Source organism: Aliidiomarina soli (assembly GCF_003986975.1).
GTDB classification, from domain to species: Bacteria; Pseudomonadota; Gammaproteobacteria; order Enterobacterales; family Alteromonadaceae; genus Aliidiomarina; species Aliidiomarina soli.
This window is the reverse complement of record NZ_PIPO01000004.1, coordinates 1-57,671: the sequence shown is the minus strand read 5'-3', so window position 1 is coordinate 57,671 and position 57,671 is coordinate 1. Positions and strand designations below refer to the sequence as shown.

Sequence of the window (57,671 nt, the reverse complement as noted above, 5' to 3'; positions counted from 1 at the left end):
AACGCCATTTCCGATTTAGGTCAGCGAACTTTCTTAGCAGGGTAGGTCTATGCAACAGCTTTCTGTGCAACTTGGCACGCGTAGTTACCCGATACTGGTCGGCAGCGGTCTGCTGTCGACCCTGGCTCTGCATTTAAAACCCTATCTGAACCAACAGGTCTTCGTCATTACCAATGAGGTTGTGGCGCCCCTGTACCTGGAAAAGATTAAAGCTGCGTTATCCAACGACCATCAGCTGGATATCTTTATCATGGCCGATGGCGAAGAGGCGAAAAGCCTGCAAACCTGGCAAGCGGCACTGGATGCCCTGCTTTCCAGTGGCTTTTCCCGTGACTGTACCGTGCTGGCATTAGGCGGTGGTGTAGTCGGTGACCTCGCCGGGTTTGTCGCCGCCAGCTTCCATCGTGGCGTTGATTTCATTCAGATCCCCACCACCTTGCTGGCTCAGGTCGATTCCTCGGTCGGAGGTAAGACGGCGGTTAACCATCCACGCGGAAAGAACCTAATTGGTGCCTTTCACCAACCGCGAGCGGTTTTGATCGATACCAACTGTTTACAGACCTTGCCACAGCGAGAACTCAGCGCAGGCCTGGCTGAAGTCATCAAGTACGGCGTCATGGCCGATCACGACTTTTTTAGCTGGCTGGAAAACACCATGCCTGCTTTAGTTGGCCTCGATGAGGGCAAACTCGAGCAAGCGATCGTCCGCAGTTGTGCAATTAAAGCGCAGATAGTGGCAGCCGACGAAAAAGAACAGGGGCAACGCGCCTTACTTAACCTCGGCCACACCTTCGGCCATGCAATTGAAAAGGCACAGGGCTTTGGTAGCTGGCTGCATGGTGAAGCGGTCGCCGCAGGTATTGCCATCGCCGCCGACATAGCCTGCCAACGCAACATGCTCAGCGAAAGTGATTACCAACGTACCCTGAAACTATTGAAAGCCGCGGACCTACCAGTGAACGCTCCCGTAGAAATGCCCTGGCAGCAGTGGCAAGATCTGATGTTGCGTGATAAAAAGGTGAAGCAAGGCAAAGTCCGCTTTGTATTACCCGAAAATTTAGGCCATGCGGTTCTCACCGCAGAGCTTGACCCAGAATTAATCCGTCAGGCGGTGAGCCGCCAACGTGACGCAGATAGCGGAAAGATCCATGCGCATTGAAGCACCAGAGCAGTCTCAAGAGCCAGGGTTGGCAATTGCCACTAAAATAACGGCCAGCCAACAGGCTATCCTCGACCAGCTACATAACCATGTAGCGTTCAGCGAGAGCCTGATTTTCCTGAGCGGCCCGCCGGGCGCTGGCAAGTCCACTATTCTCGAAGTTTTTCTTGAGCAGGCCTCAGATTACGCCAACCTCGCTTATCTGCCACAGCCGTCCAAGATCAATGCCGACGCCATGCGCAGCAAAATTTTGCGTCAGCTTGTCAGTCTCGACGCTTTTTCCACCGATGACCGGATCCTCGAAGCACTGCAACGTAATATGAAACCAGGCCGCCAGCATTTGGTGGTTTGCGTCGACAACGGCGAATCATTACCCGCGGCTATTTTAAGTGAACTGCAGGAACTGGCGACCAGCCGCCATTTATTTAAACCCGATCAACGAGTCAGTGTCGTTATTGCCGGATCGGCGGAGTGGATTAAGCGGGCCAGCAAAGGGCTTTCATTGGGCAGCAAGGAACCGGCATCACGTATTGAGGTTTCACCTTTTAGCAAGCGTGAGCAGGCGAGTTTTGCCCGTAAGCTGGTTGAAACTCAGTCCAAGTCAATTCCGGAAGAAAAACTAAGCGCCGTGCTGCAACAAACCCAGGGTTACCCTGGTGAAATCCAGCAGGCATTAGAAACCTTGCTGCTTAAACCGAAAGCAGCAGCCCGGTCAGCAAAACGCGGCGAGCAAACGAGTAGCGAAAAAGGGACCGCCAAAGCACCTAAGTCAGGTTCGGCACTGAATAAGCTACTGTTGCTGATGACAGTGATTGCTTTTGCACTGGCGCTCTACGTCGCCTGGATGTTGCACGAAGGACAGCCCGGTGACCGCGAACCTGAGAGCCGCCCTGTCGAGGCAGAGGTCGAAACCACAAGCCAACCGGAGCCCACGTCAGCCGGACAGGAAACACCACCTGTGGTGGTTGAGCCCGCTGACGACGGCGTTGCAATGGATTACGACCAGGCCATGACAAGGCTGCGTGAACGCAGTAGTCAACGCCAGGCGCAAGCCTCGGTGGAGGAACTTACCGCTCCGTTAAACGAGCAACCGGATACCATTGCGCCAGCACCAGTTGCAGAGCAAACGGCAGAAGCCAGTGCCACAGCTGACACTAGCGACCAAGCTGAGACGGCTTACGATAACCAGGAGCTATGGCAGCGCAACGCGCAACGCTATGTACTGCAGGTTGCCGCATTCAGTGACGAGGCTCGCTTAGAGCTGTTCCTTAACGAGTTCAGTCATCCGCAACTGCGGATATACCAAACCCTGCGCGACGATGAAAGCTGGTACTTCGTGGTGGTCGGTGATTATCCATCGGCACAGGCTGCACGCGACTATGTAACAGAGCAAAGCGAACAGGAAGACAGCGAATTGCAAGGACTGCAGCCCTGGCCGAAGTCCATCGCTGGCGTGCGTCAGGATCTGGCACCGGTGATGGGCGACAACGCCGCTGCGACCAACTAAAAATGAAAAAGCAACGCGCCTTTTTAAAGTGGGCCGGCGGCAAATACTCACTGGTTGAAGCTATTAACCAGTTGTTGCCGCCCGCTGACAAGCTAATTGAGCCGTTCGTCGGCGCCGGTTCGGTGTTTTTAAACAGCGACTATGACCATTATTTGCTGAACGACATCAATGCCGACCTGATTAACCTCTACCAGATTATTAAACGTCGCCCGAAAACCTTTATTGAAGACGCCAGGCGCTTGTTTGAGATGCGCAACAACCAGGCCGATGCCTTCTATGCGCTGCGCCGTGAGTTCAACCAAAGCGACGACATTTACCACCGATCGTTGCTTTTTTTGTACCTCAACCGTCACGGCTACAATGGCTTGTGCCGTTACAACGCCAGCGGCCAGTTCAATGTGCCATTTGGAAAATACAAGAAACCTTATTTTCCTCAAGCCGAACTGGAGTTTTTTGCTGAGAAAGCGAAAAAAGCCACCTTCACCTGCCAGCCATTTCAAAATAGCTTTCGGCGAGCACGTAAAGGGCACGCTATTTACTGCGATCCGCCCTATTTACCGCTTAGTCCGACTGCCAGCTTTACCAGCTATGCCAGCGGTGGTTTCAGCCTGGACGAACAGGCCATTTTGGCACAAAAAGCAGAACGAGCAGCATTCAAACGCGGGATCCCGGTATTAATCAGCAACCATGACACAGAACACAGCCGTTTGTTCTACCATAAAGCTAAGCTGACCGAGTTGCAGGTTAATCGCTACATTTCACAGAAAGGCGACGGCCGCAGCAAAGCCGCCGAGTTGCTGGCGTTTTATCCGGCCCAGCTTTTCACCTGATTCAGGCTGACAAACCATGATTGACTGGCAATTAAAGACCTTTAACGAGCTTAGCTTAGCGGACCTTTATGCGGTACTGGCTCTGCGCCAGGCCGTTTTTGTAGTCGAACAAAACTGTCCTTATCAGGACGCCGACGGCGAAGATCAACAGGCGTTGCATCTGCTTAGTTACGAGAATGAGCAACTGATCGCCTACGCGCGTATTTTTCATGCCACAGGCAAAACGAAAACGAGCCTGCACGGCGCCGATGCGGATGTGCATCGAATTGGCAGGGTTATTGTTGCGCCGCATGCTCGTGGACGACAGCTGGGTCGGGTGCTGATGAAAAAAGCGATGCAGGTAGCCCTGAGTAATAGCCTTAGCCAGCAGATTGTCATCGGTGCGCAATGCTACCTGCTCGACTTCTATCGTTCCCTCGATTTTGTCTGTGAAGGGTCGGAATACCTCGAAGACGGTATTCCGCACCAGGACATGCGCTACATCGCCAGGGCTGACTAAGATGACCACAGACACTGAGCACACCCCGGGTTGTTTACAGACCCCTGCACTGATGGCTGCGGAACCCGAACTCGCAGCCGCCGCCCAACAATTAGCCAGGCATTATCAGTTACCTGAAGAAGCCAATGAGCATGACTTTGTTCTTGAGCTCACCCAGTTTGGGGTTCAACTGCGCTGGAAATCACAACCGAAAGTAACGCCTTTGTTGGTCGACTTTGTTCGCGGGAAACAAGCCTGGCGTCGTCAGGCTGGCGGCGCTCGCGACGAAGCCATTGTCCGCGCCCTTGGCATTGCTAAGGGGCATCGGCCAAACATTCTGGATGCGACTGCGGGCCTGGGCCGGGACGGCATGATCCTGGTGCATGCAGGTTGTCAGGTACGTTTTTTAGAACGAAACCCAGCCATTCATGTTTTGTTGAGTGACGCGATCAACCGCGCTCAGCATGATGACAGCATAGGTCCATGGGTGACTGAACGCGCACGCGTGCTGCCTCGCGGCAGTATCATTGAGCAGGCCTACGCTCAACAGCTGGCGAAAGAGCCCCCCATGGCGATTTATCTAGACCCTATGTTTCCGCACCGGGATAAATCAGCGGCAGTCAAAAAAGACATGCAGATGCTGCAACATTTGGCAGGAACGGATGAAGACAGCGACCAGCTGTTACCGGCAGCGCTGGCGGTTGCCACGCACCGGGTGGTCGTCAAGCGCCCGGCGAAAGCACCGTATCTGGCGGGGCAGCATCCGAGTGCGCAGGTTCCCAGCAAGAAGCACCGCTTCGATATTTATATAAAACAAGCCTACTAACGCGCCATTGGCGCTTAACTGCCATGCAGACAACTACTGCACCTACAAAACCACGCACACAAAAAAGCCCCGCTGCAATCGCAACGAGGCTTCTGATTGCCGCGGTGGCCAGTTAGTAGCCGACAAACACCGCAAACATCAGTGCGAACGAACACACTACCAGCAATTTCAACATCAAAGGTGCCATAAAGCGGAACCAGCGGTCGTAAGGGATTCCGGCCAGGCCAAGAATACCCATCAACACCGGGTTAGTCGGTACAATCATATTCATGAAACCATCACCCATCTGGAACGCCAGTACAGCCACCTGACGACCAATTTCAGCCGTGTCCGCAATCGGCACCATAATAGGCATGGTTACAAACGCCTGCCCTGAGCCCGATGGAATGAACAAGTTAAGGAACGACTGGATGAAGAGCATGCCTACCGCACCAAAATAGGACCCCATGGCATCAACCGGCATCGACAAGTAATGGATAACGGTGTCGAGAACCTGACCATCTTCCAGGATCATCGCGATACTGCGGGCAAAACCAACCAGTAATGCCGTCGCGGTTAACTGGGCAGCGCCGTCAATGAACTTTTGCGCCGCTTCATCGAAGCCAAGCCGGCCAATAAAGATAGTCGCTATCCCCAGGCCAATAAACAGCGCACTCAGCTCTGTTAAATACCAGCCGTGCCATTGAATGCCATAAACCAGTAACGCAAGGGCCAAACCAAAGGCGCTGATTACCGCAATATGGGTTTTATTCATTTTCGGATAAGCGTCAGCGTCCTGTTTGATCTCTTCGGTCGGTAAGTCCGCCAATAGCGAGTTAGCCGGGTCCGCTTTGACTTTTTTGGCGTAGCTGTACACATGGTGGAAGCCAACAGCAAAGACCGGGATCAGCAACAGAATACGCAACCAGGCGCCGCTGCCCGGCTGCACTTCGGCAATGGCCTGAGCGATCACCACGGTAAAGGGATTGGTTAACGACAAACCGTACCCGACACCATAGCCGACCACCAGGATCCCCATCGCCACCATTGCATCGAGCTTAATGGCCCTGCACAACCCGACCAGCAGAGCCACGAAGACCACGTACTCGGCAGCCATGCCGATCACCGATGAGAACAGGCCAAAAATGAACATGCCACCGAAAATGAGCAGACCCATGCGGCTACCGAATTTCTCCAGCAGCTTGCCGATCACCGCATCCAATGCGCCAGTGTGACGAATAATACCGAGCACGCCACCGATCAGAAAAACGAAGAAAATAACGTTTTGAGCCGCTTCCAGCGCTTCCGGAATCACCGTAAGCAAGCGCACAGGGCTCAGCCGGGGGACATCTTCCTGCATTTCATAACTGCCTGGTACCACGACGGTCAAACCATCTTCAACCTGACGGTCAAATGAACCGGTTGGCAAAATCCAGGTTAACACCAGCGCCACCATCATCATGATGAACATCAGCACCAGCGTGTGTGGAATTTTTATTTTTGACATAACAAATCAGTTCCCGAAATTTAAACGCGCTCTAGACTATGCAAAAGGGGGCTCCGAGGCAAATCCGATTTGTTCACAACTGTGCTAAACTGCCCGCTTTTAACGGTTGAAGCCAACCGCGAACTTGCCTGCTTTGAGCTAAGTAAATGGAAACTAAGACATTTGACTGCATTATTCTGGGCGCTGGCGCGGCTGGCCTCCATTGCGCCGCCACCGCCGCTAAACGCGGAAAGTCGGTGCTGGTACTCGATCACGCCAAGCAGGCTGGCAAAAAGATCCTGATTTCCGGCGGCGGACGCTGCAATTTCACCAATATGTACACCGCGCCAGACAACTTTTTGTCGGCAAACCCGCATTTCTGCAAGTCTGCATTAAGCCGCTACACCCAATGGGACTTCATTGCGCAGGTTAGCCGTTATGGTATTGCTTACCACGAGAAAACCCTGGGTCAGCTATTTTGCGACGACTCTGCTAAACAGATCGTCCGCATGTTGCTTGATGAATGCGCTGAATATGGCGCGCGGGTTCAACTGCGCACCAACGTGACTGATGTCAGTTTCGACGGCCAGGAGTACCAGCTCGACACATCGCAGGGAGCATACAAAGCTAAGTCAGTGGTGGTCGCGACTGGCGGTTTATCAATGCCAAAACTCGGCGCGACCGCGTTTGGCTTCAAGCTCGCGGAACAGTTCGGTCACAGCATCCAGCCCGTGCGTGCCGGGCTGGTGCCATTCACCCTGCATGACAGCGACAAAGCGCAGTTTGAGCCCCTTGCCGGCACCGCCTGTGATGTCATTGCTGCCAGCGACCGTGCCAGCTTTAAAGAAGCCATGCTATTTACCCACCGCGGCGTCAGCGGCCCGGCAATTTTGCAGGTGTCCTCGTATTGGCAGCCGGGCGAAAGCGTGCACATTAACTTAATGCCCGACGCAGATGCTTTTGAAGCGCTGAAAGCGAGCAAACAGCAACAGCCAAAAATGGGCCTCAAAGCCTGGTTAAGCCAGCACATCGCCAAGCGTTTAGTAACCATTCTGCTGGAGCGCGAACAATGGCCACAGAAGAACCTCGCCGACTACAGTCACGCCGAACTCAGCAGCATCGCCGAATGCCTCCACAACTGGCCGCTTAAACCCAACGGTACCGAGGGCTACCGCACCGCCGAAGTCACCCTCGGTGGCGTTGACGTTGATGAGGTCAGTTCCAAGACCATGCAGAGCAAACTGCAACCAGGCCTCTACTTCATTGGCGAAGTGCTCGATGTCACCGGCTGGCTCGGCGGCTACAACTTCCAATGGGCCTGGTCCAGCGCCTGGGTCTGCGGCGAGTCGGTTTAACGGCTAAAACCATACCCTTTTACCAGGCAACCTAATTAGCCACAGCGCTCACGCGTTAGATAATTAGCGACTGTACGAGCAATCTCGTCTTTAAGCCAGACGGGGCCGTAGTCTGTCATATCATTGTGCCGCGATTCCGCTATTTTCTTAACGCAAATACCGTAGCGCTCGCTTTCTTGTGATGAAGGTAAAACCCCATCGTCCGCAGGGTAGTCACTGCCTCGAATTGAAAGCACCTCGATTTCCGTACTACGTGGAAGCGGAACGCGCCGGTGATCAAGCGTAATGACGGTTGCTATGTAGTCTGTACCCTGATTGGCAAGCCAGGACGATATATCACCTCCATTTGAATGACCGATAAGCAACAAGTTATTAAAGTCGTAATTTTGATGAACATGTTCAAGATTGTGTTTAATAAAATCCAATGTCTCAGCGCCTCGACTCCAGTTCTCGCGGCGGGATTCATACAGGTCACCAGATACTGATAACGGCGGATCACTCTCTAGTTCATGCCCGATAGCTACAACCATGTAACCCAATTGATTTAACTGCTGCGACAAAAAGGAGTATTTGATATGAGAGACACCATAACCCGCACTAAGAAATGCTACCGGACATTTTTCAGCCTCACTGCATTCTCTTTGTGAAGTGGGATGCGATATTTCTATCGGAATATACCTGTCTCTCGATTCATCATAAACGGTACCAGCTGCGGCACTGAAAACACTGGATAGTAGAACAATAATTAACACAAAAGATTTCAAATCTTATTCCTTGAGTTTTGATCAAATTAAAGTGTTTAAAGAAAAAAGCGATTCGTTCCCCTCAGCGCACTTCTACCGTACAGTAGAAGAAAGAATCAAGGACGGAAACTTTTGCCAATGCCTGTTTATCAATCTGTGCAACGTATTTGCGTGATCCTGGTGACTTTAATCACTGTCAGCGGCTGCGCATCACCTACAGTTTTTCTCAATGACTATAAGTTAAACCCCTCCAGCGTTATAGAAATACAGCACGAACTGGAGAAAGCGGGGCTTGAGGTTACGGTTATCTCGATTCCACACCCCGCAACGATGGATGCTTCGACCATAATTCTGGGCTCAGCGGCGACTCTTGGCCGCGAGGTCGACAGCGTGGTGTCGCTTCTTAATGGCTTAGGCTACGAGAGCATTGGCACGTCAATTATCCAGCGCGGTAACCACTGGTATCGAGGCGGCAATATGGGGCTGTACCTGGTTGATGACAGACTCGTAAATGGAGCAGTGCATTCTGTTATCGGGACCTATCAGGCAGACAATTGCGAGTTGATGCAAACCCTCACCCTGACCAACGATTATCGCTTTACACTGACCTATACAGACGGCGAGACCTTGCAGGGTCAGTGGGCGATTGATGGCATGCCTTATATTAACCTGTCGAAGCAGAGTCCCTATGTAAACTTCTACTATCAGATTGAAAGTGAAGTGACGCATGATTTTTCCGGCCGGGTAGACATCACGAAACTGCGACCGTTAGAAAGCCAGAACTACCGCCAAATTGAAAATTGCGGGTTTGTTCAGGGCCTAAGGGTGAACCCCGCTCAGTCCCTTTAAACTGATCCGTGCCGCCGGGCTCAGGTCTTTACAACCAACCTGGGATCAGGTTAGCTGGGGAGGAAGAAACCACATAAGGATTTGTTCATGGTCTTTTTTACTCGATTACTTGTTGCCGTACTTAGCTGCATTGTTTTGCCCTTCGCGGCGGCAGAAGAGCCGTCTACGGAAGTCACGCTGCTTGGCCAGGAGATCGAAGTGCGGCAGATACTTTCGTCTGAATGGATGGGAACCTACGGTACGGACGGGTATGAAGACGTAAGTGCTTACGGCATCAGAAAGCTAGCTCAGGATACGCTTTGGATGCCTGCTGCTACACTGCAGACCTTTACCCGGCATGCGTTGCTAAACCAATTCGCCACAGACATTCAGTCTGCCCCTACACTGACGGACAATGAACGCACCTATGTACTTCACCTCTATAGTCAGGCGGACACGCGGACCGACAATGAGCAACTGACCGGCTTTAGCCTGGTGACCGAAAACAGCGAGAACGGCCAACTCAACATGCATACTTACCAGCGGGTCGATGAGCGGTTCGTGCGGCAAACAGAGTTCAGTGATGAGGTGCGCGGAGCACTTGACTGTGAGTCTGCTGCGCTAATGGCACTAACCTTCAGCATGCCCGGCACCAGTAACGGCTCCGGCGACAAGCAGGTTAAAGTGGTCACGCTCGGCCGTACGATTGATGAATATGACTCGATTGAATCAGAAACCCAATATCTGCAGGACTTGCAGCAACGCAGTCAGCAGTTGCTGCAAGCCGGCGATTAATTAAACCAGCGTTTTCAGCATCTCGGCGTCGTATTCAACCAGCGCTTCGCCCTGTTGCACGCGTTGGATGTAATCCGGGTTGGCTATCAACGGTCGGCCGATGGCAGCCAGGTCGAATTTGCCCTCAGCGATACCCTGATCAGCCTGATCGGCGGTGTAGCTGCCGCAACCCATAAAGGTGCCTTTGTAGTTGGCCCGCAGGAACTCGCTGGAGCGCATGCCGTCAAGGGCATCGAAGGTCATGCTGTCATCGAAAATACCCACGTGCAGATAGGCCAGGTCGCGTTTATCCAGCTCTGCTAACAATAATTGAAAGACCGCTTTATCGCGCGGATCTTCGGTCATATGGGCATAAGCGCCCGGCGATAAACGCAGGCCAACGCGGTCAGCACCGACTGCAGCAATGACTGCATCGACCACCGCCAGTGGGAAGCGCACCATATTTTCCGGGGTACCACCAAACTCATCCTCACGATGGTTGCTGGCATAGTGCAGGAACTGGTCAAGCAGGTAGCCATTGGCTCCATGGATTTCGACCCCGTCAAACCCTGCGGAGCGTGAATTGGAAGCGGCCACTGCATAGTCTTCAATAAGCTGCTCGATTTCACCGCTGCCGAGCGCGCGCGGCACCGGGTACGTCAGACCAGGCATCCGTGGAATGCGTTCATTAAGGCCAATCGCCGACGCTGAGACCGGGCGCGAGCCATGAAAGACCTGATGCGAAACCCGACCCACGTGCCACAACTGGCAAAAGATGGTGCCACCTTTTTCATGCACCGCGTCGGTGACTTTCTGCCAGCCTTCAATGTGGGACGGGCGGAAGATACCCGGCACGTTCGGGTAGCCCTGCGCATCAGCGCGGATGATGGTCGCTTCGGAAATTATCAAACCGACATCGGCACGGCGCGCATAATAAGCGGCCATGTCATCGGTAGGAGTCAGATCCGCAGCCGCCATGCAGCGGGTTAATGGCGCCATGGCGACACGGTTCTTCAGGGTTAGTGTGGGGTTTAGGGTCACCGGGGAAAACAGGTTGGTGTGCATTAGACGATCCTTTCAAGAGACTGTTGGTTGAATAGCAACCAGGACAAGTAAGCTAAGCTTGTCTACGCTATGAGGTCAGATTTGGTGCTTCACAAGGTCTGCTAAAAAGACAATAATCGGATAAATTATTCGTTTTTATACTAACGCATTGCCGAGGGCCCCAATTGGGACTGAAGTCTGGCACGGAAATTAACCACTAGGATGGTCTGAACTATGAAATTTACTGCCTGGCGTTCATTACTCATTAGCAGTTTATTAGTTACCTGGTTGGCGGCCTGTAGCTCACAGATAGCCACCGAAAACGAAACCCAGCGCGAGCTGGTCGAGCATGCTCAGTATATCGAACGCGCTGCTGCCCAGGCTGAAGAGCTATGGCCGGATTTCTGGAGTGCCAACACCCCCTTCATTGTGTATTTTCGACAAGGGCCCGCGTTGCTGGTGAGCGAGCATGTGCCAGAGGGCGACTACCAACAGCTTAGCGAGCGCTATTATTACTATGAAGATAGCCTGCCAAGACTCAGCGACAGCTTTCATATTGACTACCAGCTCGGCAATATCGTCGCCACGGCAGTGAGTTTGCAAAGCAACCCCCAGGACACCTTAAACCTGCTGTTTCATGAAGCCTTCCATGGCTATCAACGTCGCCACTTTTCCCGCACCGCAGTGGCTGAGTTTGTCGATCCTGACGCGTTTAAAAATCCGCAAATTCGCGCCTTACTGCAGCTTCGCCGCGATCTGCTGGAGCAGGCACTGGATGCCCCTGCCGAGCGCGTACCCGGATTACTGGATGACCTGCTGACCATTGATCATTTACTGGTCATGCAAATGGGCGCTGGACCGATGGAACGCCTGCACCAGCTTGAAATTATTGAAGGTACTGCTGAATACATCGGGCTCACCGCCGGTCGTCTGGTTCATCCGCGTTTTAACGTCACACGGCGCGTTAAAGACCATCTGCAAGTAAACCCTGAAGGGGTTCACAACAGCAGTGACCTGCGCCGTTATTCCTATGGGACCGGGGCCGCCCAGGTGATCCTGGCAACCCGGGTGGAACAGAATGCGCAGCAACAGATCAACGATGCCTCGTCATTAAACGCCCTGCTCGCCGAGTGGCGTCAGTTCGAAGAGCCTGATGAAGCGCGCATCAATGAGCTGTTAGCCCGCTACCCGATTGAGGCACTTGTCGAATGGGCCTACCAACAAAGTAGCCCGGACCAGGCTCTTAACCTTGAACAGTTCGCCGCGCTGACTGACGCCACCCTGGATTTCGCCATTCATTTAAAGAGTAAGCAGGCGACCGCTGGGCTCGATGTTAATTTCTCAAGCGGTACGGGGGGCTTTACCCAGCCGCAGCAGGGCTCGTATGTTCTGCCGCAGCCGCAGTCGATTTCTATTTACGGCAACATGACCAAGCTTCTTATCGAAGGTGCTGCAACTCATATGCAGTCACCGGGTGATGAACGTCCGGTATTGCGACTGCAGGTTAAAGTCGATTCATTGCCGGTCTTGTGTGATGGCAACGAGAGCTGTCAGCTCGAGTCGATTGACTTTACCTGGCAGGGTGTTGAGTTTAGCCATGCTGCCGAGACCAGTATTCGTCAGCAAGGAAGTCATTTACATATTGATGTCATAGAGCTCTGATTGAATAGGTCGCTTTTATTGTATACTCAGGGGCTCTTATAGCCCCTGTTTGTTATGCGCGTTTTTGTCGTACCCCATAAAGCGCGCCGTATACAAGGAAGCCTTATGTTTCGTTGGTTTGAAAATCGTTTAGACCCATTTCCTGAAGCCGAGCCGGCCCAACCGCCGAAGGGTTTCTTTGCCTTCTGTTACCACTTCACCAAAGGCTCAGAAAAGTACCTGATTATGGTCGCCATTCTGATGGCGCTGGTAGCCATTACCGAAGTCTGGTTGTTCGGCTTTCTTGGCAGTATTGTCGACTGGCTGTCAGAGCAGGATCGCGCTAACTTTCTCGCCAACGAATGGATAAAACTGACCGCCATGTCGGCAGTGGTATTGATTGGCCTGCCTACACTGGTTTGGTTTCAGTCGCTGCTTATGCACCAGACCCTGCTCGGCAACTACCCGATGCGTATTCGCTGGCTGGTGCATCGCTATCTGTTGAAGCAGTCTATGAGCTACTACCAGGACGAATTCCCCGGCCGGGTTGCAACCAAGCTGATGCAAACCGCGCTCTCGGTGCGTCAGGTGGTGGTCAGCTTTATCGAAGTGGTCAACTACATTGGCGTCTATTTCCTTGCCATGTTTGTGTTGATTGCTACTGCCGACTGGCGTCTGATCCTGCCACTGGCGGGCTGGATAGTTATCTATGCATTGCTGCTTTATGTGTTTGTCCCGCGGCTCGGCAAAATCTCCCAGGAACAGGCCGATGCCCGCTCGATTATGACGGGTCGTATCGTCGACAGTTACACCAATATCCAGACCGTGAAATTGTTCTCTCATGGCGCGCGTGAAACCAGTTTTGCCCGCGATGGCATGGATGATTTTCTGCTTACCGTGCACAAACAAATGCGCCTGGTGACGCTGCTGTATGGTTTGCTATACGTCATCAACTGCCTCTTGCTGTTTGCTTCTGCCGCACTGGCGATCGGTTTATGGCTCAATGAAGCGGTCTCCTTAGGCGCCGTGGCGGTAGTAGTAGGCCTGGTGTTGCGGTTGTTTGGGATGTCACAAATGGTGATGTGGCAACTGACTCAGTTGTTTGAAGCCATCGGTACTGTGCAGGATGGGATCGGCTCGATTGCGGTCTCGCGTACGGTCGAAGACAAGCCCGACGCGCTTCCATTGCAGGTCAGCAAAGGTGGTATCGAATTCGACGACGTTAACTTCCACTACGGTAAAGCCAGCGGTGTGATGGACGGGCTCAAACTGAATATCAAACCCGGCGAAAAAGTTGGTATTGTTGGCCGCTCCGGCGCCGGTAAGTCGACCCTGGTCAACTTGTTGCTGCGTTTCTACGATGTGCAGAGTGGTCGTATTCTAATTGATGGTCAGAACATTGCTGACGTGCAGCAGGACACCCTGCGAGCACACATTGGTATGGTCACGCAGGACACCTCGTTACTGCATCGCTCGGTGCGCGACAATATTATGTACGGCCGTCCGGATGCCAGCGAAGATGAACTTTTATATGCCGCGCGACGCGCCCATGCCGATGAGTTTATCGCCGACTTAAGTGACCACAAAGGTCGCACTGGCTACGATGCGCATGTGGGTGAACGTGGGGTGAAACTGTCCGGAGGCCAGCGCCAGCGGATCGCTATTGCCCGAGTAATGTTAAAAGATGCCCCCATTCTGATTCTGGATGAAGCGACCTCCGCGCTCGACAGTGAAGTGGAAACCGCTATCCAGGAAAACCTCTATAACCTGATGGAAGGTAAAACGGTGATCGCCATTGCCCACCGACTATCCACCATTGCTGCGATGGACCGTCTGGTGATCATGGATCAGGGGCGAGTTATCGAACAGGGTACGCATGAACAACTGATCACTCAGGACGGTTTGTATGCCAAGCTCTGGCGCCGCCAGTCGGGAGGTTTTCTGGCCGAAGATGTAAGCTAGCTATACAGCTATGTCATTGAAATGAAACCAAGATGACACCCAGCTGTCATCGTTTAATAACCATAATGTCACGCAGAGGGAGCAGACTAATCGCGCTTTTCTCTCACAACCCTCTGCGGAGACAACTCTATGTTCCAACTAAAACAATTATTCCGGCTGAGTCTGGTCACAGCCGCATTAACGCTGGCTGCCTGTGGCGGTGATATCAACATTAACAGTGGCAGTGGCGGCGACGGCGGTAATACACCTCCTCCCGGTGGCGGCGGTGGTACTCCACCTCCTACCGGTGCTGATTGCCCGGAGTGGGCAGTAACCGGCGATCCAGTGGATGGCATGAATGCAACTGTTTGTGAAATCAGTGGTACTTTCACCACCGACCGGACGTTAACCAACGACGTGCTGTGGGCCTTAGACGGCCGAGTAGCAGTGGGCAACGACAAAGCTGACAACACAGTACTGACCATCGAACGCGGCACCACGCTGTTCGGTAAAAGTGGTGCCGACTTCATGGTCGTGCGCCGCGGCTCTCAACTTGAAGCCGAAGGTACCCGCAACGAGCCTATCGTGATGACCTCGCTGCAGAACCTGCTCGGACTAACCGATGCCACTTCAATCGGGCAATGGGGCGGTTTAGTGTTACTTGGTCAGGCCCCTGTCAACGGATGTGATCAGGACAACCTGGATGACTGTGCTATTGAAGCAGAGGGTGATGCGGGTCCTTACGGTGGCTCCGATGTAAATGACAATAGCGGAACGTTGCGCTACCTGCAGGTACGTTACGCAGGCTACGAAGTCCTGCCTGACAATGAACTGAATGGTATTACCTTCGGCGGCGTCGGCAAAGGCACCACCATTGAATACATTCAGGTGCACAATAACCTCGACGATGGCATCGAGTTTTTCGGCGGTACTGCGGACGCCAAATATGTAGTTCTGACCGGCAATGGTGATGACTCGCTGGACTGGGATGCTGGCTGGAATGGCCGTATGCAGCACGTTCTGGTGCAACACAATACAGTCAATGGCAAAGCCAACCGGGGCATCGAGGCCGATAACAGTTCAAGCAATTTCAGCGCAACCCCGCGCAGCCGCCCGATTATTTCCAACATGACGATTATCGGCAATGAGTGGGATGGTGACGATGATGGTGAAGGTATTTTATTGCGCCGCGGCACCAGTGCTGAGCTTTATAACTTCATTGTGACCGGTGAGCCGGGCATGGGTGAATGCTTTGAGCTGAATGATCAGGAAACGGTCGACAACGCCGACAGCGGTGACTTACGTTTTGAGCATTCTATTATTCACTGCAGCGAACCATTCAAAGACAGCGTTGATGAGACCGACACCGTCATTTTTGACGCTGAAACCTGGTTCCTGGCGCAGCCTGGTAACTCAACCGCCGACCCGTTGTTAGGTGGCTACTTCCCGTCAGCAGTTTCACCTGCACTGGGTGCCGGACTGAACGTTGCCAACGAGGTAGATACCTGGTTTGACGACGTGGACTACATCGGTGCCTTTGACGGCGAGAACGACTGGACACTGGACTGGACCTACGCGTTACACAACGACGCATCGGCCATTAGTTGCCCGGCCGGAACGACACAGGTTGAATCGCTGACTGACAAGCTGACCTGCGAACTAAGTGGCACGTACACCGAGAACCTGCATTTGCCAGTTGGCGCTGACTACCAACTTGATGGCCTGGTCCGTATCGGTAACGACAACGCCGATTCAGCGACTTTGTTTATCGACCCGGGTGTGCGCCTTTACGGTGAAAACGGTGCTGATTTCCTGGTTATCGCGCGCGGTTCTAAAATTATCGCAGAAGGGCGTCCAAACGCGCCTATCACTATGACCTCGCTACAGGATGTAATTGATGCCAACACAGGCAAAGGTCAGTGGGGCGGTGTGGTGTTACTGGGTAACGCGCCAAGCAATAAATGCGACCAGGCCGACCTTGCCAGCTGTGACATCGAAGCAGAAGGTGATGCTGGTCCATATGGTGGTGCCGACGCCAACGACGATTCTGGCAAACTGAAGTTTGTCCGGGTTCAGTACGCGGGTTACGAAGTATTACCTGACAACGAGTTAAACGGTATCACGTTCGCAGGCATTGGCGATCAAACCCGGGTAGCCTTTATTCAGGTACATGAAAACCTCGACGATGGCATTGAGTTCTTCGGTGGCACAGTGGATGCGCGTTATGTGGTTACCACGGGTGCCGGTGACGATTCACTGGATTGGGCCGATGGCTGGACAGGTCGTTTACAGTTCATGCTTGCGGTTCATAACGGCGAAGCCAACCGCGGTATCGAAGCAGACAACCAGTCTGGTGACTTTACAGCGACACCTATTTCCAACCCTGTCATTGCCAACATGACTATTATCGGAAATGACTACACCTCAGCGGATAAAGACTCTGAGGGCATTCTGTTGCGTGCAGGTACCACCGGTAAACTTCACAACATGCTGGTAACCGGCCCGAACGGAATGGGTGAATGCCTGGAATTCAACTCTCAGGAGTCAGAGGACCTTGCCGCTGACTTCACTACTGAGATGACTCACTCGGTGATTGCCTGTGCCGAACCTTTCCTTGGCGATGTCAGTGCTACGCAAACAACCGAACAGTGGTTCTTAGCGCAGGATGGTAATGCGGTCGAGGCTGGTATCGACGATGTGCTCAACGGTTACCTGACCATTAGCACCAACCCAAGCAAAGACTATAGCGGTGATGAGTTCTTCCTCAATGTTCCGTTCATCGGTGCAGCGTCTGCTGACTATGACTGGACTCAGGGCTGGACGATTGGTTTGCAAGCTAACTAAGAAGAGAGGCTGCGATGAGCTGTTCAAACATGACCTTACGCCCGCTGGCCAAGGCCATCCTGCTCGCGCTCGCCTCTGTCTCTTGTATCTCTCAGCCCGCTTGGGCTGAGAGTGCAGAGAGCGCAGAAGCAGCCGACAGTAATGTGGCACCTAGCATTGAGCGTATTCAGGTAACCGGCCGATTAATGAGTTCGGCGGCGATCACCGCGGCTGAACGCCGTGAGCAATCGCAGGTTACCGAAATTTTGGATGCAGAAATGATCAGCCGTATTGGCGACTCGGATGTTGCCGCGGCACTGAAACGAATCACTGGCCTGACCCTGATTGATAATAAATTTATCTACGTCCGTGGTCTCGGCGAGCGTTATTCCAGTACCTTACTCAACGGCGCTATGGTGCCCAGCCCTGACCCGACCCGCAACGTGGTACCGCTGGATATGTTTCCGACTGCTATCATCGAAAGCCTGATGGTGCAGAAAACCTTCTCGGTTGATCAACCAGCTTCATTTGGTGGTGGTGGCGTAAACATCCGTACCCTAAGCCTGCCTCGTGAGCGTGTGTTCGAACTGTCGCTGGGTACCGGCTACAACAGTCTGAACTCCGACGACGGGCTCGAATACGCCGGCGGAGACGATGACTGGCGCGGCCGTGATGACGGCACCCGCGGTTTACCAACCGACATTCAGCAGGCGCTGGATTTGTATGGCTCGCTGGAAACCATTCCAATTGCCCGCCAACTTGGTGGTATTAACGCCGAAAACCTGGCGCGAGCCGAAACCATCAACCGTGAACTGGGTGTCGCGCTAAACCGGGATATGGACATTGAGCGTACCTCAATTGGTCCAGACATGGACGCCAGCCTGACCTACGGCGACAGTCTGCAGTTAACTGACAAACTGACCTTTGGTGCTATTGGCTCATTTGCCTATGATCGCTCCAGCCGCAATATCGACGAACAGGAACGTTATTACTCAATCACCAGTGGCAGTGAACTGACTCCACTGGTTCGCTACGACGACATTTCAGGCACCGAATACAGCACACAGGTGTCCTCGATTGTTAACTTCGGGCTGAATTATGACAACATGCATACGCTCGAAAGCAGCACCATTTACCTGCTTGATACGAGCGATGAAGTAAAACTGAAAGTTGGCGATACCATCGAAACCATCAACGAACCGAACCGTGAAAACATGGACTACTCGGCCCGTTATGAAGAACGCACATTAACTGCTAACCAGTTTCGCGGCGACCATCATTTTGATTTCCTCAGTGACCTCAATATGCAGTGGCAATGGACAGATGCCCGCGCCCGCCGCTACGCACCGGGCGAAGTTGAGTACCGCTACATTCGCTCGACTCAGGATGACGGTAGTCAAACCGCCACCCTGCGCCGCAGCGACAATGCGGTGCAGTATATCTTTGGCGATATGAAAGATCGGACCGAGAACGGCAGCATCGACTTCAAGCTACCAGTGAGTCTGGCAAGTTGGGAGCTGGAACTGCAGGGCGGTTATATGTACTTCCAACGCTCACGGAACTCAGAAGTCGACCGCTTCAAGCTGGACAGCCGTGGCTTCGATAATGTTGAGCTGCAGCAGCGCTTTTCGGAGATATTTTCCGATGCCAATATTCTCGACCCGTCGAAGAATTTCGCTATCTCAGATGTTACCGCCCAGGCGGACGACTATGTGGCCGCTCAGCAACTGGATGCGTTTTATCTCGGCCTCGACTCGATGCTGAATGACACCTGGCGCTTTACACTGGGTGCTCGCTACGAAGACTTCCGCCAATTGGCGTTACCATTAAGCCCATCCACGGGTGAGATTCAGGGTGACCCTGCAGAATATCCGTTGCTGGATGAAGACTGGTACCCCAGCGCTGCACTGACCTGGTTGTTCCACCCGGATATGCAGGTACGTTTTGGTCTCAGTCAGTCGGTAGTGCGTCCGGATTTACGTGAGGTCACGCCGGTGCTCTACGTCGACCCAATAACTGACTTCAACGTGATCGGCTTTCAGGATCTGGAAAGCTCAAAGCTGCTTAATGCTGACGTGCGCTGGGAGTGGTACTTACCCTCCGGCAACAGCCTCAGTGTTGGCGCCTTCTATAAGGACATTGACGCGCCGATTGAAAGCATTGAAATCATGGGCTCGGACGGTAACTTACTGGTCTCGTTCCGTAATGCGGAAGAAGGCAGCATTTATGGTGTTGAAACCGAGTTTGTGCGCCGTTTAGGTGGGCTATGGTCAACCTCTCCGGGCTGGCTGGATCAGTTCTTTGTTGCCGGTAACCTGACTCTGAGCGACTCAGATATTCGTATCCAGCGGTTTGGCGCGTCCAATATCACTAACCTGGAACGTCGCATGAGCGGGCACTCAGAGTATGTAGTCAATGCGCAGCTCGGCTTCGACTCCAACAATGAACGCCACTCGGCAACGCTTAGCTACAACGTATTTGGCGAACGGATTAACTTTGCCGGCGTGAATGGCAAAGACGATGCCTATGAGCAACCGTTCCACTCTGTCGATGCCACATACAGCTACTATCCGGTAGAGGGACTGTCGTTGAAACTGGCGGCCAAGAACCTGCTCGGGGAACGCACTGAAATTCTCCAACAAGGGGAAATTCTGCAAGGGCGCGACCCTGGAACTAGTGTCAGTGCCAGCCTGACCTACCGTTTCTAAGTCAGATTAAGCCTAACTACTAAGGGCCTGCGGGCCCTTTTTTAATTCCTCTTGCTGCGCTAAAGTAGCGCCTCCAGTTACTTTACGTACACCTGCCACCCATGAAAACTCTGTCGACACCCTGTGTCTTATGCGCCTCAACAGATTTCGAACACTGGTATCAGGGTCAGCATGGCGCGATTGTAAATCGTGACTACTTTGCCTGCCTTGAATGTGGTCTGGTACAGGTGCCAGCTGAGCAGCAGCCGGGCGCCAGCGACGAGCAAGCAATCTATGAACTGCACAAGAACAACCCACAGGATCCAGGTTACCGGCGTTTTTTGAGCCGAGCGCTTGAACCTGTGGTAACACGGCTGCAACCGGGAGCAAGCGGGCTGGACTTTGGCAGTGGCCCCGGCCCGACCCTTTCCCTGATGTTCGCAGAGGCTGGTTTTAGCTGTGCCAATTACGACATTTACTACGCCAATGAACCTGCCCGCCTGCAACAAACGTACGACTTCATTACGGCCACCGAAGTGTTTGAACACCTGAGCCAGCCAGCTCAGGTTCTCGATACCCTCTGTCAGTGCCTTAAGCCTGGCGGCTTACTGATGGTCATGACCCAGCGTGCTATTAGCAAAGCTGAGTTCGCTAGCTGGCGCTATATTCACGATCCGACCCATATCAGCCTGTTCAGTGATAAAAGCATGGACTACATCAGTCAACACTGGCCGCTGCAAGAGTTAGAGCGAGGTCGCGATACCGTGCTGTGGCAAAAAGCTACGGATTAGCATTGCCATCCGCGACGTCCCGTGGTCCGCTCAACGTCTGCCCGTATTGCCGGAGTTCCAGCCCGCTAACTTGCCCTGTTTCGTCACGTTCAAACTCGATTTCGACGCCGTACTGAAGATTTTCAAAAACATCCTCGCTCTGATAGTTGAGAGGTGCCGAAGGCTGCCCGCTTACCTGCAAGTACAGCTGGTTATCCTCAGCAAAAATGCGCACATTAAAGCCGGGCACCAATGGATAATCTCCCTCATAATCTTCCAGGCTTATTGCCTCGGGCCGAGCGGCTACACGGTGCGCCAGACCAGGTTCGACAGAGTCGTCCAGTAAATGCAGGCCCAGCGATTGCACATCCTGAGTGTTATAGAGGGCAGCATTGGCCAGTACCACCACCGCTTTCTGTTCTGCCGGTTCAATAATAAGCGTCGCATTAAAGCCACCCGTGCCACCCCCGTGCATAATATACTGACGATTGTTGCGCTCATGCAGCATCCAGCCCCAGGCGATACGCTGCTCCCCGACTTCGGCCAGCAGCTGATGCGATTGCTGCGCCGCCTCGACCAACTCTGACGGTCCTAAGCCGAGCTGCAACTGCGCAAAATTAAGCATGTCATGTAAGCTGCTGCGCACTCCACCGACGGCTTCCATGTCCTTCGGGAAATTCCAGTTTTTAGCCGCATCGCCATTCGCCAACCGCCCTTCAATGGTTTCCACCCCGAATCCGGAATGCTCCATTGCCAGAGGCTCAAATAAGCGTGTCTGGTAATAATCCTGCACCGACTGACCGCTCACCTCCGCAATGAGCTTAGACAGGATCATGTAAGCAAAATTTGAGTAACTGTAGGCTTCCCCCGGTTCGCTTGCCAGTGGTGCGTTCTCGAACGAACGCCATAAAGCGTCATCGGTGAAATCCGCATAAGGGTCTTCATGGTCCGCTGGTTGCAAAGCGGGTAGCCGCGGCAGCCCGGAGGTATGCGTTAGCAGGTGACGCACCAGTATGGTGTCAGCGGTATCCGGCGGACCAGCGTGAGGCAGGTAATCCGCTACCGGACGGTCAATATCAAGGTCCCCTCGCAGCACTAAATCGGCTGCTAACACGCCAAGCATTGCTTTACTGATGGAGCCTATTTCAAAAACTGTGCGTGCGTCAGCTCTGCTTGTGTCATTGTCGGCACAGGCGAAAGCGGTCTCGCGCCTGATATCTGCACCGTCCTCTATCACTTGAAGTCGTCCCACAGCCAGACATCCGCCTGAGCTGTCACCCTCAATACGTGCCTCGACTGCAGTTGAAATATCAGCGCCGTTGGCACTTCCCATAAGGCTTAGCAAGCCAGCTACCAGACCAGCCATGACCGCAATGGTTTTTCGTCTTGGATACCGTCTTGGATACATAGAAATCTCCCGTATTTTCGATCCTGACCCTGATAACTTTAGTATGTATTGCTGCCAACAGATCAGGCAGAAATAATTGTAACCAGTTTTAACCTATAGCTGCTAGGCTAATCCAAATTAAGAACGACAAAAAAGGATCTTATCTCATGATCGACTTGACTGACTATCGCATAAGTTTGCTGGCTATTGGCCTGCTGTTATTAATGGTGTTTGTGCAGTGGCTTATTGCCAGTGGACGCAAAGCGCGCGAAGAAGGCGCGATTCCAGGCACTGCTCCAAAGGCCAGCGACCATCATAGCTTCACCTTTCGCGCCTGGCGTACCCACCAGAATACACTGGAGAACCTCGGTACCATGTTGGGCGCCAGCGTATTAGCTATAGTGGTCGGCGTGAGCCCAGTATTGGTTGCCTGGCTAACCTGGATTATGCTGCTCGCCCGTGTGCTGCATATGGTGCTTTACTATGCAATTGCGACCAACACCAATCCGAGCCCCCGCAGCTATTTTTTCATGCTGGCCTGGGTCGCGAACCTGGCATTGCTGATCAGCGCACTGGTTGCATTATTTTAATGGGCTGAGACCAGTTCAGAGCTAAACCAGCGAATGCTGACTGAGCAGGCCGCGATTATCCCGGCTTACGAAAATGCACTATAGTTGTCTCTTAACATTATTCGGAGCTTTATATGCGGTTTACCATGCGTAAGCTATCGCGTTTTATCGTGCGCGGCCTATTCATTATTTTACCTCTGGTCATCACCATCGAGTTGGTGCGCTGGCTACTAATGACCATCGAAAGCTGGTTGTCGCCCACACTTGAGGCGTTTGTTCCTGCCCATTGGTATATCCCAGGCATGGCGCTGCTTGCCTTTCTTGCTATCTGCGCCCTGATTGGTTTTACCGCGTACTCCCGGCGCGGTGCGCGGTTATGGAAAATTCCTGGTCGTATCCTGGCGCACATTCCGGGGGTGAGTCAGGTATACGGTATTATTCAGGACCTCTTTGAAGTGATGAGCGGTGAAAACTTTGAAGACGAGTCAGTGGTTATGGTGAAAATGCCTAATTCCGAGATCGAAATGATTGGAATAGTGACCAAGAAAGGTACAGATCAAAACGACAAAATTGCAGATTTGCTGGATGAAGAACAACTTGCAGTCTTTTTACCAATGGCGTACAACGTTGGTGGTTATATGATCATGGTGCCCAAATCCTATACACGCAATTTAAGCATGAAACCTGCTGAAGCTCTGCAACTGGTTCTGAGCGGCGGGCTTGGGAGCAAGAAGGCGCCAAACACCACAATTAAATAATTACCAACGACCAGCAGGAACTAAGCATGAAGTTAGCGCTGTACCTGGCGTCCGGTGCGCTCTTGGCGAGTGGCTCGATGCACGTAGTCGCCGACGATAGTACTCGTGGCTATTATCGCAACCCCAGCATTCATCAGAACCAGATCGTTTTTACCGCGGAAGGTGACCTTTGGCGTACCACGGTGCATGGTGGTAACGCCACCCGCCTTACCACAAGTGATGCTGAAGAACGCTATGCCGCCATCTCTCCCGACGGCAACTCGGTTGCCTTTGTAGCAGACTACGAGGGCGCACCAGAAGCCTATGTCATGCCGCTACAGGGCGGTATTCCAAAACGGATTACGTTTGAAAACAGCCGCGTACGAGTGCAGGGCTGGACGGCCGACGGTCAGGTGCTTTACAGCACTGATCATGTCATGGGCCCGGCAAATCAATGGCTACTGCGCAGTGTCAACCCGGAGTCGCTGACCACCAGCACAATCCCGCTGACTGATGCGATAGAAGGCAGTTACAACCTGCGCGCTGAGGGCCGAGTAATAGAGCACCGCAGCGAGGAGCCGGATGCCGACGGTAATTATGAAGTTCGCAGCGAAACCATTCACCCGGTTAACCCCGAAACTCTGTACTTTATCCGTTTCGGTCTGCAGGCTACTGGCGATAACACACGTATTTATCGTGGCGGCGCAATGGGCGAGCTATGGCGCTTTAGCCCCGGAGACGAAGAAGCAGAACTGCTGACCGATGACCATATTGCATCCGTTCGCCAACCTATGGTGGATGGCACTCGTGTTTATTTCATTTCGGACGCCACTGGTACGCCGAACTTGTGGTCAATGAATGGCGATGGTAGCGAAAAGCAGCAGTTAACGGAATACAATGACTGGCAAGTCTGGTCGGCAGATATAAGCCAGGGGCGGATTGTCTACCAGCTTGGCGCAGATCTGAAACTACTGGAACTCGAATCAGGGCACAGCGAAACACTCGATATCCACCTTACCAGTGACTTTGCTCAACGCCAGGAACGCTGGATTGAGAATCCACTGGATTACCTGACTGACACCAGCTATAACGGCGAGCAGGAGCGGGTAGTAATAACAGCCCGGTCACAAATTGCGGTTGCCGGTAAAAGCCACCAGCGCCTGTTTGAAGTGCAGACCCCGGTTGGCAGCCGCTCCCGTAATGCAGTCATGAGCCCTGACGGGCGCTGGATATACGCGATCAATGATCACAGTGGTGAAAATGAAATCTGGCGTTTCCCAGCGGATGGCTCCAGTGGTGCCAGCCAACTAACTGATGATGGCAGTGTATTCCGCTGGGGTATCCACCTCTCTCCAGATGGCAACTACCTTGCCCATGACGATAAAAACGGCGATCTTTGGCTGCTCAATTTAAGCAATGGCAACAACAGCCGCATCGCCGAAGGCGGCTGGGGTCACTCTCCCTACGCAGACGTCGTCTGGTCCACCAATAGTAAATTAGTAGCATTCAGTAAAAGCAATCAGGACGGCGACCGCTCACAGGTTTTACTCTATTCGGTGGATGAAGAGCGTCAACAAGCGGTTAGCACGACTAAGTATGATTCGTTCTCACCGGCCTTTAGTACTGACGGTCATTGGTTGTATTTTGTGTCTAACCGTAATTTCGATGCCAATCCGCGTTCCCCCTGGGGCGATCGCAACCTTGGGCCGATGTTCGATAAACGTGGGCTAGTGTTTGCAGTGAGTCTGAAGTCACAGGCATGTTTTCCGTTTCAGCCAGAAAGCGAAGTCAGTCAGTGTGACCAGGGTGCTACTGAAGAACGTTCGCGCCGCCAACCAGTTGACTGGGACGGTCTTGCTAGTCGCCTGTGGCAAGTTCCACTGGAAGCCGGCAATTATCGCCAGCTGCAAATGACCGATGAATTTCTCTACCTGCTGCGCGCCGGAGACAACCATCAGCAGCTGATAAGCGTTGCCATTGACCCGCATCAACCAGAGGTGAAGGTATTTGCGAGTCAGGTCGAGGACTACGCCGTAAGCTCTCAGACTAATAGCCTGTATTGGCGAACCAGCAACAATGACTTCTATATTGATGACGTTCAGGCCACCGCACCTGAGGATCTAACCCGATCGCATTTAGCAACTGACCAGTGGCAACTGGCGTTCAACCCGGTTGAAGAGTGGCAGCAAATGTTCCGCGATGCCTGGCTGATGCACCGTGACTTCCTCTTTGACGCCGACATGCGTGGGTTAGACTGGCGTGCCACACGGGAAAAGTATCAGTCATTGTTGCCCCGAGTTACCGACCGGCATGAATTAGATGACTTATTCGCACAGATGATGGGCGAGCTTAGCGTCTTGCATTCGCAAGTTCGCGGAGGCGACTATCCAGCCGCTGATGATCAGCCATCGGCGGCAACCCTGGGAGCCGCATTAGAAACAACCGACAACGGCGTACGTATTCTGCGTATCTACCGGACCGATCCTGAGCTGCCCGAGCAAGCCTCGCCGCTGGCCAAACCTGGTGTTAATGCGACTGAGGGAGACTACATAACGGCTGTCAATGGTCGCCGCATCAGCACTCAGGCGGATCTTAACCAGGCGCTGCGCAACCAGGCCAATAAGCCGGTGCGCTTAGATCTGCGACGCCAACGAACCACGCTACAAACCATGGTGTACCCCGCTACTGTGCAGCAAGACCATCAGTTACGTTATCAGGACTGGGTGCAGCGCAACCGCGAGAAAGTAGATGTGGCCTCGGAACAGAATTTCGGCTACCTGCATCTGTATGCGATGGGACCCAACGACATCGCTTCATTTGCCCGTGAATTCTATGCCAATGTCGACCGTGAGGGCCTGATTATCGACGTGCGGCGCAACCGTGGCGGCAATATTGACAGCTGGATTATCGAAAAACTGCTGCGCCGCGCCTGGTCATTCTGGGAGCCTAATACGCACGGCGCACCGTACACAAATATGCAGCAAACGTTTCGCGGGCATCTGGTCATTGTGACTGATGAACTGACCTATTCTGACGGTGAGACGTTCGCCGCCGGGGTCAAAGCGCTTGGCCTCGGGCCTTTGGTGGGTAAGCGAACCGCCGGGGCCGGAGTTTGGCTCTCAGGGCGTAATCAGTTAGCAGATGGCGGACTGGCACGAGTGGCTGAAACCGCGCAGTTTGCCATGGACGGACGCTGGGTCATTGAAGGCTACGGCGTGGAGCCGGACATTGAAGTAGACAATCTGCCCCATGCCACCTTCACCGGCATCGATGCCCAGCTCAATTACGCCATCGAACTGTTGCAGCGCAAACTGGATGATGAGCCTATTCCGGAGCTGCGGAGTCAGCCTATTATGTTACCAGTCGCTGATGACATTACGCCCTAATGACGCTCAACGGGGATAAAAAAGCATGCCGCGTGGCATGCTTTTTTTATAGCTCAGGCTCTATCTGAGTTTTAGTCTCGCGTTACCACCACTTTACCTACGGTGCGCTGCGACATCAGTTGCTGGTGGGCCTGCTCAAGCGTCGCCGCGTTCAGCGGAGACAGGTGTTGCTGCAAGCTTGTTTGTAAACGCCCACTATCAATTAACCTTGCCGCTTGTTTCAGAATATCGCCCTGACGTTGGATGTCAGCGGTTTTGAACATGGCCCGGGTAAACATAAACTCCCAGTGCAATGACAGGGACTTTTGTTTCATTGAGCCAATATCCAGTGCTTGCTCGGGGTCATCAATCAATGCAAAGCGCCCTTGTGGTCTGAGCATTCGCACCAACTCATCGAAATGACTGTCCGTGTGCGTTAACGATGCCACATCGGTGATATCGCTAAGACCACATTCTGCAAGCCCTGCTGAGAGCGGTTCAGAATGGTCAATCACATGATGTGCGCCACAACGACTCACCCAGTCTTTTGATTCAGGACGAGATGCAGTGCCTATCACAGTCGCTTTGGTTAACTGCCGGGCTAGTTGCACCAACATCGAACCAACCCCGCCAGCGGCCCCTACGACTAAAAGTACTCGTTCGCTACTGGCTGTGTCACCTGCATCGTCACTGGCATCCGAGGTCAATTGCAAGCGGTCAAACAGCAGTTCCCAGGCGGTTAATACCGTTAACGGAATTGCAGCGGCTTCTGCATCACTTAATGACTTCGGTGCATGACTGACTATTCGCCAGTCAACACACTGAAATTCAGCGTTGCTGCCAGGGCGGGTGACGTCGCCGGCGTACCAGATACGGTCACCGGGTTTAAAGCCTTCTACCTGCTCACCGACGGCTTCAACGATACCAACCGCATCATAGCCAAGCACTTTTTCGTCGCCACTTTGCTTTGCTCGCATCCGTACCTTGGTGTCTACCGGATTGACCGATACCGCCTGCACCTGGACTAATATATCGTGCTCCTGCGGACTTGGCTTAGCCATTTCCACATCCACTAACTCGCCTTTACGCGCAACAATTGCTTGCATAGAGGTCCCTCCGGTTACGTATCCTGAGTTATAAAGGCCTGAGCTTTTAAAGACCCGCGCTTTCCAGCAGCGAACTCATTCGTTCAAGCCCTTCCATTCCTTCAATGTCCATTGCCTGCAATGGCACAAAATAACGCTTCAAATTCGCAAAGCGCTGATCTATCTGCCGCAGATATTGTTTCTCATGTTCTCGTCGCTTCGCCAGGAACTCCCCATCCGCGTCGTCTGGCAAAACCCGGTTCACGATCAGGCCAGCCAGCGGTAAGCCTTCACCCTTGAGTGTCTCTACGGCACGACCGGTTTCCAGTACCGGCAGCTTTTCCGGGGTCAGCACAAACAACATGGCACAACGCTTACTGTCGGTAAACAGTCGTCGAGTCCGCTGAAACAGACGCTGCCGCGTGAGTAAGCGCTCCGTAATAGCCTGGTTACGTTTACTCATGCCATCCGTTTCATGCTCTTTCGGGTCCGCCATCGGGTTGGCAATATCACGGCCCTGCTTCGGCGTCAGGTGGTCGAGCACCCCCGCCAGTTTCTGCGATCTGCTGTCGTGTTTTAGCAAACCCTGGGTCCACGCCGCCATTGCTTCTGGCAGGCTGAGCAGTCGCAGGGTATGCCCGGTCGGCGCGGTGTCGAAAATAATCAGGTCATAGCCCTGTTCATTGAGGCCGCTATCGAGAATAGACGCTATGCGTTCTAACAAGGCCGCTTCCTGCGCCCCCGGTGACTGCTGCGTGAGACGTAACTGACGTTCAATCTCGTGATACATCTCAGGGCGCGTGAGCTTTTTCATTTCCGCCGCCACCCGATCGATGTGAGCTTTTACTTCCCGATCAGGGTCGATTTCCAATGCCCACAAGTTTTCCCGTAGTTTAACTTCCTGATCACCCACCGGCTGACCAAAGGCATCCGCCAGACTATGAGCCGGATCCGTTGAGATCACCAGTGTCTTACGCCCCCGCGACGCAGCCAGTAAAGCCAGGGTCGCCGACATCGTCGTCTTGCCGACCCCGCCTTTGCCGCCGACAAGGAGGACATTTTTATCAGTTAGCAGCATTTGAAATGGTCCAAAGGTGATTTTTCCATGCCCATGCGCATATGCCAGTCATGAAAACGTTCCAGTAACAAGGGTTGTAATTCAAGGGTGTAATAGCTGGCGGGGTTGGGAACACCCATCATTTCAGAAAAAACGAGCAGCATGAATAAATCATCCTGCTCGCGTTTTGCTCTTGCTATGGCAGCGCGGTAGGGGGCGTTATACGCCTCCTCCGCGAAGTAGTTCGCCTTTTGCCACCACTTTTTGATGGCTGTCAGCTTATGAATTTTCATTGCTTCCTTCTTCAACCCGCTCTTTACGCAGTCGGCTCAATGTAGTGCCACACTCAAACACTATAAAGATAGCAGCAACCAGCACCACAATATCCAGACTGAAGAGGAACCAGTTGCCACTGGCGTAGAATGTCTTCAATTGCAGAATCAACGCCGCAACCGTCATTAGCAACAGGAAGATCAAGGGAACAAGCGTGTAGTAAGCAGGGCGGCCCATGCGTACCAGAATCACCGTAATTACCATCAGGGTCAGGCCAGCAAGTAACTGGTTGGTGGTGCCAAACAGCGGCCAGATAACCAGACCACCAGAGCCGTCCGCGCCACCGGCACCGAACGCCAGTAACAAACAGGTACCCACAGCGAGTAAGGTAGCCGGCATAATCTTTTGCATCCATTTTATATCGTAGATGCTACCCCACTCCTGAAAGATATAACGCTGCAAGCGTAAACCTGTATCCATAGTGGTTCCGGCAAATAATACCGCCATTACGGTCAGCAGCGTTTCAGCCAGACCAATCTCAATGCCGAGCCCATTATTAATGATGTATGCGCCCCCTTCGACAAAGGCATTGACACCACCCTGACCGAAGGCCGAGTAAACCGCATTCCAGTCAGCAAAGGTTGCAAAGCCGGCGGTGGCGGCAATGATAGCGGCTAAGGCCAGCGAGCCTTCACCTACCGCCCCAAAATAACCAACAAAACGGGCATCGGTTTCTTTATCCAGCTGCTTAGACGTGGTGCCGCCCGCAACCAGGCCGTGGAAGCCAGAAATCGCACCACAGGCAATCGTCACGAAGAGCAGTGGGATAATCGATGGCGTGCCCTCGGGTACGTTGTTGTTAAACGCTGGAGCAACCATTTCTGGCCCCATCAGTAACACGGCACCATAGAGTAAAATCAAGCCGATAAACAGCTGCAAACCATTGATATAGTCGCGTGGCTGAAGCAACATCCAGACTGGCAGTAGCGAGGCAATTGCTGCATAGCCGAAGAGGATGACAATCCACATCGCGCGGTCAGACAGCCCGACCATAGTTTCAGGTAAGCTGATAGGCATCACCGGACCGAGTCCGATCAACGCGTACAGTGCAATCACTCCGACAATAGAAACCGTAATAAGACCAATGTACTTACGGTAAATCAATTGCCCGATAATCAAGGCCACAAAAATGGCGCCCCAGACCGGAATTACCGATGTCGGAAAATCAACCAGTAAGCCTGCAATTACGGTGGCAAATACGGCATTTACCATCAGCAGTACAAGGAAGATTACAATCATAAACAAGCTGCGGGCACGTGTTCCAACCACATCCCCGGTCAATGCACCCATTGACTTCGCTTTGTTGCGGTTGCTCGCCCATACCGCCCCGGCATCATGCACACCGGCAAAGAAAATAGTACCCAATACGACCCACAAGAAGGCTGGCACCCACCCCCAAATGACCGCTATCGCAGGGCCTATAATCGGCGCTGCGCCAGCTACGGAGGTAAAGTGGTGGCCCCATAACACGTATTTATTGGTAGGTACAAAATCAACGCCGTCCTCAAACTCATGCGCTGGCGTTTGGAAATTAGGATCAAGCCGATAAATCCGTTCGGCAATAAACTTCGAGTAAAAGACGTAACCAAGCGCCATCGCGCCTAGCCCTACTATGAGTACGAAGATTGCATTCATGTGTTGCTCTCACTAGGTATATTTACAGAATTAGAGATTCTACCATGTACGTTTATAGCCCGAGATTAGACTAAGGTATAGGGTGACAAATACCGAAAATGGCAGAAAGTTCCATTTTTGGAGTAAATAAACATGAAAAAAGTATGAAATTGGTTAATTTTTGTCATAAAATACGCGCCACATTGTCATGGTGTTGTCACAAACTGGATGTAACCTCACGCATTCAACAAGCTTTACTCTCAAACTCTCTCACAAACTATGCAGGAAAATGGCATGACTAAGAAGACGAAACTGACTCGCATCGCAGCGGCAGTCGCGCTTACCATCGGAATGTCCTCTGGTGTTGCTTTAGCTCAGGAAACAACCTCCGCGTTACGTGGTGTTGTCTCAAACGAGCAGGGGCAGACAGTTGCAAACGCGACTATTCAGCTGATTGATACCCGCACAGGTACAAGCCGCACGCTCACCTCAAATGCAAATGGTACTTTCAACGCGCGCGGTCTGGCGGTTGGTGGTCCATACATGATGGTTGTCGAAGGCCCTGAAGGCCGTCGCGATATCGTTGAAAACGTGTTCCTGTCACTGGGTGATACGCAAAACGTTAGCGTAACCATTCGTTCTCAGGAAGAGTTCGAACGCATCGCGGTCACCGGTAGCCGCATGAGCGACCCAATGATCGGTCGCAACAGCCCAGCCGCCGTTTTCTCGCAAGAAGACTTAGAAAATGCGCCTGCAATTAACCGTGATATTAAAGACGTTCTGCGCATTGACCCACGCGTATACGTTGACGAGAGTTTCGGTGATGCCATTCAATGTGGTGGTGCTCACCCACGTTACAACTCATTGACAGTTGACGGCGTGCGCATGAACGATAACTTCGGCCTGAACGCCAACGGTTATCCAACAGAACGCATTCCTTTCTCTTATGATGCAATCCAGCAAGTAGCTGTTGAGTTTGCACCTTTCGATGTTCAGTACGGTAACTTCACCGCCTGTAACATCAACGCCGTTACTAAATCAGGTGGTAACGAACTTTCTGGTTCAGTGTTCTTTGACTACACCAGCGACGCATTACGAGGCGACAGCCTTGAAGGTGACAGCTTTGATAACGGTGACTACACCGAAGAGCGTTACGGCTTCAACGTCGGTGGCGCACTGATTAAAGACAAATTATTCTTCTTCACTGCCTACGAGAAATTCGAAGGTGTTGAGAACTTCACTCTGGGCGCGGCCGATTCAAGTGCTGGTACTCCTGTGGCTGGTGTAAACCAGGCGCAACTTGACCGTATCGCCGATATCGCGCGTGATGTATATGGTTACGAAGTAGGCCAGCCAATCGCATCTTCGCCAGTTGAAGACGAAAAGTTATTGGTTAAGTTAGACTGGTACATCAACGATGAACACCGCTTAGCTTATACCTACAACTACAATGACGGCGGTAACTTACGCCAGTCAGATGGTGGTTCTACGCAATACTCTTTCTCAGACCACTACTACAACCGTAGCACCAAACTTGAATCACACGTTGCTCAGTTATTCTCAGACTGGACTTACGACTTCTCAACTGAAGTTCGTGTTGGTACCACATCGGTTGATAACTCACAGGTAAACGCAGGTCCAGGCAACTTCGGTGAAGTTCAGATTACGACTACCAACATTGCCCCTGGTGAGACTGACCCGTCACAAGCAACAGTGTACCTTGGTGTGGATGACTCACGTCAGTCAAACTCACTCAGCTACGACTCTACGTTCTTCAATGCAATGGCCACCTACCAGTTAAATGACCATACATTGTCGGCTGGTTTTGAGCGTGAAGACTTCGATATTTTCAACATGTTCGTTCAGCACAGCATCGGTGAATATCGCTTTAGCTCAATCGATGATTTCGAAGCTGGTACTCCTAGCGCTATCTACTACGGTAATGCGGCAGGTACTTTAAACCCACGTGACGCAGCAGCTGAATACAGCTATGCGATTAACACGGTTTATCTGCAAGACGAATATTATCACTACGACTGGGATGTAACCTTCACCTTCGGTTTGCGTTACGATTGGTACACCAGCAGTGATTTACCAACAGAAAACGCTAACTTTACTGAGCGCTATGGTTATAGCAACGCCCAGAACTTTGATGGCGAAGGTCTGTTGCAGCCACGTTTCGGCTTTAACTGGCGCGCCCTGCCAGAGCTGGAAGTTCGCGGTGGTATCGGCCTATACTCTGGTGGTAACCCGAACGTCTGGGTAGCTAACGGCTATCAGAACGACGGTATTACTCAGGTTCAGTTAACTGACCGCACTGGCCAAAGCCTGTTTGACCGTGAAATTAGCGGCAACGGCAACCCAATTGCTAACGCGCCAGCAGATATGGTTGACGAAGTAGCCAATGCAAGCCCGGATTCAGCGGTTAACACCATGGACCCGAACTTCAACATTCCAAGCGAGTGGAAGTACGCTTTAGGTGCGACTTACACCTTCGACACTGGTTATGTTGTTAATGCCGACCTAATCTACGCTCAGAAAAAAGATTCGGTCATCATTTATGACGCATCAATGGAAGCAACTGGCACCTTGCCAGATGGACGTCCACTGTATGAGCCTCGTTTCGGCGACGAAGCACGTGAAGACTTAATTCTGGGCAACGCCACAGAAGACGGAACTTCACTGGCGTTCTCGAGCTCCTTGAGCAAGTCATATGACTGGGGCTTAAGCTGGTCACTGGCCTATGCTTACACCCAGTCTGAAGATGCTAACCCAATGACCAGCTCTGTTGCATACTCTAACTTTGTTAACTATGCACGTAGCGACATGAACAACCCGGGTCTGGCAACTTCGAACTACGAGATCCCGCATCGCTTTACCTTACGTGCAACCTACCAACATCAGTTTGTGAATGGCTATGACACCACCTTCAGCCTGGTTGGTACTCACAACAAAGGTCGTCCGTACAGCTACACCTTCGCGGGTGAAAACTTCGGTGACTACGGTAACAACCGTCAGCTGCTGTATGTACCGACTGGTATCGACGATCCGAACGTAGTATTTGGTGCTGACTTTAACACTGACGCATTCTTCGAGTTCGTGCAAAATTCAGGACTGGATAAGTATGCTGGTGGCATTGCAGAGCGTAACGCGTTCTACAGTGACTGGTGGACTAAGGTTGACCTGCGTGTTGAGCAAGAACTGCCTGGTTTCAAAGAAACCCATCGCGCTAAAGCGTTCTTCACCATCAACAACCTGACTAACCTGCTGAACGATGACTGGGGCGTGCTGTATCAGGCAGGCTTCCCACAAGCAACTCAGGTTGCTGATGTGGACCTGATTGGTTCAGCTGGTAACTACCAGTACCAGTTCAACGAATTCTTCGCTCCGGCTGGTCAATCACGTGAAGCAACGCCTTCACTGTGGGAAATCAACATTGGTGTTAAATACGACTTCTAAGACGCTTTTAGAAACGTAGTTAAACTACCCATACTAGAAAGGCCCCTCACGGCAACGTGAGGGGCCTTTTTTTATATTGATTGAACGGGTCTTCTGTTTACTGAGCCCGTTGTGACTCAGTTCTCAGGCGTTCTGCTTCAAATTCGTTGCCTTCGCGCCACGCTGGCCAGGTGCGGCTGTTAACCAGTTCATGGCCAACCCGGAAGTAAATCCAAAGGTCCTGTTGCATGCCACGTAAATCCCACTCAGGGTCATACTCATCTGCTGGTTTGTGGTACAACTCTGCAAATAAATAATCAAATTTCTCACGGCCATAGTCTTTGCCATGTTCAAAGTGGTCGATACCCCCCTTCGCGTACAGCATTGGCACGCCTTTATTGGCCAGGCTAAAGTGGTCCGAACGGTAAAAGAAGCCTCGTTCCGGGTTGGTTTCCGGCGCCAGATAGCGTTGTTGCGCCTCAACATAAGGGGCCGCAATGTCCTGCATTTCAGAATTGTCCCAACCGACCACGACGAAATCACGTACCGGCCCGTACATATTCTGCATATCCATATTGATTCCGGCGACCGCCTGGTCGAGTGGCAACAAGGGGTTCTCGGCATACCATTTGGACCCTAGCAGGCCGCGCTCTTCAGCGCCGACCATAGCAAACAACACGGTCCGCTCGGGTTGCTCAATGGCAGCAAATTTTTCAGCCAGCGCTAATAAGGCAGCCGCTCCGCTCGCGTTGTCCTGGGCACCGTTAAACACTTCGCCGCTAATGGGTTCGACCCCCATATGGTCCCAGTGCGCCATGTAGATCACATGTTCATCCGGGTAACGGCTACCTTCAACCTTGCCGATCAGATTGGCGGTTTCAAAATACTCAATCTCGTTCTCTATAATCAGTGACAGCTCGCGCTGCAACGGCAGCGGTTCAAAGTCGGCTGCCAGAGCCTGAGTCCGCGCCTGATCCAGCGTCATGTCGATGTTGGCGAACAGTTGCTCTGCGCTGTCCTCGGTGATCCAGCCTTCCACCTTGGCGCGGCCCGCATTCATGTTCTCACTTTTCATGCTGTAACGAATCGGTGAGCCACCCGCCACAACGCCCCAGCCATAGCCTGCTGGCCCGGTTTCGTGGACAATAATAGCCGCATCGGCACCTTGTCGTGCTGCTTCTTCAAACTTGTAGGTCCAGCGCCCGTAGTAGGTCATCGAATTGCCGTTAAATAACGCCTCGTCCTGAGTCGCATAACCGGGGTCATTCACCAGCATCACCACGGTCTTACCCTCAACGTCGAGGCCTTCATAATCATTCCAGTCATATTCCGGGGCAACAATGCCGTAGCCGACAAAGACCATCTCACTGTCTGCAATTTCGACCTCGTCGACAGCGCGATGGGTCCAGCCCATCATTTGCTGACGGTACGCTAAGGTTTCCTCAGCCTCGCCACCGCGTAATCTCATGTCGGTCACCCGAGTTGGCGCGATACGAACCATTGGCACCATTTGCGTATAGTCGCCTTCGGTCCCGCTTAGCGACTGCACGCCGGCCTGTTGAAACACGTTGGTAATATAATCGATAGTGAGTTCTTCACCCCGGGTTCCGGGGGCACGCCCTTCAAACTCATCAGAGGCGAGGGTCCGTAAGTGCTCACGATAGGAGGTTGAGAAGTCGGTGTCGAAATAGCCGTCGGCGTCTTCGACCAGGGGAAACTGACTGGCCGTTTTCGAGTCGTCAGGCCCTGAGGTTGGGGTGCAGGCCAGCAGAGCTGAACACACCAAAGTAGAAGTAACTAATTGCCGCATCGGAAGATCCTTTACATAGGTAAGTCGGTTTACGCACATTGCGCAACTGATACCATACGTTGGGACACAACCGGGTTACAAGTTTCCTGTCAGGTAGCTGGTAATCTCTTCAAGAAAGGCTTTGCCGTAGCGCTCAAGCTTAACCTGACCGACACCGGATACCAGCAGGAACTCAGCTTCAGTGGTCGGTAAACGGGTTGCCATGTCCTGCAAGCTGCTGTCGCCAAAGACGACAAAAGGGGGCACTTCCGCTTGCTCAGCAATGCGTTTGCGTAATTTGCGCAAGCGTCCGAACAGCACTTTGTCGTGGTTGCCCCGCTCGGCCACGGCCGCGCCAGTTTTGATCGCATCCAAACGCGGTTTAGCCAGGGTCAGCGCGACTTCTCCACGCAACACCGGCCGCGCGTTCTGAGCCAGATGCATCGCACTATGGCGCCGAATATCCTGGATTAGCAGGCCACGGTGGATAAGTTGGCGAATAACCGACACCCAATGCTCCGCGCTTTCTTCTTTACCGATGCCATAGGTAGAAAGCTGGCTGTGACCATGCTGTTTGACCTTTTGCGTTTGCGCCCCACGCAGCACTTCAACAATATAATTAACGCCGAATTGCTGGCCTGTCCGGTAGACACAACTTAGCGCCTTCTGCGCATCCACGGTGCCATCGTACTGTTTAGGCGGGTCAATGCAGAGGTCGCAGTTGCCACAAGGCTGCTCGCGGTATTCGCCAAAATAATTCAGTAACACCAGGCGACGACAGGTTTGTGCTTCCGCAAACGAGGTCATTGCATGAAATTTCTGTCGCTCGACACGGATTCGCTCACTATCAGGCTGTTCATCGAACAAGCGCCAGATCCAGCCGGCGTCGTTGGGCTCGTAGAACATGACCGCTTCGGAGGCGACACCATCGCGGCCAGCCCGACCTGTTTCCTGGTAGTACGCTTCAATACTGCGTGGAATATCATAGTGCAACACGAAGCGCACATTGGGCTTGTTGATCCCCATACCAAAGGCAATGGTCGCCACCACCACATCAATGTCGTCGCGCAAAAATCCGTGCAGCGTTTCGCGTTTTTCTTCGTGCGGCAAGCCTGCATGGTAAGGTCGCGCTTTCACGCCTTCAATTTGCAGCTTCAGCGACAGCTCTTCGGTCTTCTTTCTGCTTCCGCAATAAATAATTCCGGAGGCCCCGCGCTGTGCTTTGACATAATCAATCACCTGCTTTTGCGGCTTAAACTTTTCCTGCACCAGATAACGGATATTGGGCCGGTCGAAGGAACTCTGGAATATAAACGGGTCGCGCAGCGCCAGGCGTTGCACGATATCATCACGGGTCACGTGGTCTGCAGTGGCGGTGAGTGCTAACAGGGGGGCATTAGGTAACAGTTGGCGCAGCTCGCCTAAGCGACCGTATTCGGGTCTGAAGTCATGCCCCCACTGTGAAATACAGTGCGCTTCATCGACCGCAATCAACGCCACCTGCAAGGTTTGCAGCCGTTCCAGAAACGCCGGGGTCAAAATACGTTCAGGCGCGACATAGAGCAGCTTAATAGAGCCATCCTGCAGCGCCCGTAGCACCTCCATCACCTCAGGTCCCTGCATCCCGGAGTGGATAGCGCCAGCCGAAATACCCATGGCTTTGAGGGCACTGACCTGATCATCCATTAACGAGACCAGCGGCGACACCACAATGGTCACTCCGGGCAGTAACATCGCTGGCAACTGGTAGCACAATGACTTACCGCCACCTGTCGGCATCAGCGCTACCGCATCGCGCCCCGCCAGCACCTGCTCTATCACCCCCTCCTGACCATCGCGAAACTGACGGTAGCCGAACACCCGCTGCAGAACCTCGAGGGCCTGTTGCATGTGATCGTGGTTTGAGGTGGCTAGGCTTTGCATGGTACTCCAGAGTTGACGGCGATTTGTTCGCCCCCTATTGTATGCGTCCCGACCCTTAATAACCATTTACAAATGCCGACATCGCCGCTACTTGACCAAATTTCGCGCTTAATGAATGAGCAAATTCCCTTTCATCGCCTTATTGGGCTTGAGGTAAAGCGATTCGCGTCCGATATTTCGGAAGTTCAGTTCCACTGGCAGGCTGACCTGATTGGGAACGTACCTCAGGGCATTTTGCATGGCGGGGTGACGGCTACTGCTCTGGATATGTGTGGCGGCCTGGTGGCTATTGCCGGCGTGGTCGAGACATTGCCAGACGATACGTCACCTGACGAAGTGATTCAGCGTATCTCACGTTGCGGCACCATTGATTTACGGGTCGACTATGTGCGCCCAGGCCGGGGCAAGACCTTTATCACCACGGCACATACCATTCGCTCGGGCAATAAAGTCGCTGTCGCCCGGATGGAAATGCATAATGAAGACAACATGCTGATTGCCTTTGGCACCGGCACTTACATGGTGGGTTAGTAATGGACGATCTGCACGCTGCAGAACAACATAAGCGTTCCCGCGAGGGTGTTATTTTCGCCATTGTGGCGTATACCATCTGGGGCCTGGCGCCTATTTATTTCAAAGCCGTGGGCCATGTCCCAGCATTCGAAATTCTTGCCCACCGGATTATCTGGGCCTTTGTCCTGGTGCTGATACTTATTATCGCGACTGGTCGAATGGGGCGGGTCGCCGCCGCCTTTAAAGCGCCGGCACTGCTCTTCCGGCTGGGTATTGCGGCCTGTCTGATCGGCTTTAACTGGTTGCTGTTTATCTGGGCGATCGCCAATGACTTTATTCTTGAGGCCAGTCTGGGCTACTACATTAACCCGTTACTGAACGTGGTAATTGGCATGGTATTCTTTGCTGAACGCCTGCGCCGGTTGCAACTGGCGGCGGTTTTTCTGGCTCTTTTCGGCGTACTCTTCCAGCTGATTACCTTTGGCTCCATTCCATGGATAGCATTAGCACTGGCCGCTTCGTTTGCCACCTACGGGGCGATCCGTAAAAAACTGCCATTTGATTCGCTGACCGGGCTATGGCTGGAAATTCTGTTATTACTGCCGTTTATTCTGCTTTGGTTTTTCTTTTGGGCCGATAGTGAAACCAGCAACCTGATGGCCAACAGCTGGCAATTAAATGGGCTGTTAATGGCCGCAGGGGTTGTTACCACGGTGCCCTTACTATTTTTTACCGGCGCGGCACAGCGGATTCGCTACTCAACCCTTGGCTTTTTCCAGTACATTGGCCCCAGCCTGATGTTTTTACTCGCGGTGGGGGTGTATGGCGAAACCTTTAGCAAAGACAAAGTCATCACCTTTGCGATTATCTGGACCGCTCTGGCGATTTACTCATTTGATGCCGCGCGTACCCATCGTCAAACCATACTTGCAGCACGCCGTTATCGCAACGAGCAACACTAAACCCGTTCTCGCTAACGTTATCCACGTTAACATTAACCCCGCTAAGACAGCGGGGTTAATTTAGCATAGGCCACCACCAGCCATTTACTGCCGCGGTCGTCGAAATTAATCTGAATCCGGCTCTGCGGTCCGCTGCCCTCATAGTTCAGCACCGTGCCTTCGCCAAAGCTAGCGTGTAACACTCGCTGCCCCAGCTGAAAACCCGTTTGCTCAAAGGTTTCGTGACTGGCGCCGGTATGGAAACGACCTAAACCTGTCTGCGGCGCACTGACCCGGGCTTGCATCCGCACTTCATCCAATGCTTCCGGCGGCATTTCTCCAATAAAACGACTTTTACGGTGAAACTGTTCCTGCCCATACAGGCGACGGCTCTCGGCATAGGTAATGACCAGCTGCTGCATGGCACGTGTCATACCGACATAGCACAGGCGTCGTTCTTCTTCGAGCCGCCCTGGTTCGCCCATCGACTGCTGCGACGGAAATAAACCTTCCTCGACACCGACCATAAACACCAGAGGAAACTCAAGCCCTTTGGCGCTGTGCAAGGTCATCAACTGCACCGCATCCTGGTGCTCATCCGCCTGTTCATCACCGGCTTCAAGCGCGGCATGAGAAAGAAACTCAGCCAGCGGCGTCATATCTTCATCACCAGTTGGCATGAAGCTTTCGGTTGCACTGACCAACTCGCGTAAGTTCTCTACCCGGGTTTCCGCCTTTTCACTTTTTTCCGACTCATACATCGCCATCAGGCCACTGCGTGAAATCGCAATATCCGTTTGTTTTGCCAGCGGACGATCCGTGGTTTCATCTTCCAGCTGGGTAATAAGGTCAATAAACCCCTGTACCGCTGACTTAGCACGTCCGGTGAGCCGCCCTTCGCGAACCAGAAACGCGGCGGCGTCCCACATCGGTAGCTGCTGATCACGCGCTGCTTCACGGATCAAACCTAAAGTGCGATCACCAATACCGCGACTGGGCGTGTTAATCACCCGCTCAAAGGCGGCATCATCAATCCGGTTGCTGATTAAGCGTAAGTAGGCGAGGGCGTCTTTAATCTCCTGCCGGTCGAAGAAGCGCAGGCCACCATAAATACGGTAGGCCAGGCTGTTATATAGCAAGGTCTCCTCCAGCACCCGTGACTGGGCGTTGGAACGATACAAAATAGCGACGTCCTGCAAAGCATTGCCCTGATCCAGCCATTCCTGAATACGCCCTATGACATAACGCGCTTCGTCCTGTTCGTTAAACGCAGCGTACACCTTAATCGGCTCGCCGCTTACCCCGTCGGTCCAGAGATCTTTGCCTAAGCGGTCGCTGTTATTGGCAATAACCTCGTTGGCGGCATTAAGAATGGTGCTGGTCGAGCGGTAATTCTGCTCCAGCCGAATGGTCTCGGCAGTCGGAAAGTCGCGCAGAAAGTGTTGCAGATTCTCAACCTGGGCTCCGCGCCAGCCGTAGATCGACTGATCATCATCACCGACGATGGTGACATGATTGTCTTTGCCGGCCAGCAACTGGACCCAGGCATACTGAATGGAGTTGGTATCCTGAAATTCGTCGACCAGTAGATGGCGAAAGCGCCGCTGGTAATGCTCCCGTACATACTGATTGTCACGAAGTAACTCATGAGCGCGTAATAAAAGCTCCGCAAAATCGACCAGGCCGGCCCGATCACAGGACTCCTGGTAGGTCTGATAAATCGATTTGTGGGTTTGCTCGGCAATATCATAGGCATCGATATGGTGCGCACGCAGGCCCTCATCTTTTTTGCCGTTGATATACCACTGTGCCTGTTTCGCTGGCCATTGCTTTTCATCGATGTTCAAAGCGCGAATGGTGCGTTTAACCAGCCGAAGTTGGTCATCACTATCGAGGATCTGGAAGTTCTGCGGCAAACCAGCATCTTTGTAATGAGCGCGCAGCAGGCGGTGGGCGAGACCGTGGAACGTGCCGATCCACATTTGCCGGACATCGCGGCCCATTAGCTTTTCAATTCGTCCGCGCATTTCCGCGGCCGCTTTATTAGTAAAGGTCACCGCCATCACCGACAACGGTGACTGGTTCATAACCTGGATCAGCCAGGCAATCCGATGGACCAGCACCCGTGTTTTGCCGCTGCCGGCTCCGGCTAGAACCAGCATGTGCTGCTCACCCGCGCTGACCGCTTCACGTTGCTTGTCGTTAAGTCCATCAAGTAAGTAAGATACGTCCACTGCGAGCCCCATATAACTAGATAAGCAAAAGGCAGCGACTGCTGCCCAGGCGGTTCAGCCTATAGTGTACGGCCCGTATACTGTATATGCAACCAGCACTCAGCGTTACAGAAAATCAGATAACAGCGGCAAATGCGCAATTGTGACCGTGGGCAACCAGGTCAGGCGCGGGTCAAAACGGCCACTCTGGTTCAGCCACACAGTTTGCGCACCAAAGCGGGCCGCGCCCTGCACGTCACTCACCGGATGGTCGCCGATATGCAGCAGTTCAGCTGGGTTAAAGCCCAGTTTCTGCTGTGCGGCGCGAAACATATCCGTGGTTGGTTTACCGCGTAAATGCTCACTCGGTTGCCATGCCTGGGTAAAGTACTCGCCAATGCCGATTTTACTGATATCGGCGTTGCCGTTGGAAATAGCCAGCAGCGGGAAGCGTGCGGCTAAGGCGTCCAACAGATGATGCACATCATCCGCGACGTCCACCTGGTTTCGATGTTGAAGAAAGTGAAGCATGGCGTCTTCAGCACCGCGCGTGGCCAGATCAGCTGCCAGGCCGTGTTGTTCCAGCCCATGGCGCAATGTAGCCTGGCGTAACGCGGTCATATTGGTTGCCAGCATGGCATCAGCCGCCGCCAGTTTGTCACGCAGCGCGCGCCAGTCCTGCAGGCCGAAGGCCGCCGTTTGCGGGAACTGCTGATGAAGGTATTCAAGCAGTGCCTGTTCAGCCTGCTGCATCACCGGGAGGTTGTCGTACAGAGTGTCATCAAGATCAAAGCTGATCACTTTGACCGGTCGTAAGCGACGGTGAAATTGGATCATGGTTTCTTCTTTGCTCGTGGGTGAGCGTTGTCATAGACACCAGCCAGATGCTGGAAATCGAGATGGGTATAGACCTGAGTCGTGGATAAATTGGCGTGCCCTAAAAGCTCCTGCACCGCTCGCAGATCGCCACTCGACTCCAGCATATGCGAGGCGAAACTGTGGCGCAGTTTATGTGGATGCAGGTTATCGCTGATGCCCCGACGCAAGGCCCATTGTTTCAATCGCAACTGCACCGAACGGACCGATAGCCGCCGTCCGCGCTGGCTTAAAAACAGTGCCTCTGGTTCTGTTTGCGGCCAATTTTTGCGTGTCGCTATCCATAGCTTTAACCACAACCCGGCTTCAGCACCATAAGGTACTATCCGGGTCTTGCCACCTTTCCCGGTTACTCTGAGTTCATGGGTAGCAAGCCGCCCGGTAGGGATATCTGAGAGGTTGAGACTAACCAGCTCCGACACACGCAAGCCGGCACTGTATATCAATTCAAACATACTGCGGTCACGAACACCGAGTTCGTCGTCTGGCTCCTCATCAAGCAGATGAGCCACCCCATCGACATCCATGTTTTTCGGTAAACGCCGACCTTGCTTCGGTGCCTGCACCAGTTTAGCCGGGTTGTGTTGCAGTTCACCACGTTCGCCTAGATAATCGCAAAAGCTGCGCAACGCGGCCAGACGCTGATGAATAGAAGGAATACCGATCTCCTGGCGACGCCAGCTCACCACCAGGCCCTCAATGGCACGGGCGGTTAATTCGGACCACTGTTGCAGTCCCTGCGAAGCAAGCGCCTGAGTAATGACCCCTAACTGGCGGCGATACTGAGTGAGCGTATGCGTCGCATAGCCGCGACTACCCTGTAGGTAGTCGATAAACCGGTCGACCAATCGTTCAAGCTCGATGGACTCAGCCATAGGGGCTTCCGCTACTCTGGTGTGGTAACCAGTCCAGGTAAAACGACACTTAACAGCGCCTGTAACTGGCTGATTAATAGGTAATCCATATTGGGTTCAAAATGCGACGGGTCATGACTGCCAAGCGCCAGCAAGCCGACTTTAGGATCACGCCCCAACAGCATCAAGGCCACGGACTGCACCGGCTTACCCGGGAATAGTAAATTCAGTTCATCCTGAGTAAGGCGGCCAAAATAGACCGGCTCATCGACAAAGCGTTTGCTTAGTAATTGCTTGTGCGTGTCGGCGCTGAAACGGTAACGATCCGGCACTCGGTGGTCGTCAATGAAGAACTTTAAGGTTAACTCAGGCAAGCTTAATTCATTGATAAAAGTGTCATGCAACGCCGCGGACACTTCAGTCAACGACTGACAGCGTAGCAGCCTTGTATACAACGCACTGTAACCTCGGAAAATATGTTCATTACGCCGGGCGTTGCTCATTAAGTCAGTAATTTCTTCCTGCAACAGTTCAATCTGGTCGCGCAGCAAACGCTGTTGACGCTCGATCAGTGACACTGTCCCCTGCTGTTCATGGGGTAGCTTCATCGATGCAATCAATTCCGGATTGCGAGCGAAGAACTCTGGGTTTTCTTTAAGGTATTCTGCGATCGCCTGGTCATCCAGGCGCAGTTCACTTTCGCTGACTAACATCTCGGCTTTGCTCATAATACCATTTGTCCATCAAATACATGGGTCGCCGACCCGGTCATCATTACGCTTTGCCCTGCTTGCCAGGTTATCTGTAGTGGTCCACCTGGTAGCTGAATCGTGGCAGTCGCATCCAGTTTATCTTGCATCATTGCCCAAACGGCGGCGGCGCATGCACCACTACCACAGGCTTGTGTTTCGCCGACACCGCGCTCAAAGACACGCAAGCGTGCATTCTGGCGGTCTATAACCTGTAAAAAGCCAATATTGGCACCTTCCGCAAAACGTTCATGCTGGGTCAGCAACTGGCCAACCTCGTTCACTGGCGCTTGCTCGATATCATCAACCAGCATCACACAATGGGGGTTACCCATACTTAATACACCGCAAAGGAAGGTTTGTTCCGCTGCTCTTAAAATATAGGTGGTCTCACTTTTATTCGCCCGGAACGGAATCTGCGCAGGGTCGAACACGGGTTGTCCCATATCCACTTCCACCTGCCCATCGCTTAACAGGCTAATACTGATCACACCTTTCTTCGTGCTGACGCGAAAACGGTTCTTATTGGACAACCCTTTATGGCGGATAAAGCGCCCAAAACAGCGCGCGCCATTGCCGCATTGCTGAACTTCCGAGCCATCCGCATTAAAAATTCGATAGTGGAAATCTACGTCAGGATCATACGGCGCCTCGACCATCAGCAGTTGATCAAAGCCCACTCCACGGTGACGATCAGCAAGCATGGCAATTTGGTCGTTGTTCAGAAAGACATTCTGAGTCACATTGTCAATGACCATAAAGTCATTGCCAAGCCCATGCATCTTCGAAAAGTGAATCAACATTTAAAGTCCGCCAGTCGTTCGTGTTGCCACAGCTGTTCCAGCTCCTCTCGCTCGCGGATGAGATAAGCGGCATCGCCGTCGACCATGACTTCAGCGGGTCGTACCCGGGTATTGTAGTTTGAACTCATAGCAAAACCATAGGCGCCAGCACCAAAAACCGCCAGTACATCACCTTCTTCGGCGGCCAGTGCTCGTCCCTGCGCTAAAAAATCGCCGGTTTCACATACCGGCCCGACCACGTCGACCGGCTTGGTAATAAGTGGCTTACCCTGCACGGTATTCTCAACTCGATGATAGGCCTGATACAGCGAAGGACGCAACATGTCATTCATACCTGCATCAACAATCACAAAGTCTTTTTTCTGACTGGCTTTAATGTACTCAACCCGGGTCAACAGAATGCCTGCATTGGCGACAATGGCGCGACCGGGCTCAAGGTACAAGGCCAACTGAGGATAATCTGCAAGCTTAGCAAGCATCGCCTGGATGTAGTCACCGACTGCCGGAGGCTGTTCATCCTCGTACTGCACGCCTAAACCACCGCCCATGTCGAGATGAGTAATATCAATACCCTGGGCGGCCAGTTCGTCAATCAACCTCAGCATACGGTCCATGGCATCAAGGAACGGAGTCAACTCAGTCAGTTGCGAACCGATATGGCAGTCCACACCGACCACCTGCAGACCCGGCAACTGATTCGCCTTGCTAAAAGCGGCCAGAGCATCCCGCATCGGAATACCAAATTTATTCGCTTCAAGACCGGTCGCAATGTAGGGGTGAGTGCGGGCGTCTACGTCAGGATTAACACGCAATGAGATCCGCGCCTGCTGTTTACGCTGCTGCGCAATCGCACTGATACGTTCAAGTTCGGCTAAGGATTCGACATTGAACTGGAGGATGCCGACCTCTAATGCGTACTCGATTTCAGCTTTCGATTTCGCTACCCCGGAAAAAACAATGCTGTCTGCGCGGCCACCGGCTTTTAAAACGCGAGCGATCTCACCGCCTGAAACTACATCGAAACCCGCCCCTTTTAACGCCAGTAATTGCAGGATCGCCAGGTTGCTGTTCGCCTTTACCGCATAGCAGGTGCGATGTGGGGCCGGCAGGTGTTGATTAAAGGCATCCCAGTTTTGCTCGATCGCAGCGCGGGAATATACATACAGCGGCGTGCCGAAACGCTCGGCCAGACTGGAAGCCGTCACGTTTTCTGCATAGAGATGAGTCGCCTGGAACGTAAATGCTTGAAAACTCTGATTAGCCATTATTACTCACTGATTGCTGGGACTGCGCATTCTGATCGGCGTCATCGCGTTGTTGCTCAATATCTGTGGTTTCAGGTTCCGGTGGAATATAAAGCGGCCCTTTTTGTCCACAGCCAGCAAGGACCGAAACAACGGAAACAACAGTTACCAGGTGGAAGATGCGTTTTATCATAGCTCGCGTTACACTTAAGACGGCAAAGGACCTATAATCGCATTCAAAGGGGCATTTGTCACCCGACTCCAGGGGTTTTCGTGTGGCTATTCACGCGGCTATTCAATGACAGCCAGGCAAGTTAAAGTGGTACTCATGGTGGCTGCCCAATACAAGGACTTAGATGATGCTAAACAAACTCGCGACAATTTCACTTTCTTTACTTTTCCTGTTCCAGTTTTCTGTTGTGACGGCTTCCGAAACCAACCACGTCACTCTTAATGAACAATATGTTGAACGCGCTGTACTAACCACTGCAGTAGAAAATCGCGAACCCGTTGATGACCTCGGCAGCAGTTACACTCACAGCGGTGAAGAGTTCGACCGTCTGGCTTTTTTCACCCATATGGTTAATCACGATGGTCGCGGTATTACTCACCGCTGGTACCGCAATGGCGAACTGGATGCTGAAATTGAGCTTGCCGTCGGCAGTAACAGCTGGCGCACCTATTCCACTAAACAGATCAGTCATCTGGAAGAAGGCGACTGGACCGTGCGTGTGGTCAATGACGGTGGTGATGAATTGGTAGAGTATAACTTCCAGGTGCAGCGCTAATCGTGCTGCCTCATTCTTTAAGTAGTAGAGCAGGTTCATGAGCAAAAACGATAAACTGGTCATTGCAACACGCAAAAGCGCGCTTGCCTTATGGCAGGCAGAACATATTAAGGCACGTCTGGAAGCGCTACATCCGGGGTTGCAGGTGGAGTTGTTGCCAATGAGCACGCGCGGCGACGTTATTCTGGACACCCCGCTGGCGAAAATCGGAGGCAAAGGACTGTTTGTCAAAGAACTTGAAGTTGCCATGATCGAAGGCCGTGCTGACCTGGCCGTCCACTCAATGAAAGACCTGCCGGTTGAGTTCCCACCTGGTCTTGAGCTGTTCACTATTTGTGAACGTGAAGAGCCCAGCGACGCCTTTGTTTCGAATCAGTACGACAATTTACAGCAGATGCCAGAGGGGGCCGTGGTCGGCACCTGCAGCCTGCGCCGCCGCTGCCAGATCGCAGCACGGTTTCCGCATCTGCGGATTAGAGATTTACGGGGCAATGTGCAAACCCGTTTACGCAAGCTCGATGAAGGTGAGTTCGATGCCATTATCCTGGCGACGTCGGGACTGGTTCGGCTCGAGCTTGGTGAGCGGATCCGCATGCGCTTACCCGCAGAGGAGTCATTGCCGGCCAATGGTCAGGGTGCCTTAGGTATTGAATGTCGCAGTGACGATAATCGCGTCAAGGCTTACCTGAAACCGCTGGAACACGAGATCACCCGTATTTGTGTGCTCGCAGAACGGGCCATGAACCGACGTCTGGAAGGAGGCTGCCAGGTTCCTATCGGAGCCTTTGCTGAACTGCACGGCGACGAAATTTATTTGCGCGGCCTGGTCGGCCGCCCTGACGGAAGTGAAATTGTTCGTGGTGAGATCCGCGGCAATAAAGCTGACGCTGAAGACTTAGGCACCGCGCTTGCCGATGACCTGCTGTCCCGTGGTGCTGGTGTAATTTTACGCGACGTCTACGAAAGTAACGAGGCCTGAGCTATGACCACCGGTGTTCTGTTAATCCGACCGCATGATCAGGCCAATGCGCTTGAGCAAACTCTGTCCAGCGAAGGCTATCAGGTGTTTCGTCATGCGGTGATTGAAACTCAACAGATCACCTTATCCGACGAGGTATTGGCGCAGCTTGCTGATACCTATGACGGCATTGTCGTGGTCAGCCCGACGGCCGTTGGTTTTCTCGATCAGCAGCTTAGCGGGCACAAACTTACCTGGCCAAAAGGCCGTTATTACTGTGTCGGCAGTGGCACCGCTGAGCGTCTCGTTGCCGCTACTCATCAAGCGGTCACCTACCCGGCGCCCGAGCATACCGGCGAGTCACTACTCGCCCTCGACGAATTAGGTAAACTGGATCACCAGCACTGGTTATTTGTTACCGGTAAAGACGGTCGTACCCTGATTGCCGATACACTGCGCCAGCGAGGTGCCAGTGTTGAGACGCTGGAGGTCTACCAGCGCAGCCCGTTGCATCCGAATATCTCGACGAAACTTCCAGAGTGGCAGCAACAGGTGGATATCGCCGTGGTCACCAGCGTGCAGCAACTGGATTTATTTTTTGCCGATCTCATTGATGACGGGCTGCAATGGGCGCGCAGTATAAACTGGGTCGTTTCCAGTCAGCGCCTGCACGATGCGTTGACCCAGCAAGGGGTCAAGACCACACATGTACATAAGGCCCAGAATGCCACCACGAACGCATTGGTGACGACCATTCAAGACCTGCAAACTAAAGAGACTAAAACCGTGACCAGTCAATCTTCTGACCGCACCGAACATTCTGCCAAGCCGACTGAGCCGGCTCCCCGTAGTCGCTTTTACCTCTTATTCAGCCTCATCCTGTTAGTGTGCGTCGTCATACTCGCGGGAGGAAACTACTGGGTATGGACGCAGCAGCAGAGTTATCGGGCGCAGACCAACGCTCAGTTACAAACGCTGAATGAGCGGATTGAATCGTCAGCCCGGGCGCAGGAAAGACTGGAAGGCGATCTTTTCCGGGGCCTGCAAAGTAGTCTCGATGAACGCATGAGCCGATTGCAACAGGAGCGCGAACGAGAGGCGAACCAACGACGGGAAGAACAGGCGGAAGAACGCCAGGCGATGCATGACGAATTTTCCCAGCAACGCAATGAATTAGAGCGGCTGCAAGAGGATTTAGATAGTTCAGGCATGCGCATGTCGCAGGACCTTTACCTGGTTGAAGCACGGGACCTGGTCATGGCCGCAGGCCGAACGCTGTGGCTGGATATGGACCGGCCAACCGCGATTCGTTTACTGCAACGAGCCGACGAATTATTGCGCGACGCGGATGAGCGGAGTTTGATTCCGCTGCGCCAGCAATTGCAGGCAGACATTGATTTGCTCGACAACATCGAAGAACCCAATCTGGAAGAACTTGCTATTCGCTTAAGCTCGATGCGCCGTCAGATCCATGACCTGCCATTCAATCAGCAACAATCGCAACTGGATCAACCTGCAGAGACCAACAATGATATCAGTGGAGACTTCTCGGAATGGCGCAACAACCTTGCCAAAGCCTGGGACTCCTTCACCGACGACTTCATTCGCGTTCAGCGCACTGATGAACTGCCAGCAATGCAGCTTGGTCATGAGCAGCGGAGCTTACTGGTAAGCCAGTTGCAACTGCAATTGCAGTTAGCCCAGCAGGCATTGATGCAACGGCAAACGGTTAATTACCGTGAAGCATTACGCCAGACAGCAGACTGGATAGAGCGCTATTTCGATATCGAAAGCCAACGAGTGCAAGAGTTAGCCACTGAATTACGGCAACTGAGTGAGCACGATTTAGAACCTGACTACCCGACACGGTTACTTTCTGAAGCAATGCTTAAAGATGCAGTAGATGACCGACTTGAAGGAGCAAACTAGTGGTTAAAGCCCTGATCTTGCTCCTTATAGTTCTAGCCGGGTTCATCGCTGGGCCGTTATTTTCCGGGCAAACCGGTTATGTGCTTATTGTGATGGCCGGGTATCAGATAGAAACCAGCGTCGTGGTGCTGGTTTTGTTAATCCTTGCGGCGGTGCTACTCATCTGGCTGCTAGATTGGTTAATTAAAAAGATAGTCCGCAGCACCCGGCGCGGCTCCCGCTGGGCAAGCCAGCGTCGTGAGCGTAAAGCCCACGAGCAGTTCACTCAGGCGCTGCAGCAACTAACAGCGGGTGACTACGAGCAGGCGCAGAAACATGCCGAACGTGCAGCCAGTCTGCTTAAAGAACCACATGATGCTCTATTGCTTGCAGCCACCTCAGCACGGTTACTGAAAGATGACGACACTGAACGTCGCTTGCTTGAACAAGCCAGCGACAAAGCAAATCCGCTTCTGGCACTGCAGATCCAGCATGCCGCCAGCTCTGCACCCGATGCTGGTGTTACTGCGTTTAAACGCTTACTTTCAGAACATCCCGGCCATACCGGGGTAACACGTGCGGCGGCCGCGTTTTATCTGCGTCATAATCGCCATGAGTTACTTTTCGAACTATTGCCCGCCTTAGAAAACGACCGGGCACTGCTCTCGACTTTATTATCTGAGTATCAAAGAAAAGCGGTGATCGGCTATTTCACTGCTGCCTCCTCCAGTCCTGATTTACAACAGCGTTGGCGCGCGCTACACAAAAAATCCCGCCAGCGTGCATTAGTTCGCCTGGCCTATGCCGCGGTACTCGACCAGCGAGGAGAGCAAAGCGCAAGCCAGAGCGTATTAATAAAAGGTCTGCAAAAGCAGTACCTGACGCCTGCAGAGCTACTATACTCACCCTTTACACATACTTGGCAGACAGCCAGTGACCTGACTGGCTATATTGAAGCGTATATAAAAGGGGCGCCACAAGATGCGGATGCCATCGCGTTACTCGGAGTGTTGTATCTGCAGCAAGGTGACTCAGAACCTGCCCAGCGAGCACTCAGAACGGCGCTAAGTCTGCATAGTACGCCCTACTACTATCGACTGCTTGGCGATGCCTACCTCGCTTCAGGGCACAGTGAAAAGGCAGTGGAGGCGTATAAAGAGGCGCAGTCGTATAAACTCTGAATAAGGTAATGACATGAAACTGTGGTGGCTTTCACTCGGGACAATTTGTTTGATGGTACTGTCCCTGCAAGTCACAGCGCAGGACGAAGATGAAGCAGAGCCCCAACTCCAGGTTGTCATTGAGGGGGTCAGTGGACAATTGCTAACCAATGTCCGCAACCGTCTTTCTATTTACGCCTATCACAATCAGGCTGCACCAGGCCCGGGGCGGGTGCGCTACCTTCACCGCAGAGCTGAACAGGAAATCCGTCGCGCCCTGGCACCGGCCGGCTATTATCGCAGCAACGTCGATAGCGAACTGCAACGCCATGACGAAGGATGGCGAGCAACCTACCGTATCGAAACAGGTGAAGCGATGCCGATCCGTGAGGTCGATATCCGCCTCATTGGCGATGCTCAGGACGACGCCGCCTTTTCCCGCCTTCTGAGCGACCTTCCGATTCAACCCGGCCAAAGCATTCACCATCGCAACTACGAGAATGCGAAAAGTCGGCTACGGTCCCTGGCGGCAGACCGCGGCTACCGCAATGCCAGTTTCGAACAAAGCGAGCTGCGCCTCGATATGGGCGACTATGCAGCAGATGTTATCCTTCACTTTGACTCGGGACCGCGTCATCGTTTTGGCCGGGTCACTTTCAGTGAATCACAACTTGACGAAGAAATTTTACAGCGCTTTGTGCAGTTCGAAGAAGGCGAGCACATTACCTCCGAGGAACTGGTCGAGCTGCAAATGGGCCTCGCCGACAGTAATTATTTCAGCCGGGTGCAAATTCAGCCGCTTTGGGACGAAACAAGCGAAGACTATCAGGTTCCCATTGATATCACCCTGGAGCCAAATAAGCGCACTCATTATCGTGCTGGTATTGGCTACGGCACCGATACGGGGGCTCGCATTAGCTTTGAACAAAATCGACGCTGGGTAAACCGCCGCGGGCATCGTTTTAATACCCAGTTCCAAATTTCCGAATTGGTTTCTGCGGTCGGTACGAACTACATTATTCCGGGTGCTCAACCGCAGACCGATCAGTATATTGTCCGTGCCGCGTGGAGTGACGAAGACACCTCAACCACCCGTTCCGAATTAATTAACGTGGGGGTAAGCTGGCAGCATCAACTCGATCGCACCCAGCGTACCATCAGTCTGGACTGGCAAGATGAGAGAGATGAGCTTTCCGGAGAGCGCCGCGATACCCAGTTCTTAATCCCGGGCATTCAGTGGGATCGCGTACACACACCGAACCGACTCGATGTGCAAGAGGGCTTTCGTACCTCACTTGGCTTACGTGGCGCCACCGAAGAAGTGCTCTCCAGTACCAATTTCTTCCAGGTTTCCCTGGGAGGAAAGCTGGTGGTTCCCTTTATGGACCGTTTTCGCTTACTCACCCGCGCTGATCTTGGCACCACTGTTTCTTCTGATTTTTCGCGTATCCCCACCTCTCTGCGTTTTTATGCAGGCGGTGACTCAAGCATTCGTGGCTATGGCTATCGTGAAGTAGGTCCACGCGATGACGAAGGATTCATGCGCGGTGGACGTCATTTGATCGTCACCAGCCTCGAAGCCGATTATGAATTTAAGCCAAACTGGCGGGTCGCTGCGTTTTGGGACGCAGGTAAAGCCTTCAACGATATTTCGACCGCCTTCCGCCACGGCGCAGGTTTTGGGGTACGCTGGCAAAGTCCGGTGGGGCCCATTCGTATCGATCTAGCTCATGGTTTCAGTCCGGAAGGCAGCAATGTGCGCTTACACCTTACTTTAGGGCCGGACTTATGAAGCCTGCCATTAAACGTACGCTGCATTACACCGGTGTTGGGCTGCTTGTATTAGTCTCGCTACTGATCAGCCTTGTGGTCGCTATTCTGCTGTTACTGGGGACTGAAACCGGTACCCGGGCAACCTTCAGCCTGGCCAGTAAACTGGCACCAGGCACGCTTGAAGTCGAACACCTTGATGGCCATCTGCTCGGCGAACTCAACCTGAGGCAGGTTCGTTATCAGCAAGGTGAACTCGAACTGGATATTTCCGATGTACATTTGGAATGGAGGCCGACTCAGCTAGGTAAGCGCTTACTACATGTTGAGTCATTTGAATTCAGCGCCATGCAATTAAAGTTGCCGCCGAGCGAGGAAACAGAAGACAGCTCTCAAGAGCCTTTTCAACCGCCCGATATTAATCTGCCGGTAAATATCCAGCTCGAGCATGTGGCACTTCGTAACATCAGGATTCACAGTAACGGCAGCACGCAGCAGGTGGATACCATTGAACTACGAGCACAAAGCCTGGGCAGCCAACAGCACATCGAGTACCTCAAGATTGAAGCGCCACAGGGAATGGTCACTCTTTACGGGGAAGTCGATACACGAGGACGCTACCCCTTTGATCTGAACGCCGAGGCGACCCTTGATCTGGGCGATACCGGTGAACTGACTCTGGTCGCTGAAGCGAATGGAGATCTGGACCAAGTGAAGCTTACCACCACGACTGAAGGTATCGCCGATAGTGAACTGACTGCAGAGCTAAGCAACTATCTGCAAGCAGAAGGGTTACGCTGGCAAGCCAACCTCCACCTGACCCAGTTATCCCTTGCCGCGACGGACGATGTAATCAACGACCTTGACGTGAGCATTGCTGGAGAGGGTAACCTTGAGCAACTCGATATTGAAGTATCAGGTTGGTTAGATAGTGTGACCCAGGGTCGTGTCGACCTCGATGGACTGTTCACCTATGCCGATCAAAGGCTCGACATTGACCACTTTAAAGCAGAAGTGGACAGCAACGATGGAGAGTTCAACCTGAGTGGATTTGCCCAACTCGGCGAGCAGCTGGAGGTTGATATTCAGGGTGAAGTAGAGTTTCTTGGCTTTACGTTATCTGAGTTCTCCCTTCAGGCTGAAGGCGATCAACAAGGGGCGTCACAGTTAAGTGTCAGTGCTGCAACGGGTCAGGGCGAAATAGCGATCGACGGCAGTTTTCTGTGGCAACCGGATTTACGTTGGGACCTGGCAGTTCGCGTTGATAATTTGGAGTTAGAAGGTTTAACTGACCAAGTGACCGGGAACCTTAATACCCATATCACTACCCAAGGACGCTACACAGACACCCTGCAGGTGTTTGCCTCCATTGAAAGCCTGAGTGGTACCCTCGATTCCTCCGAGGTTAGTGGCCGTGGCGAAATTGAAATCGACGGTGACCGCATCCAGGCCAACGACTTTGAATTGCAGCTCGGCGATGCCTTACTACAAGCCGATGGTCGTTACGGTCCGGACGATCTGACACTAAGCTGGACCCTGCAAGTGCCCAACATCGAAAGTCTGTATTCTCAAGCTCAGGGACAATTGCAGTCCAGCGGCCGCTTAAGTGGTGATCCCGGCGCCCCTGTTCTACACGTCGAAGTTAACGGCGCTGACCTCGCCTACGGCGACTACGCAATAGGCACTGTTGAGCTGAATCTTGACCTGAATACAGATTTTGAAAATTTACCAACAGGTTCACTGCAGGTCTCTAATGTAGCCATTGCCGAACACCAGATTGAACAGGTTAATTTAACCCTACAGCAAAGCTCCAACCAACCACATCAGGTTGCGCTCGACGTCGAATACGACCAGCTAACGATGCGCACACAGCTGCAGGGTCGCTGGTCTCGGGAGCAGTTTACCTGGCAAGGTGAACTGCAGGAACTGGAGCTTCGTTATCCTGAACTTGGTCGATGGCGTCTGACGCAACCGGCTCCGTTGCATCTGTCAGAGCGGGCCGTAGAACTGGGCCAAAGCTGTATTTTAATAGCATCCCGAGAGTCTGAAATATGTCTTCAGGCGGAGTGGCAACGAGACTCGAACAACACGACTTTGCAAGTGGCCGCCGAAAACGTACCCTATCAGATGTTCGCGCCCTGGTTTCCTGAGGATTTCAATATTCTGGGTGAATTCAGCCTGTTCGCCGACCTCGGTCTGCAAGACGACCAGCTACAAAGTGACGTTCGTCTATCCATTTCCGATTCATCCGTCCAGATCCCTACTCAAGACCTCCGCGTTGACCTCGATGGAGGCGAAGTGCTGCGTATTCAGGGTGGCCAGGAGCAGCTTGAGGTTTACGTTCAGCTGCTTTCAGAGCAACTCGAAGGCGGTGTGGAAGCGGAATTCGATATCTTCGACGTGCTAACGCCTGACCGCGAGTTCGAGGGCTACGTTGGCATCGACGTACAACGTTTAACCTTAATTTCCGCAGTAGTTCCAGAGGTTCAGAACATTTCTGGCAACCTCAACGGACGTCTCGATTTTTCAGGAACTATAAATGATTTAAATGTCGGTGGCGGACTAGAGCTACGCGATGGACATGCGGAGATCCCTGCTACCGGTCTCGATTTACGCAATCTGAATATGAGCGTAGAAGCGCCCAGTGCTGCCCAGGAACCGTTTCAGTTCACTGGCTCAGTAGATGCAGGGGAAGGGCAAGTCAGCATTGAAGGGAGCTATAATTTACAGCAACAACGCGCGCAGGTAAGTGTGCAAGGCGATGCGTTTCCCGCGTTGAACACCCGCGATCTTAAGGTCACCATTGCACCTCAACTCGAAATCGAATATACGCCTGAGCTTATACGTCTGCGAGGATCAGTAGATGTACCTAGCGCCCGAATTACCCCTCCCGATTTTGAAACGGTCGATTCCATCTCATCAGATACGGTTTTTATCGGACGCGACGGCACTGAATATGACATGGATGCCACCGCAGTACCGCTCGATATGGATCTTACCGTTCGCCTGGGAGATGACGTTCAGGTTAGTGCCTATGGCTTTGAAGGCCGACTTACCGGTCAGCTAAGAATCATTGAACAACCTGGCCAGGAAACATCTGCTGTGGGTAATATCGACGTTGCCACGGGTGAATATGAAATCTATGGACAGAACCTCAATATAGAACGGGGCCGACTTATTTTCACCGGCGGGCCGGTCGCCAACCCTGGACTCGATCTGCGCGTAGAACGTCGTATCGAAATGGACAGTGTTACCGCTGGTGCAAGGGTAGGCGGGACATTACAGAACCCGACATTCAACTTATTTAGTTCGCCAAACATGCAGGACAGTGCCATTCTGTCCTACCTTTTATTTGGCCGGGGACCAGGACAAAGCGACACCGGTGAAGCGAATATGCTGGCCCGGGCTACTCTTGCTTTAGGTATGAGCGGCGGTAACCGACTCGGTGAGCGACTAACTAACACCTTGGGTGTTGATGAGATCAGTCTGGATGCAGGCGATACCTTTGAATCAACCTCACTCTATATTGGCAAACAAATTTCATCTCGTTTGTATATCAAGTACGGGGTAGGCTTGGTCGAACCGGTCAGTACATTCTTCATTATGTATCGGTTAACAGACAACCTTAACTTCGAATCGCACACTGGTAACGAACGAAGCGGTGCTGATTTCTTCTATTCGATTGAGCGTAACTAATAATAAAAAAACCCCTCATCAGGAGGGGTTTTTATTTACTCTGAATTCAGCTTCAGTCTGCAACGCCAATGACACCGCAGCTAAGGCGGCTACCAGCATCCCCTGTTGGCTGACTTTCAAAGTCATCAGCCTGAGCGTGAACAATGACACCCCGACCAAGAATACTGTGCGGGCCATCCATTTGCAGACGATCGTCAATAAACTCAACATGGGCTTCGCCATTTTCGTTTGCCTCTAAATTGCCGAGGTCGCCAACATGGCGTTCATCGTGGTCACGACCCCCATGGCGAGTGGACTCCGGATTAAAATGACCACCTGCAGAGGTACCATCCGGAGCACTGCAGTCGCCGTACTGGTGAATATGGAAGCCATGCTGCTGGTTAGGTTGTAACCCTTCAATGTGCGCGGTAACCGCTATACCGTCGCCAGTTCGGCGAAACGTCACCATGCCTGTTACGTCGTTTCCTTCTGTTGCTACCATCGCGGTGGTGTACTCTTCAATGCCCGCCTGATGTAGGACATCGGCGGTACCGCTTTCACCACATGCACTCAGCATCAACGCTGGTATAACACCCAATATTAGTTTCTTCATGGTCTGACTCCCTTAAGGAAAATATTAACTACATGAATAGGTTAGCATAGATTGGGGGGTTGCGGGGGAGGGTGGTGCTTGGATTGGCTGTCGGTGCGTGGATGGGTGCTCGGTTTGGGGATGGGCAGACCAGGCGCGGGGCTTGAATCTTGAATGGGGGCAGTATGGTTGGTACGTCAACTCGCCGGGGACCCATTCAAGATTCAAGCCCCGCGCCTGCTTTAGTGCTACGCAAACGAAAAAACCCCAGCCGGTTGGCTGGGGTTTCTTTCGTTTGGATGCCTGGCGGTGTCCTACTCTCACATGGGGAGGCCCCACACTACCATCGGCGCTGACATGTTTCACTACTGAGTTCGGAATGGATTCAGGTGGTTCCACGTCGCTATGGCCGCCAGACAAATTTGGTTCAACTTCAACAAGCTGTTGCAACTTCAACGT

44 protein-coding genes and 1 rRNA gene (1 of these 45 running past the window's edge) are annotated in these 57,671 nt (G+C 52.8%); 26 read left to right on the top strand and 19 right to left on the bottom strand.

Annotated elements, in window-relative coordinates:
- The 6 genes in view from aroK to CWE14_RS09375 are tightly spaced (at most 48 nt apart) and all read left to right on the top strand, a layout consistent with a single transcriptional unit that may run on beyond the window.
- Position 1, top strand: a 1-nt sliver of a protein-coding gene (gene aroK / locus CWE14_RS09400) for a shikimate kinase AroK (RefSeq protein WP_126789443.1). 518 nt of this gene lie to the left of the window's left edge; a 1-nt sliver of its 519-nt coding sequence is all that appears in the window; the start codon falls outside the window, past its left edge; the stop codon is cut by the window's left edge — 1 of its three bases falls inside, at position 1.
- Positions 2–49: 48 nt separating this feature from the next.
- Positions 50–1,159: a 3-dehydroquinate synthase gene (aroB, locus tag CWE14_RS09395; RefSeq protein ID WP_126799149.1), complete on the top strand. Its 1,110-nt coding sequence runs from the start codon at positions 50–52 to the stop codon at positions 1,157–1,159.
- Positions 1,149–2,666: an SPOR domain-containing protein gene (locus CWE14_RS09390; RefSeq protein WP_126799148.1), complete on the top strand. Its 1,518-nt coding sequence runs from the start codon at positions 1,149–1,151 to the stop codon at positions 2,664–2,666. Before aroB ends, CWE14_RS09390 begins: the two co-directional genes overlap by 11 nt.
- A 2-nt stretch (positions 2,667–2,668) precedes the next feature.
- The gene (locus tag CWE14_RS09385; protein WP_126789440.1) at positions 2,669–3,496 is read left to right on the top strand and encodes a Dam family site-specific DNA-(adenine-N6)-methyltransferase; all 828 of its coding nucleotides are present in this window, start codon (positions 2,669–2,671) and stop codon (positions 3,494–3,496) included.
- Between the two features lie 16 nt (positions 3,497–3,512).
- Positions 3,513–3,995, top strand: a complete 483-nt coding sequence (locus CWE14_RS09380) for a GNAT family N-acetyltransferase (RefSeq protein ID WP_241972368.1) — start codon at positions 3,513–3,515, stop codon at positions 3,993–3,995.
- A gap of 1 nt (position 3,996) precedes the next feature.
- On the top strand, positions 3,997–4,800 hold the full coding sequence (locus CWE14_RS09375) for a class I SAM-dependent methyltransferase (RefSeq protein ID WP_126799147.1): 804 nt from the start codon (positions 3,997–3,999) through the stop codon (positions 4,798–4,800).
- 112 nt (positions 4,801–4,912) lie between these two features.
- Here CWE14_RS09375 and CWE14_RS09370 read toward each other — a convergent pair whose 3' ends face one another.
- Positions 4,913–6,286, bottom strand: coding sequence for a YfcC family protein (locus CWE14_RS09370; RefSeq protein ID WP_126799146.1), 1,374 nt, complete (start codon positions 6,284–6,286; stop codon positions 4,913–4,915).
- Positions 6,287–6,432: 146 nt separating this feature from the next.
- On the opposite strand from CWE14_RS09370, the gene CWE14_RS09365 reads away from it, so the two are divergent.
- A complete protein-coding gene (locus CWE14_RS09365; protein ID WP_126799145.1) occupies positions 6,433–7,620 on the top strand; it encodes a BaiN/RdsA family NAD(P)/FAD-dependent oxidoreductase in 1,188 nt (395 codons plus the stop codon).
- Positions 7,621–7,655: 35 nt separating this feature from the next.
- Here the strand turns inward: CWE14_RS09365 and CWE14_RS09360 are convergent, their stop codons facing one another.
- A complete protein-coding gene (locus CWE14_RS09360) occupies positions 7,656–8,384 on the bottom strand; it encodes an alpha/beta hydrolase (protein WP_126799144.1) in 729 nt (242 codons plus the stop codon).
- 117 nt (positions 8,385–8,501) lie between these two features.
- On the opposite strand from CWE14_RS09360, the gene CWE14_RS09355 reads away from it, so the two are divergent.
- Both CWE14_RS09355 and CWE14_RS09350 read left to right on the top strand, forming a co-directional pair.
- The gene (locus CWE14_RS09355) at positions 8,502–9,212 is read left to right on the top strand and encodes a hypothetical protein (protein WP_126799143.1); all 711 of its coding nucleotides are present in this window, start codon (positions 8,502–8,504) and stop codon (positions 9,210–9,212) included.
- An 87-nt stretch (positions 9,213–9,299) separates the two neighbouring features.
- Positions 9,300–9,986, top strand: coding sequence for a hypothetical protein (locus CWE14_RS09350; protein ID WP_126799142.1), 687 nt, complete (start codon positions 9,300–9,302; stop codon positions 9,984–9,986).
- On the opposite strand, the gene CWE14_RS09345 is transcribed toward CWE14_RS09350, so the two are convergent.
- The gene (locus tag CWE14_RS09345) at positions 9,987–11,030 is read right to left on the bottom strand and encodes an alkene reductase (protein ID WP_126799141.1); all 1,044 of its coding nucleotides are present in this window, start codon (positions 11,028–11,030) and stop codon (positions 9,987–9,989) included.
- Between the two features lie 213 nt (positions 11,031–11,243).
- On the opposite strand from CWE14_RS09345, the gene CWE14_RS09340 reads away from it, so the two are divergent.
- The 5 genes from CWE14_RS09340 (at position 11,244) to CWE14_RS09320 (ending at position 20,892) form a co-directional block, all read left to right on the top strand.
- Positions 11,244–12,671: a hypothetical protein gene (locus CWE14_RS09340; RefSeq protein WP_126799140.1), complete on the top strand. Its 1,428-nt coding sequence runs from the start codon at positions 11,244–11,246 to the stop codon at positions 12,669–12,671.
- 105 nt (positions 12,672–12,776) lie between these two features.
- Entirely contained in the window at positions 12,777–14,612 is a 1,836-nt protein-coding gene (locus tag CWE14_RS09335; protein WP_126799139.1) for an ABC transporter ATP-binding protein, read from the top strand.
- 129 nt (positions 14,613–14,741) lie between these two features.
- Positions 14,742–17,435: a hypothetical protein gene (locus CWE14_RS09330; protein ID WP_126799138.1), complete on the top strand. Its 2,694-nt coding sequence runs from the start codon at positions 14,742–14,744 to the stop codon at positions 17,433–17,435.
- A gap of 14 nt (positions 17,436–17,449) precedes the next feature.
- Positions 17,450–20,122 carry a TonB-dependent receptor domain-containing protein gene (locus tag CWE14_RS09325; RefSeq protein WP_126799137.1) on the top strand — a complete coding sequence of 891 codons (2,673 nt, stop codon included), beginning with the start codon at positions 17,450–17,452 and terminating at the stop codon, positions 20,120–20,122.
- Between the two features lie 101 nt (positions 20,123–20,223).
- A complete protein-coding gene (locus CWE14_RS09320) occupies positions 20,224–20,892 on the top strand; it encodes a class I SAM-dependent methyltransferase (RefSeq protein WP_126799136.1) in 669 nt (222 codons plus the stop codon).
- Here the strand turns inward: CWE14_RS09320 and CWE14_RS09315 are convergent.
- Complete coding sequence (locus CWE14_RS09315; protein ID WP_126799135.1) at positions 20,882–22,279, bottom strand: serine hydrolase; 1,398 nt, start codon at positions 22,277–22,279, stop codon at positions 20,882–20,884. The genes CWE14_RS09320 and CWE14_RS09315 overlap by 11 nt on opposite strands.
- A gap of 146 nt (positions 22,280–22,425) precedes the next feature.
- Between CWE14_RS09315 and CWE14_RS09310 the strand changes: the two genes are divergently transcribed.
- From CWE14_RS09310 to CWE14_RS09300, 3 genes are all read left to right on the top strand, one after another.
- Positions 22,426–22,848 (top strand): MAPEG family protein, encoded by a 423-nt coding sequence (locus CWE14_RS09310; protein ID WP_126799134.1) that lies wholly within the window; start codon positions 22,426–22,428, stop codon positions 22,846–22,848.
- Between the two features lie 125 nt (positions 22,849–22,973).
- Positions 22,974–23,585, top strand: coding sequence for a DUF502 domain-containing protein (locus CWE14_RS09305; RefSeq protein ID WP_126799389.1), 612 nt, complete (start codon positions 22,974–22,976; stop codon positions 23,583–23,585).
- A 26-nt stretch (positions 23,586–23,611) separates the two neighbouring features.
- Positions 23,612–26,950 carry a S41 family peptidase gene (locus CWE14_RS09300; RefSeq protein ID WP_126799133.1) on the top strand — a complete coding sequence of 1,113 codons (3,339 nt, stop codon included), beginning with the start codon at positions 23,612–23,614 and terminating at the stop codon, positions 26,948–26,950.
- A gap of 71 nt (positions 26,951–27,021) precedes the next feature.
- On the opposite strand, the gene CWE14_RS09295 is transcribed toward CWE14_RS09300, so the two are convergent.
- From CWE14_RS09295 to CWE14_RS09280, 4 genes are read right to left on the bottom strand one after another with little or no spacing between them, the layout of a single operon-like run.
- On the bottom strand, positions 27,022–28,035 hold the full coding sequence (locus CWE14_RS09295) for a zinc-binding alcohol dehydrogenase family protein (protein ID WP_126799132.1): 1,014 nt from the start codon (positions 28,033–28,035) through the stop codon (positions 27,022–27,024).
- A 46-nt stretch (positions 28,036–28,081) separates the two neighbouring features.
- Positions 28,082–29,092 (bottom strand): ArsA family ATPase, encoded by a 1,011-nt coding sequence (locus CWE14_RS09290; protein ID WP_126799131.1) that lies wholly within the window; start codon positions 29,090–29,092, stop codon positions 28,082–28,084.
- Positions 29,083–29,364 carry a cory-CC-star protein gene (locus CWE14_RS09285; RefSeq protein WP_126789421.1) on the bottom strand — a complete coding sequence of 94 codons (282 nt, stop codon included), beginning with the start codon at positions 29,362–29,364 and terminating at the stop codon, positions 29,083–29,085. The genes CWE14_RS09290 and CWE14_RS09285 overlap by 10 nt, the downstream gene beginning before the upstream one ends.
- Complete coding sequence (locus tag CWE14_RS09280) at positions 29,351–31,039, bottom strand: carbon starvation CstA family protein (protein ID WP_126799130.1); 1,689 nt, start codon at positions 31,037–31,039, stop codon at positions 29,351–29,353. Before CWE14_RS09280 ends, CWE14_RS09285 begins: the two co-directional genes overlap by 14 nt.
- A gap of 273 nt (positions 31,040–31,312) precedes the next feature.
- Between CWE14_RS09280 and CWE14_RS09275 the strand changes: the two genes are divergently transcribed.
- Entirely contained in the window at positions 31,313–34,477 is a 3,165-nt protein-coding gene (locus tag CWE14_RS09275; protein ID WP_126799129.1) for a TonB-dependent receptor, read from the top strand.
- 97 nt (positions 34,478–34,574) lie between these two features.
- Here CWE14_RS09275 and CWE14_RS09270 read toward each other — a convergent pair whose 3' ends face one another.
- Complete coding sequence (locus CWE14_RS09270) at positions 34,575–36,266, bottom strand: M28 family metallopeptidase (RefSeq protein ID WP_126799128.1); 1,692 nt, start codon at positions 36,264–36,266, stop codon at positions 34,575–34,577.
- A 75-nt stretch (positions 36,267–36,341) separates the two neighbouring features.
- Positions 36,342–38,168 carry a DNA helicase RecQ gene (gene recQ, locus CWE14_RS09265; RefSeq protein WP_241972367.1) on the bottom strand — a complete coding sequence of 609 codons (1,827 nt, stop codon included), beginning with the start codon at positions 38,166–38,168 and terminating at the stop codon, positions 36,342–36,344.
- A gap of 72 nt (positions 38,169–38,240) precedes the next feature.
- On the opposite strand from recQ, the gene CWE14_RS09260 reads away from it, so the two are divergent.
- Both CWE14_RS09260 and rarD read left to right on the top strand, forming a co-directional pair.
- Positions 38,241–38,699, top strand: coding sequence for a thioesterase family protein (locus tag CWE14_RS09260; protein ID WP_126789417.1), 459 nt, complete (start codon positions 38,241–38,243; stop codon positions 38,697–38,699).
- A 2-nt stretch (positions 38,700–38,701) separates the two neighbouring features.
- Entirely contained in the window at positions 38,702–39,643 is a 942-nt protein-coding gene (rarD, locus tag CWE14_RS09255; protein ID WP_126799127.1) for an EamA family transporter RarD, read from the top strand.
- A 41-nt stretch (positions 39,644–39,684) separates the two neighbouring features.
- Here the strand turns inward: rarD and uvrD are convergent, their stop codons facing one another.
- The 7 genes from uvrD to lptM all read right to left on the bottom strand — a co-directional run bounded on the left by uvrD (position 39,685) and on the right by lptM (position 46,554).
- Positions 39,685–41,856: a DNA helicase II gene (gene uvrD, locus CWE14_RS09250; protein WP_198676569.1), complete on the bottom strand. Its 2,172-nt coding sequence runs from the start codon at positions 41,854–41,856 to the stop codon at positions 39,685–39,687.
- Positions 41,857–41,961: 105 nt separating this feature from the next.
- Positions 41,962–42,672, bottom strand: a complete 711-nt coding sequence (locus CWE14_RS09245; RefSeq protein ID WP_126799125.1) for an HAD-IA family hydrolase — start codon at positions 42,670–42,672, stop codon at positions 41,962–41,964.
- On the bottom strand, positions 42,669–43,586 hold the full coding sequence (locus tag CWE14_RS09240) for a tyrosine recombinase XerC (protein ID WP_126799124.1): 918 nt from the start codon (positions 43,584–43,586) through the stop codon (positions 42,669–42,671). Before CWE14_RS09240 ends, CWE14_RS09245 begins: the two co-directional genes overlap by 4 nt.
- An 11-nt stretch (positions 43,587–43,597) precedes the next feature.
- Positions 43,598–44,293: a DUF484 family protein gene (locus tag CWE14_RS09235; protein ID WP_241972366.1), complete on the bottom strand. Its 696-nt coding sequence runs from the start codon at positions 44,291–44,293 to the stop codon at positions 43,598–43,600.
- Positions 44,290–45,117 carry a diaminopimelate epimerase gene (dapF, locus tag CWE14_RS09230; RefSeq protein ID WP_126799123.1) on the bottom strand — a complete coding sequence of 276 codons (828 nt, stop codon included), beginning with the start codon at positions 45,115–45,117 and terminating at the stop codon, positions 44,290–44,292. The genes CWE14_RS09235 and dapF overlap by 4 nt, the downstream gene beginning before the upstream one ends.
- Positions 45,111–46,382 carry a diaminopimelate decarboxylase gene (gene lysA, locus CWE14_RS09225; protein ID WP_126799122.1) on the bottom strand — a complete coding sequence of 424 codons (1,272 nt, stop codon included), beginning with the start codon at positions 46,380–46,382 and terminating at the stop codon, positions 45,111–45,113. Before lysA ends, dapF begins: the two co-directional genes overlap by 7 nt.
- Positions 46,375–46,554: an LPS translocon maturation chaperone LptM gene (gene lptM / locus CWE14_RS09220; RefSeq protein ID WP_126799121.1), complete on the bottom strand. Its 180-nt coding sequence runs from the start codon at positions 46,552–46,554 to the stop codon at positions 46,375–46,377. The genes lysA and lptM overlap by 8 nt, the downstream gene beginning before the upstream one ends.
- 163 nt (positions 46,555–46,717) lie before the next feature.
- Between lptM and CWE14_RS09215 the strand changes: the two genes are divergently transcribed.
- The 6 genes from CWE14_RS09215 to CWE14_RS09190 are packed head-to-tail and all read left to right on the top strand — an operon-like array spanning position 46,718 to position 56,641.
- The gene (locus CWE14_RS09215) at positions 46,718–47,149 is read left to right on the top strand and encodes a DUF2914 domain-containing protein (RefSeq protein WP_126799120.1); all 432 of its coding nucleotides are present in this window, start codon (positions 46,718–46,720) and stop codon (positions 47,147–47,149) included.
- Positions 47,150–47,186: 37 nt separating this feature from the next.
- Positions 47,187–48,128, top strand: a complete 942-nt coding sequence (gene hemC / locus CWE14_RS09210; protein WP_126799119.1) for a hydroxymethylbilane synthase — start codon at positions 47,187–47,189, stop codon at positions 48,126–48,128.
- Between the two features lie 3 nt (positions 48,129–48,131).
- Positions 48,132–50,036: a uroporphyrinogen-III C-methyltransferase gene (locus CWE14_RS09205; protein WP_126799118.1), complete on the top strand. Its 1,905-nt coding sequence runs from the start codon at positions 48,132–48,134 to the stop codon at positions 50,034–50,036.
- The gene (locus CWE14_RS09200; protein ID WP_126799117.1) at positions 50,036–51,196 is read left to right on the top strand and encodes a heme biosynthesis HemY N-terminal domain-containing protein; all 1,161 of its coding nucleotides are present in this window, start codon (positions 50,036–50,038) and stop codon (positions 51,194–51,196) included. Before CWE14_RS09205 ends, CWE14_RS09200 begins: the two co-directional genes overlap by 1 nt.
- A gap of 13 nt (positions 51,197–51,209) precedes the next feature.
- On the top strand, positions 51,210–52,967 hold the full coding sequence (locus CWE14_RS09195; RefSeq protein ID WP_126799116.1) for an autotransporter assembly complex protein TamA: 1,758 nt from the start codon (positions 51,210–51,212) through the stop codon (positions 52,965–52,967).
- A complete protein-coding gene (locus CWE14_RS09190) occupies positions 52,964–56,641 on the top strand; it encodes a translocation/assembly module TamB domain-containing protein (protein WP_126799115.1) in 3,678 nt (1,225 codons plus the stop codon). Before CWE14_RS09195 ends, CWE14_RS09190 begins: the two co-directional genes overlap by 4 nt.
- Positions 56,642–56,693: 52 nt before the next feature.
- On the opposite strand, the gene CWE14_RS09185 is transcribed toward CWE14_RS09190, so the two are convergent.
- Positions 56,694–57,233: a superoxide dismutase family protein gene (locus tag CWE14_RS09185; protein WP_126799114.1), complete on the bottom strand. Its 540-nt coding sequence runs from the start codon at positions 57,231–57,233 to the stop codon at positions 56,694–56,696.
- 280 nt (positions 57,234–57,513) lie between these two features.
- Positions 57,514–57,629, bottom strand: a 5S ribosomal RNA gene (gene rrf / locus CWE14_RS09180).
- Positions 57,630–57,671 lie beyond the last annotated feature (42 nt).

Bases quoted from the DNA above. Each gene is read 5' to 3' on its own strand.
- CWE14_RS09195 (WP_126799116.1), top strand. From the start codon at position 51,210: ATGAAACTGTGGTGGCTTTCACTCGGGACAATTTGTTTGATGGTACTG.
- CWE14_RS09215 (WP_126799120.1), top strand. From the start codon at position 46,718: ATGATGCTAAACAAACTCGCGACAATTTCACTTTCTTTACTTTTCCTG.
- CWE14_RS09320 (WP_126799136.1), top strand. From the start codon at position 20,224: ATGAAAACTCTGTCGACACCCTGTGTCTTATGCGCCTCAACAGATTTC.
- CWE14_RS09295 (WP_126799132.1), bottom strand. From the start codon at position 28,035: ATGCAAGCAATTGTTGCGCGTAAAGGCGAGTTAGTGGATGTGGAAATG.
- CWE14_RS09365 (WP_126799145.1), top strand. From the start codon at position 6,433: ATGGAAACTAAGACATTTGACTGCATTATTCTGGGCGCTGGCGCGGCT.
- CWE14_RS09300 (WP_126799133.1), top strand. From the start codon at position 23,612: ATGAAGTTAGCGCTGTACCTGGCGTCCGGTGCGCTCTTGGCGAGTGGC.
- CWE14_RS09305 (WP_126799389.1), top strand. From the start codon at position 22,974: ATGCGTAAGCTATCGCGTTTTATCGTGCGCGGCCTATTCATTATTTTA.
- CWE14_RS09245 (WP_126799125.1), bottom strand. From the start codon at position 42,672: ATGATCCAATTTCACCGTCGCTTACGACCGGTCAAAGTGATCAGCTTT.
- recQ (WP_241972367.1), bottom strand. From the start codon at position 38,168: ATGCAAAGCCTAGCCACCTCAAACCACGATCACATGCAACAGGCCCTC.
- CWE14_RS09310 (WP_126799134.1), top strand. From the start codon at position 22,426: ATGATCGACTTGACTGACTATCGCATAAGTTTGCTGGCTATTGGCCTG.
- CWE14_RS09235 (WP_241972366.1), bottom strand. From the start codon at position 44,293: ATGAGCAAAGCCGAGATGTTAGTCAGCGAAAGTGAACTGCGCCTGGAT.
- CWE14_RS09285 (WP_126789421.1), bottom strand. From the start codon at position 29,364: ATGAAAATTCATAAGCTGACAGCCATCAAAAAGTGGTGGCAAAAGGCG.
- CWE14_RS09190 (WP_126799115.1), top strand. From the start codon at position 52,964: ATGAAGCCTGCCATTAAACGTACGCTGCATTACACCGGTGTTGGGCTG.
- CWE14_RS09280 (WP_126799130.1), bottom strand. From the start codon at position 31,039: ATGAATGCAATCTTCGTACTCATAGTAGGGCTAGGCGCGATGGCGCTT.
- CWE14_RS09290 (WP_126799131.1), bottom strand. From the start codon at position 29,092: ATGCTGCTAACTGATAAAAATGTCCTCCTTGTCGGCGGCAAAGGCGGG.
- CWE14_RS09345 (WP_126799141.1), bottom strand. From the start codon at position 11,030: ATGCACACCAACCTGTTTTCCCCGGTGACCCTAAACCCCACACTAACC.
- CWE14_RS09370 (WP_126799146.1), bottom strand. From the start codon at position 6,286: ATGTCAAAAATAAAAATTCCACACACGCTGGTGCTGATGTTCATCATG.
- CWE14_RS09375 (WP_126799147.1), top strand. From the start codon at position 3,997: ATGACCACAGACACTGAGCACACCCCGGGTTGTTTACAGACCCCTGCA.
- CWE14_RS09390 (WP_126799148.1), top strand. From the start codon at position 1,149: ATGCGCATTGAAGCACCAGAGCAGTCTCAAGAGCCAGGGTTGGCAATT.
- CWE14_RS09270 (WP_126799128.1), bottom strand. From the start codon at position 36,266: ATGCGGCAATTAGTTACTTCTACTTTGGTGTGTTCAGCTCTGCTGGCC.
- CWE14_RS09340 (WP_126799140.1), top strand. From the start codon at position 11,244: ATGAAATTTACTGCCTGGCGTTCATTACTCATTAGCAGTTTATTAGTT.
- CWE14_RS09315 (WP_126799135.1), bottom strand. From the start codon at position 22,279: ATGTATCCAAGACGGTATCCAAGACGAAAAACCATTGCGGTCATGGCT.
- CWE14_RS09205 (WP_126799118.1), top strand. From the start codon at position 48,132: ATGACCACCGGTGTTCTGTTAATCCGACCGCATGATCAGGCCAATGCG.
- lptM (WP_126799121.1), bottom strand. From the start codon at position 46,554: ATGATAAAACGCATCTTCCACCTGGTAACTGTTGTTTCCGTTGTTTCG.
- rarD (WP_126799127.1), top strand. From the start codon at position 38,702: ATGGACGATCTGCACGCTGCAGAACAACATAAGCGTTCCCGCGAGGGT.
- CWE14_RS09260 (WP_126789417.1), top strand. From the start codon at position 38,241: ATGCCGACATCGCCGCTACTTGACCAAATTTCGCGCTTAATGAATGAG.
- CWE14_RS09380 (WP_241972368.1), top strand. From the start codon at position 3,513: ATGATTGACTGGCAATTAAAGACCTTTAACGAGCTTAGCTTAGCGGAC.
- CWE14_RS09330 (WP_126799138.1), top strand. From the start codon at position 14,742: ATGTTCCAACTAAAACAATTATTCCGGCTGAGTCTGGTCACAGCCGCA.
- CWE14_RS09355 (WP_126799143.1), top strand. From the start codon at position 8,502: ATGCCTGTTTATCAATCTGTGCAACGTATTTGCGTGATCCTGGTGACT.
- lysA (WP_126799122.1), bottom strand. From the start codon at position 46,382: ATGGCTAATCAGAGTTTTCAAGCATTTACGTTCCAGGCGACTCATCTC.
- hemC (WP_126799119.1), top strand. From the start codon at position 47,187: ATGAGCAAAAACGATAAACTGGTCATTGCAACACGCAAAAGCGCGCTT.
- aroB (WP_126799149.1), top strand. From the start codon at position 50: ATGCAACAGCTTTCTGTGCAACTTGGCACGCGTAGTTACCCGATACTG.
- CWE14_RS09335 (WP_126799139.1), top strand. From the start codon at position 12,777: ATGTTTCGTTGGTTTGAAAATCGTTTAGACCCATTTCCTGAAGCCGAG.
- dapF (WP_126799123.1), bottom strand. From the start codon at position 45,117: ATGTTGATTCACTTTTCGAAGATGCATGGGCTTGGCAATGACTTTATG.
- CWE14_RS09185 (WP_126799114.1), bottom strand. From the start codon at position 57,233: ATGAAGAAACTAATATTGGGTGTTATACCAGCGTTGATGCTGAGTGCA.
- CWE14_RS09350 (WP_126799142.1), top strand. From the start codon at position 9,300: ATGGTCTTTTTTACTCGATTACTTGTTGCCGTACTTAGCTGCATTGTT.
- CWE14_RS09325 (WP_126799137.1), top strand. From the start codon at position 17,450: ATGAGCTGTTCAAACATGACCTTACGCCCGCTGGCCAAGGCCATCCTG.
- CWE14_RS09240 (WP_126799124.1), bottom strand. From the start codon at position 43,586: ATGGCTGAGTCCATCGAGCTTGAACGATTGGTCGACCGGTTTATCGAC.
- CWE14_RS09275 (WP_126799129.1), top strand. From the start codon at position 31,313: ATGACTAAGAAGACGAAACTGACTCGCATCGCAGCGGCAGTCGCGCTT.
- CWE14_RS09385 (WP_126789440.1), top strand. From the start codon at position 2,669: ATGAAAAAGCAACGCGCCTTTTTAAAGTGGGCCGGCGGCAAATACTCA.